Origin of the sequence: Mesorhizobium sp. LCM 4576 (assembly GCF_001854815.1) — a bacterium.
In the GTDB taxonomy this organism is placed as follows: domain Bacteria; phylum Pseudomonadota; class Alphaproteobacteria; order Rhizobiales; family Rhizobiaceae; genus Mesorhizobium; species Mesorhizobium plurifarium.
Genome location: NZ_MDDT01000048.1, coordinates 1 through 57671 on the forward strand (window position 1 = coordinate 1; position 57671 = coordinate 57671).

General features: G+C 63.1%; 55 protein-coding genes, 1 tRNA gene and 3 pseudogenes (1 of these 59 running past the window's edge). 33 read left to right on the plus strand and 26 right to left on the minus strand.

Going from position 1 to position 57671, the window contains the following annotated elements; all coding sequences use genetic code 11:
* The coding region (gene carA / locus LCM4576_RS24365; protein ID WP_071035021.1) for a glutamine-hydrolyzing carbamoyl-phosphate synthase small subunit at positions 1-1121 on the minus strand (1121 nt) is incomplete at its 3' end.
* Between the two features lie 262 nt (positions 1122-1383).
* Between carA and LCM4576_RS24370 the strand changes: the two genes are divergently transcribed.
* Positions 1384-1833 (plus strand): GatB/YqeY domain-containing protein, encoded by a 450-nt coding sequence (locus tag LCM4576_RS24370; RefSeq protein ID WP_041002361.1) that lies wholly within the window; start codon positions 1384-1386, stop codon positions 1831-1833.
* A 109-nt stretch (positions 1834-1942) separates the two neighbouring features.
* Here LCM4576_RS24370 and LCM4576_RS24375 read toward each other — a convergent pair whose 3' ends face one another.
* Positions 1943-2941, minus strand: a complete 999-nt coding sequence (locus LCM4576_RS24375) for a hypothetical protein (protein ID WP_071035023.1) — start codon at positions 2939-2941, stop codon at positions 1943-1945.
* A gap of 282 nt (positions 2942-3223) precedes the next feature.
* Between LCM4576_RS24375 and LCM4576_RS24380 the strand changes: the two genes are divergently transcribed.
* Positions 3224-3934, plus strand: coding sequence for a DNA helicase (locus tag LCM4576_RS24380; protein ID WP_071035025.1), 711 nt, complete (start codon positions 3224-3226; stop codon positions 3932-3934).
* A 47-nt stretch (positions 3935-3981) separates the two neighbouring features.
* A complete protein-coding gene (locus LCM4576_RS24385; RefSeq protein WP_071035027.1) occupies positions 3982-4539 on the plus strand; it encodes a GNAT family N-acetyltransferase in 558 nt (185 codons plus the stop codon).
* A gap of 13 nt (positions 4540-4552) precedes the next feature.
* On the opposite strand, the gene LCM4576_RS24390 is transcribed toward LCM4576_RS24385, so the two are convergent.
* Complete coding sequence (locus LCM4576_RS24390) at positions 4553-4939, minus strand: DUF983 domain-containing protein (protein WP_071035029.1); 387 nt, start codon at positions 4937-4939, stop codon at positions 4553-4555.
* Between the two features lie 113 nt (positions 4940-5052).
* Here LCM4576_RS24390 and LCM4576_RS24395 point away from each other — a divergent pair, with 113 nt between their 5' ends.
* Complete coding sequence (locus LCM4576_RS24395) at positions 5053-6429, plus strand: PLP-dependent aminotransferase family protein (RefSeq protein WP_071035031.1); 1377 nt, start codon at positions 5053-5055, stop codon at positions 6427-6429.
* A gap of 25 nt (positions 6430-6454) precedes the next feature.
* Here LCM4576_RS24395 and LCM4576_RS24400 read toward each other — a convergent pair whose 3' ends face one another.
* From LCM4576_RS24400 to LCM4576_RS24410, 3 genes are all read right to left on the minus strand, one after another.
* Positions 6455-7639, minus strand: coding sequence for an MFS transporter (locus LCM4576_RS24400; RefSeq protein WP_116398000.1), 1185 nt, complete (start codon positions 7637-7639; stop codon positions 6455-6457).
* A gap of 79 nt (positions 7640-7718) precedes the next feature.
* Positions 7719-7976 carry a DUF2061 domain-containing protein gene (locus tag LCM4576_RS24405; RefSeq protein ID WP_071035034.1) on the minus strand — a complete coding sequence of 86 codons (258 nt, stop codon included), beginning with the start codon at positions 7974-7976 and terminating at the stop codon, positions 7719-7721.
* 95 nt (positions 7977-8071) lie between these two features.
* Complete coding sequence (locus LCM4576_RS24410; protein ID WP_071035035.1) at positions 8072-9736, minus strand: Na/Pi cotransporter family protein; 1665 nt, start codon at positions 9734-9736, stop codon at positions 8072-8074.
* Positions 9737-10097: 361 nt separating this feature from the next.
* Here LCM4576_RS24410 and LCM4576_RS24415 point away from each other — a divergent pair, with 361 nt between their 5' ends.
* The 6 genes from LCM4576_RS24415 to LCM4576_RS24440 all read left to right on the plus strand — a co-directional run bounded on the left by LCM4576_RS24415 (position 10098) and on the right by LCM4576_RS24440 (position 16866).
* On the plus strand, positions 10098-10460 hold the full coding sequence (locus tag LCM4576_RS24415; protein WP_071035037.1) for an RcnB family protein: 363 nt from the start codon (positions 10098-10100) through the stop codon (positions 10458-10460).
* Positions 10461-10597: 137 nt separating this feature from the next.
* Positions 10598-12544, plus strand: a complete 1947-nt coding sequence (gene dnaG / locus LCM4576_RS24420) for a DNA primase (protein WP_071035039.1) — start codon at positions 10598-10600, stop codon at positions 12542-12544.
* A 428-nt stretch (positions 12545-12972) separates the two neighbouring features.
* The gene (gene rpoD / locus LCM4576_RS24425) at positions 12973-15003 is read left to right on the plus strand and encodes an RNA polymerase sigma factor RpoD (RefSeq protein WP_071035041.1); all 2031 of its coding nucleotides are present in this window, start codon (positions 12973-12975) and stop codon (positions 15001-15003) included.
* Between the two features lie 203 nt (positions 15004-15206).
* Positions 15207-15500, plus strand: coding sequence for a GYD domain-containing protein (locus LCM4576_RS24430; RefSeq protein WP_071035043.1), 294 nt, complete (start codon positions 15207-15209; stop codon positions 15498-15500).
* Positions 15501-15689: 189 nt separating this feature from the next.
* Positions 15690-16058: a DCC1-like thiol-disulfide oxidoreductase family protein gene (locus LCM4576_RS24435; RefSeq protein WP_071035115.1), complete on the plus strand. Its 369-nt coding sequence runs from the start codon at positions 15690-15692 to the stop codon at positions 16056-16058.
* A gap of 136 nt (positions 16059-16194) precedes the next feature.
* Complete coding sequence (locus LCM4576_RS24440; RefSeq protein ID WP_071035045.1) at positions 16195-16866, plus strand: PadR family transcriptional regulator; 672 nt, start codon at positions 16195-16197, stop codon at positions 16864-16866.
* 178 nt (positions 16867-17044) lie between these two features.
* Here the strand turns inward: LCM4576_RS24440 and LCM4576_RS36595 are convergent, their stop codons facing one another.
* Positions 17045-17197, minus strand: a complete 153-nt coding sequence (locus LCM4576_RS36595; RefSeq protein WP_157900499.1) for a hypothetical protein — start codon at positions 17195-17197, stop codon at positions 17045-17047.
* Between the two features lie 195 nt (positions 17198-17392).
* Here LCM4576_RS36595 and LCM4576_RS24445 point away from each other — a divergent pair, with 195 nt between their 5' ends.
* On the plus strand, positions 17393-18034 hold the full coding sequence (locus tag LCM4576_RS24445; protein WP_071035047.1) for a TetR/AcrR family transcriptional regulator: 642 nt from the start codon (positions 17393-17395) through the stop codon (positions 18032-18034).
* A 51-nt stretch (positions 18035-18085) separates the two neighbouring features.
* Positions 18086-18379 (plus strand): HlyU family transcriptional regulator, encoded by a 294-nt coding sequence (locus LCM4576_RS24450; RefSeq protein WP_071035049.1) that lies wholly within the window; start codon positions 18086-18088, stop codon positions 18377-18379.
* 35 nt (positions 18380-18414) lie between these two features.
* On the opposite strand, the gene LCM4576_RS24455 is transcribed toward LCM4576_RS24450, so the two are convergent.
* From LCM4576_RS24455 to LCM4576_RS24460, 3 genes are all read right to left on the minus strand, one after another.
* The gene (locus tag LCM4576_RS24455; RefSeq protein WP_040989481.1) at positions 18415-19347 is read right to left on the minus strand and encodes a 3-keto-5-aminohexanoate cleavage protein; all 933 of its coding nucleotides are present in this window, start codon (positions 19345-19347) and stop codon (positions 18415-18417) included.
* A 121-nt stretch (positions 19348-19468) separates the two neighbouring features.
* Positions 19469-19618 carry a hypothetical protein gene (locus tag LCM4576_RS37300; protein WP_244510902.1) on the minus strand — a complete coding sequence of 50 codons (150 nt, stop codon included), beginning with the start codon at positions 19616-19618 and terminating at the stop codon, positions 19469-19471.
* A gap of 84 nt (positions 19619-19702) precedes the next feature.
* The gene (locus LCM4576_RS24460) at positions 19703-20341 is read right to left on the minus strand and encodes an FMN-dependent NADH-azoreductase (RefSeq protein ID WP_071035051.1); all 639 of its coding nucleotides are present in this window, start codon (positions 20339-20341) and stop codon (positions 19703-19705) included.
* A 114-nt stretch (positions 20342-20455) separates the two neighbouring features.
* On the opposite strand from LCM4576_RS24460, the gene LCM4576_RS24465 reads away from it, so the two are divergent.
* Positions 20456-21403, plus strand: a complete 948-nt coding sequence (locus tag LCM4576_RS24465; RefSeq protein ID WP_071035053.1) for a LysR family transcriptional regulator — start codon at positions 20456-20458, stop codon at positions 21401-21403.
* Here LCM4576_RS24465 and LCM4576_RS24470 read toward each other — a convergent pair.
* Entirely contained in the window at positions 21345-21971 is a 627-nt protein-coding gene (locus tag LCM4576_RS24470) for a TetR/AcrR family transcriptional regulator (protein ID WP_071035056.1), read from the minus strand. The two genes, LCM4576_RS24465 and LCM4576_RS24470, sit on opposite strands and share 59 nt — an antisense overlap.
* 66 nt (positions 21972-22037) lie before the next feature.
* On the opposite strand from LCM4576_RS24470, the gene LCM4576_RS24475 reads away from it, so the two are divergent.
* Positions 22038-22463, plus strand: a complete 426-nt coding sequence (locus LCM4576_RS24475; protein WP_071035058.1) for a VOC family protein — start codon at positions 22038-22040, stop codon at positions 22461-22463.
* 15 nt (positions 22464-22478) lie between these two features.
* On the opposite strand, the gene LCM4576_RS24480 is transcribed toward LCM4576_RS24475, so the two are convergent.
* Positions 22479-23426 (minus strand): S1C family serine protease, encoded by a 948-nt coding sequence (locus tag LCM4576_RS24480; RefSeq protein WP_071035060.1) that lies wholly within the window; start codon positions 23424-23426, stop codon positions 22479-22481.
* Positions 23427-23586: 160 nt separating this feature from the next.
* Here LCM4576_RS24480 and LCM4576_RS24485 point away from each other — a divergent pair, with 160 nt between their 5' ends.
* The 3 genes from LCM4576_RS24485 (at position 23587) to LCM4576_RS24495 (ending at position 26089) form a co-directional block, all read left to right on the plus strand.
* Complete coding sequence (locus LCM4576_RS24485) at positions 23587-24462, plus strand: S1C family serine protease (RefSeq protein ID WP_071035063.1); 876 nt, start codon at positions 23587-23589, stop codon at positions 24460-24462.
* 8 nt (positions 24463-24470) lie between these two features.
* Positions 24471-25118, plus strand: a complete 648-nt coding sequence (locus LCM4576_RS24490; RefSeq protein WP_071035065.1) for a helix-turn-helix transcriptional regulator — start codon at positions 24471-24473, stop codon at positions 25116-25118.
* A 104-nt stretch (positions 25119-25222) separates the two neighbouring features.
* Positions 25223-26089, plus strand: coding sequence for an NAD(P)-dependent oxidoreductase (locus tag LCM4576_RS24495; RefSeq protein ID WP_071035067.1), 867 nt, complete (start codon positions 25223-25225; stop codon positions 26087-26089).
* A gap of 14 nt (positions 26090-26103) precedes the next feature.
* Here the strand turns inward: LCM4576_RS24495 and LCM4576_RS24500 are convergent, their stop codons facing one another.
* Both LCM4576_RS24500 and LCM4576_RS24505 read right to left on the minus strand, forming a co-directional pair.
* Positions 26104-26625, minus strand: coding sequence for a TIGR00645 family protein (locus LCM4576_RS24500; RefSeq protein WP_040989454.1), 522 nt, complete (start codon positions 26623-26625; stop codon positions 26104-26106).
* Positions 26626-26926: 301 nt separating this feature from the next.
* Positions 26927-29254, minus strand: coding sequence for an OmpA family protein (locus LCM4576_RS24505; RefSeq protein ID WP_071035069.1), 2328 nt, complete (start codon positions 29252-29254; stop codon positions 26927-26929).
* A 196-nt stretch (positions 29255-29450) separates the two neighbouring features.
* Between LCM4576_RS24505 and LCM4576_RS24510 the strand changes: the two genes are divergently transcribed.
* Both LCM4576_RS24510 and LCM4576_RS24515 read left to right on the plus strand, forming a co-directional pair.
* Positions 29451-29897 carry a YcgN family cysteine cluster protein gene (locus tag LCM4576_RS24510; protein ID WP_071035072.1) on the plus strand — a complete coding sequence of 149 codons (447 nt, stop codon included), beginning with the start codon at positions 29451-29453 and terminating at the stop codon, positions 29895-29897.
* Between the two features lie 458 nt (positions 29898-30355).
* The gene (locus LCM4576_RS24515; protein WP_116390018.1) at positions 30356-30709 is read left to right on the plus strand and encodes a hypothetical protein; all 354 of its coding nucleotides are present in this window, start codon (positions 30356-30358) and stop codon (positions 30707-30709) included.
* A gap of 202 nt (positions 30710-30911) precedes the next feature.
* On the opposite strand, the gene LCM4576_RS24520 is transcribed toward LCM4576_RS24515, so the two are convergent.
* Positions 30912-31622 (minus strand): SIMPL domain-containing protein, encoded by a 711-nt coding sequence (locus tag LCM4576_RS24520; RefSeq protein ID WP_071035074.1) that lies wholly within the window; start codon positions 31620-31622, stop codon positions 30912-30914.
* A gap of 220 nt (positions 31623-31842) precedes the next feature.
* Here LCM4576_RS24520 and LCM4576_RS24525 point away from each other — a divergent pair.
* Positions 31843-31918 (plus strand) — tRNA-Ile (locus LCM4576_RS24525).
* A gap of 191 nt (positions 31919-32109) precedes the next feature.
* On the opposite strand, the pseudogene LCM4576_RS37665 reads toward LCM4576_RS24525, so the two are convergent.
* From LCM4576_RS37665 to LCM4576_RS24535, 3 genes and pseudogenes are all read right to left on the minus strand, one after another.
* Positions 32110-33102, minus strand: a pseudogene (locus LCM4576_RS37665) (tyrosine-type recombinase/integrase); the annotation flags it as partial.
* 12 nt (positions 33103-33114) lie between these two features.
* On the minus strand, positions 33115-33363 hold the full coding sequence (locus LCM4576_RS37310; RefSeq protein WP_083361503.1) for a hypothetical protein: 249 nt from the start codon (positions 33361-33363) through the stop codon (positions 33115-33117).
* A gap of 848 nt (positions 33364-34211) precedes the next feature.
* Positions 34212-34694 carry a hypothetical protein gene (locus tag LCM4576_RS24535; RefSeq protein ID WP_244510903.1) on the minus strand — a complete coding sequence of 161 codons (483 nt, stop codon included), beginning with the start codon at positions 34692-34694 and terminating at the stop codon, positions 34212-34214.
* 556 nt (positions 34695-35250) lie between these two features.
* On the opposite strand from LCM4576_RS24535, the pseudogene LCM4576_RS24540 reads away from it, so the two are divergent.
* From LCM4576_RS24540 to LCM4576_RS24575, 9 genes and pseudogenes are all read left to right on the plus strand, one after another.
* Positions 35251-35787: pseudogene (locus tag LCM4576_RS24540) on the plus strand (amylo-alpha-1,6-glucosidase); the annotation flags it as partial.
* Positions 35788-35984: 197 nt separating this feature from the next.
* A complete protein-coding gene (locus tag LCM4576_RS24545) occupies positions 35985-36281 on the plus strand; it encodes a DUF982 domain-containing protein (protein ID WP_041002404.1) in 297 nt (98 codons plus the stop codon).
* Positions 36282-36383: 102 nt separating this feature from the next.
* Positions 36384-36818 (plus strand): annotated as a pseudogene (locus LCM4576_RS37790) (hypothetical protein); the annotation flags it as partial.
* A 379-nt stretch (positions 36819-37197) separates the two neighbouring features.
* The gene (locus LCM4576_RS24550; protein WP_071035078.1) at positions 37198-38103 is read left to right on the plus strand and encodes a DUF3991 and toprim domain-containing protein; all 906 of its coding nucleotides are present in this window, start codon (positions 37198-37200) and stop codon (positions 38101-38103) included.
* Positions 38104-38546: 443 nt separating this feature from the next.
* Positions 38547-40217, plus strand: a complete 1671-nt coding sequence (locus LCM4576_RS24555; RefSeq protein WP_071035080.1) for a ParB N-terminal domain-containing protein — start codon at positions 38547-38549, stop codon at positions 40215-40217.
* Positions 40218-40726: 509 nt separating this feature from the next.
* Positions 40727-41314 (plus strand): hypothetical protein, encoded by a 588-nt coding sequence (locus tag LCM4576_RS24560; RefSeq protein ID WP_071035082.1) that lies wholly within the window; start codon positions 40727-40729, stop codon positions 41312-41314.
* 452 nt (positions 41315-41766) lie between these two features.
* Positions 41767-42615 carry a DUF4118 domain-containing protein gene (locus LCM4576_RS24565; RefSeq protein ID WP_071035084.1) on the plus strand — a complete coding sequence of 283 codons (849 nt, stop codon included), beginning with the start codon at positions 41767-41769 and terminating at the stop codon, positions 42613-42615.
* 52 nt (positions 42616-42667) lie between these two features.
* The gene (locus tag LCM4576_RS24570; RefSeq protein WP_071035117.1) at positions 42668-44587 is read left to right on the plus strand and encodes a potassium transporter Kup; all 1920 of its coding nucleotides are present in this window, start codon (positions 42668-42670) and stop codon (positions 44585-44587) included.
* A gap of 21 nt (positions 44588-44608) precedes the next feature.
* Positions 44609-44998, plus strand: a complete 390-nt coding sequence (locus LCM4576_RS24575; RefSeq protein WP_071035087.1) for an MAPEG family protein — start codon at positions 44609-44611, stop codon at positions 44996-44998.
* Positions 44999-45556: 558 nt separating this feature from the next.
* Here LCM4576_RS24575 and LCM4576_RS24585 read toward each other — a convergent pair.
* The 4 genes from LCM4576_RS24585 to LCM4576_RS24600 all read right to left on the minus strand — a co-directional run bounded on the left by LCM4576_RS24585 (position 45557) and on the right by LCM4576_RS24600 (position 49925).
* The gene (locus tag LCM4576_RS24585) at positions 45557-46450 is read right to left on the minus strand and encodes a carbohydrate ABC transporter permease (protein WP_071035089.1); all 894 of its coding nucleotides are present in this window, start codon (positions 46448-46450) and stop codon (positions 45557-45559) included.
* A gap of 1 nt (position 46451) precedes the next feature.
* The gene (locus tag LCM4576_RS24590; RefSeq protein ID WP_407067399.1) at positions 46452-47303 is read right to left on the minus strand and encodes a carbohydrate ABC transporter permease; all 852 of its coding nucleotides are present in this window, start codon (positions 47301-47303) and stop codon (positions 46452-46454) included.
* Positions 47304-47486: 183 nt separating this feature from the next.
* On the minus strand, positions 47487-48812 hold the full coding sequence (locus LCM4576_RS24595) for an ABC transporter substrate-binding protein (RefSeq protein WP_071035092.1): 1326 nt from the start codon (positions 48810-48812) through the stop codon (positions 47487-47489).
* A 36-nt stretch (positions 48813-48848) separates the two neighbouring features.
* The gene (locus LCM4576_RS24600) at positions 48849-49925 is read right to left on the minus strand and encodes an ABC transporter ATP-binding protein (RefSeq protein ID WP_071035094.1); all 1077 of its coding nucleotides are present in this window, start codon (positions 49923-49925) and stop codon (positions 48849-48851) included.
* 420 nt (positions 49926-50345) lie between these two features.
* On the opposite strand from LCM4576_RS24600, the gene ftsH reads away from it, so the two are divergent.
* The 3 genes from ftsH to LCM4576_RS24615 all read left to right on the plus strand — a co-directional run bounded on the left by ftsH (position 50346) and on the right by LCM4576_RS24615 (position 54116).
* The gene (ftsH, locus tag LCM4576_RS24605; RefSeq protein ID WP_071035119.1) at positions 50346-52181 is read left to right on the plus strand and encodes an ATP-dependent zinc metalloprotease FtsH; all 1836 of its coding nucleotides are present in this window, start codon (positions 50346-50348) and stop codon (positions 52179-52181) included.
* 546 nt (positions 52182-52727) lie between these two features.
* Positions 52728-52913, plus strand: a complete 186-nt coding sequence (locus tag LCM4576_RS24610; RefSeq protein WP_041002425.1) for a hypothetical protein — start codon at positions 52728-52730, stop codon at positions 52911-52913.
* 273 nt (positions 52914-53186) lie between these two features.
* Positions 53187-54116: an ArdC family protein gene (locus LCM4576_RS24615; protein ID WP_071035096.1), complete on the plus strand. Its 930-nt coding sequence runs from the start codon at positions 53187-53189 to the stop codon at positions 54114-54116.
* Between the two features lie 171 nt (positions 54117-54287).
* Here LCM4576_RS24615 and dinB read toward each other — a convergent pair whose 3' ends face one another.
* Both dinB and LCM4576_RS24625 read right to left on the minus strand, forming a co-directional pair.
* Complete coding sequence (gene dinB / locus LCM4576_RS24620; protein WP_071035097.1) at positions 54288-55373, minus strand: DNA polymerase IV; 1086 nt, start codon at positions 55371-55373, stop codon at positions 54288-54290.
* Between the two features lie 41 nt (positions 55374-55414).
* Positions 55415-55921, minus strand: a complete 507-nt coding sequence (locus LCM4576_RS24625) for an SOS response-associated peptidase family protein (RefSeq protein ID WP_041002431.1) — start codon at positions 55919-55921, stop codon at positions 55415-55417.
* A 59-nt stretch (positions 55922-55980) separates the two neighbouring features.
* Between LCM4576_RS24625 and LCM4576_RS24630 the strand changes: the two genes are divergently transcribed.
* Entirely contained in the window at positions 55981-56571 is a 591-nt protein-coding gene (locus LCM4576_RS24630; protein ID WP_071035098.1) for an SOS response-associated peptidase, read from the plus strand.
* A gap of 121 nt (positions 56572-56692) precedes the next feature.
* Here the strand turns inward: LCM4576_RS24630 and xth are convergent, their stop codons facing one another.
* Positions 56693-57523, minus strand: coding sequence for an exodeoxyribonuclease III (gene xth / locus LCM4576_RS24635; RefSeq protein ID WP_071035099.1), 831 nt, complete (start codon positions 57521-57523; stop codon positions 56693-56695).
* On the minus strand, positions 57520-57671 hold the 3' end of the coding sequence (gene ligD / locus LCM4576_RS24640) for a DNA ligase D (protein WP_274534982.1). It continues 1759 nt past the right edge of the window; the window shows 152 of its 1911 coding nt (coding positions 1760-1911); its start codon lies off the right edge, out of view; its stop codon occupies positions 57520-57522. The genes xth and ligD overlap by 4 nt, the downstream gene beginning before the upstream one ends.

A 57671-nucleotide genomic window follows, 5' to 3' on the forward strand; every position in this document is an offset into this window, starting at 1 on the left:
GGGCCGGGGGAGGCCTCGGGATGATGCTGGACCGAGAAGACCGGACGGCCGGTCAGCGCGATGCCGCAATTCGATCCGTCGAAGAGCGAGACGTGGGTTTCCTCGACGCCTTCGGGCAGCGAGTCTGCGTCGACGGCGAAACCGTGGTTCATCGACACGATCTCGACCTTGCCGGTGGTGTGGTCCTTGACCGGATGGTTGGCGCCGTGGTGGCCCTGATGCATCTTCTCGGTCCTGCCGCCGAGCGCCAACGCCAGCATCTGGTGGCCGAGGCAGATGCCGAACACCGGGATGTCGGTCTTCAAGAGGTTCTGGATCACCGGCACGGCATATTCGCCGGTCGCTTCCGGGTCGCCGGGGCCGTTCGACAGGAAGATGCCGTCCGGCTGCATGGCCAGGATTTCCTCCGCGCCCGTCTTGGCCGGGACGACGGTGACCTTGGCGCCGAGGCCTGCCAGCAGGCGCAGGATGTTGCGCTTGACGCCATAGTCGATGGCCACGACATGCATTGACGGCTCGCTCTRCTCGCCATAGCCCTCGTTCCAGATCCAGGGCGTCTCGCGCCAGACCGAGGATTGGCCGGACGTGACCTCCTTGGCGAGATCGAGGCCGATCAGGCCCGACCAGGCCGCGGCTTGCCGCTTCAGGTCCTCGATGTCGAAGACGCCGTCGGGCGCATGCGCGATGACGGCATTGGGCATCCCCTTCTCGCGGATCAGCACGGTCAGCGCGCGAGTATCGATGCCGGACAGCGCGACGATGCCGCGCCGCTTCAGCCACTGGTCGAGATGGCCGGCGGCGCGATAGTTCGACGGGTCGGTGACATTGGCCTTGAAGATCGCGCCGACAGCGCCGGCGCGGGCGGCCGGATGCAAGTCCTCGATATCCTCGTCATTGGTGCCGACATTGCCGATATGCGGGAAGGTGAAGGTGACGATCTGGCCGGCATAGGAAGGATCGGTGAGGATCTCCTCGTAACCGGTCAGCGCGGTGTTGAAGCACACTTCCGCGACGGCCGATCCGGTGGCGCCGAGACCGCGGCCCTCGATCACCGTGCCGTCGGCGAGCACCAGAAGGGCGGTCGGCTTTTCGGTGGCCCAGGGGGCGGTGGTCGTGGCCATGGCGGCACTCCTGTCAGGCGCTYCAACGGGTCGGCGGAACCGTTTGYGCGGCAAGACGCGCGGGCTGGATATTTTCAGCTCCCTCGCGTCAACTCATTGTCTCATGCAGGACCGAGTACATAGGCGAAGGCGCCCAAGCGGTCAATGAGGCTGCGTCGAGCCAGGTTTGATTAGTATTCGTCCAGCAATATCAGCGGCTTGCCAGAATTTGCGTTACCCGTTCGGCGAAGCTATTGTCCGCCGCATTCGAAGGAGAAGCACGATGCGCGAGAAAATCGCCGAATCCATGAAGAGCGCGATGAAGGCGCAGGACAAGCACCGCCTGCCGACGCTGCGGCTGATCCAGGCAGCCATCCACGACCGCGACATCGCCAATCGCGGCGCCGGCAAGCCGCCGGCGAGCGAGGACGAGATCCTGCAGATCCTCGCCAAGATGGTGAAGCAGCGCGAGGAATCGGCCAAGGCCTTCGAGGATGGCAAGCGGCCGGAACTGGCGGCACAGGAGCGCGGCGAGATGGAGATTATTCGCGCGTTCCTGCCGACGCAGCTCGACGATCAAGCGATTGCGACCGCTGCGCGCGAGGCGATCGCGGCGACAGGTGCGGCCAGCCAGAAGGACATGGGCAAGGTGATCGGCGCACTGAAGCAGAAATATGCCGGCCAGATGGACTTCGCCAAGGCCAGCGCCATCATCAAGGGGCTGCTTCAGTAGACGGCAGCCTGGAGCGGTTCAGTGTTTCAYGGAATCACCGAACCGCGCTAGGTTCTTGTTTTTACGCAATTCCGAACAGAAACCGCAACGCACTTTTCCTGGAATTGCTTTAGTCCTTGCACATCGGCACCGGCTGCTGCGGCGGCGCCGGATGATCCTTCTTGTACTGGGCGATGATCGGCTCCAGCATCTTCTTCGGCCAGAATTTGGGGGTGCCGATCTCCTTCAGGCAGGAGGCGTTCCAATAAGGACCAGCGCTTGAGAGCGCCTGGCCGGCGGCCTTGGCGCGGGCGACGGCGGCGATGTCGCGCGATTCAGGGTAGATGTAGAGCGTCGTCGGGCTGTTCTTCACTAGGGGGATGATCTGCTCGGCATCGGCCGGCGACCAGCTGGTGCAGCCATTGCTGCGGCCGCCGGCGTAATTCACCAGCTTGCCGTAGGRCACAAAGCCGTCGTGGTCGGCGTAAGAGCTTTGTGGGTTCTTGCGCATGCACAAGCCCTTCAGGATGACCGCCGGGTKCCCGCCGATGACACGCTGCCTGGCGTTCGCCGTCTCCCCTTCGCCGTCGAACTGGACGAAGGTGCGCACGAATGCCGCGTTCTCAGCGCCGACGCGATAGTAGCCCTTGAAGGAGGTTTTGGTCTCGGCGGTCAAGTAAGCGCCGCCGGCCGTCAGCTCGGAGTCCATCGCGTTGCCGAAGTTTTTCGCGCAGCGCCTGCCGTTGGAGAAATCGGCGACGCCCTTCAGGTTGCGGCCGCCGCCATGGCCCGAGGAAACCGCGCGGAAGATCTGCTTGGCTTCGCAGATGATATAATAACGCTGGCCGAGCACATTGTTGCCGAGGTCGCCGGGACGCGTGGCATCCATGGCGAAATAGCAGGGGTTGCTGACCGAGCCTTCGCTGACCTTCTTCTGGTAGAGCGCGCGCGCCCGCTCCAGCACGATCTGAGAAATCTGGCCTTCGCCGTCGCCGACGTGGCGCTGCAGCCAGTCGGGAATGGTCGACGGCCGCAAGGCCGCGAAAGAGCTGACCGATGCCGTCAGCGCTGCCAGGATCGCGACAAGGCAGAAGATGGCCGCGCCCAGCGGAACAGATCTCAACCGCACCCTCTTGCCCCTCCCGTCGAAATGTCTCGCACCCGTGAATCAGCCGAGCCGATCATAGAAGGTCTCGCATCCCTCGGCGAAACACTTCTAGTTTAGCGACACCTTTTGGAGGTCGGATTTTCGGCCCGCTTCGATTGCGCTATGATCTGATTCCGGCGCGCCCACGCCTCCYCCCTCCACCGGGAAGCATCGTTCATGCAGGGCAGTCGATCACCCGACCAACTGTTCGAGCGCCAGGCATAAGGAGGGGTTGCCAAGACTGCTCGCGGCAGGAGGTTTTCGATGCGGCTTTCCGCACCCGTCCATCATCTGAAACGCCAGGCGAGGCTCCTGTCCCGCCGGGAAAATGTTCCACTCCATAAGGCGCTCGACCGCGTTGCCGGTGAAGAAGGCTTTGCCAGTTGGAGCCTGCTTGCGGCCAAGGTCGCCGAGGCTGCGCCTGGCGACAGGCTGCTGGCCCGGCTGATACCCGGCGACATGGTCCTCGTGGCGGCGCGACCGGGCCAAGGCAAGACGCTGATGAGCCTCGAACTCGCCGTGGCGGCCATGAAGCAGGGCGGTCGCGCCGTATTCTTCACCCTGGAATACATGCATGCCGACATACTGGGCCGGTTCCGGGACATCGGCGCCGACCCTGCCGATTTCGACCACCTGTTCACCTTCGACAATTCCGACGCCATCAGCGCCGCCTACATCATCGAGGCGTTGCGGTCGGCGCCTAGCGGCACGCTGGCGGTGATCGACTATCTGCAACTGCTCGACCAGAAGCGCGAGAATCCTGAGCTCATGGTCCAGATACGCGCGCTGAGGTCGTTCGCCCGCGAACGCGGGCTGGTGCTGGTCTTCATCTCCCAGGTCGACAGGTCCTACGATCCCGCCCGGAAACCGTTCCCGGATATCGGCGATATCCGGCTGCCGAACCCGCTCGACCTGTCGCTGTTCGACAAGGCCTGTTTCCTCAACAAGGGCGAAATCCAGTTCCAGGCGACTTGAGAGCGATCCGCGTGGCGGCTATCCCGGTCTCGATAGGGAAACGAACAATGATCGAGATCGTCAAACCCGCACTCGAACATTTGCCGTCCTACAAGGCGGCGCTCGAGCGCGGGTGGTCGCCCGACAATGTGCGGCTGCTGGAAGCGACGCGCGAGCAGCTCGAGGCGATCGAACAGGATCCGGTGGCCTTTCTTGCCGGCCTCGACGATCCGGAGGCCAAGGGGCCRCCCATCACACTGCCCGACGGCACGACCGTGCCGCGCCTGCCTGGCTTTCGACGCTGGATCTGGGATGGCGAGGCTGCCGGCTCGATAGGCCTGCGCTGGCAAAAAGGCACATCGGCGCTGCCGCCGCACGTGCTTGGCCATATCGGTTATGCGGTGGTGCCGTGGAAGAAGGGGCGCGGTTATGCCACCGAAGCGTTGCGGCTGATGCTCGAAGAGGCGAGGGCAGTGGGCCTGGACCATGTCGAGATCACCACGGACCTCGACAATCTTGCATCCCAGAAGGTGATCCTCGCCAATGGCGGAGTGCTTGTCGGGCGCTTCGCCAAGGCCGCCGCCTATGGTGGCGCGGAAAGCCTCAAATATCGGATCGATCTTTAGATCGGTTCGGCGGTTACTCGCCGGGCTTGGCCAGCCTTCCTTCTTCCGCCTTGTGGTAGAACTGGCTTGCCACGAGCCAGCCTTTGAGCGGCCTGAGCGGCGGGATGCAGGTCGCGAGAACGATCGGGATCGAAACGAAAGCGTGGAACCACATGGAGGGCTCGAAGGTCACCTGCGCCCAGACGGCGAACAGGACCGAAGGCACGCAGGCAAAGCAGATGAYGAAGAAGGCCGGCCCGTCGGCGGGATCGGCAAAGGAATAGTCGAGCCCGCAGACGTCGCATTTCGGCGCCAGCTTGAGGAATCCCTCAAACAGGTGGCCCTCGCCGCAACGCGGACAGCGGCCCCGAATTCCCACCTGCCAGGGCACCAGATGTGGATAATGCGCAAGGTCTTGCATGATCGTCGCTCCAGTGGATCTCGCGTGAGGCCGAGCCGGYCTTGAGATCGCGGATACATACATATATCATTCTTGTATGCATACAATGCGACAAAGTGTATGGATGGCGATAGGTGACCGGCGAAAGTGACCTCGGCTGGCTCCCGGCTTTGCCGGCGGGGCCAAGACCCGTCTATCTCAAGATCGTCGACGCTCTCGCGGATGCCCGTTCGAACGGTCGTTTGCAGCCGGGCGACAGGTTGCCGCCGCAGCGGGAACTTGCCCGGCTGCTCGGGGTCGATCTTACGACCGTGACGCGGGCGTTTTCCGAAGCCAGGCGCAGAAACCTGATCGACGCGACGGCGGGCCGCGGCACCTTCGTCACGCCGGGCGAACCGGAAGAGCCTGCCCTCGATCTCAGCATGAACATCCCGCCGGCCCCTGCCGGCCTCAACCTGCCGGCCCTGATCCGCATAGGCATCGAGGGGTTGCTCAAGCGCTCCAGCGCGGAAGCGCTGCTTTCCTATCATCCCGGCCCGGGCTCGCCCGCGGAGCGCGCCGCCGGCTCGTCATGGCTCGCCGCGGCGGGAGACAGGCTACCGGCCGACAGGGTCGTTGTCGGTTCGGGCGCGCAGGCGCTGCTCACGGCCGTCGTGCTGGCGGAGACCCAGGAGGGCGACACGATCCTGGCCGATGCGCTGACCTATCCCGGGCTGATCGCGCTGGCCGGGGCCACGCGACGCAAGCTTGCCGCTGTCGGCGATGACGGCGAGGGCATGCGGCCGGACGATCTCGAAGAAGCGGCGCGACGGCACGGCGCCCGCTTCGTCTACCTCAATCCGACGCTGCAAAATCCGACCGCATCCGTCATGCCCGAAGGCAGGCGGCGCGAACTCGCCCGCATGGCCGCGAAGCTCGAGCTGGCCATCGTTGAGGACGATCCCTACAGCCGCTTGCTGACGGCGCCGCCGCCGGCCTTTCTGACCTTGGCGCCCGAGCGAACCCTCCATGTCGCGACATTGGCGAAATGCATATCGCCTTTCCTGCGCACGGCCTTTCTGGCGGCGCCGGACGCGCAAGCCGCGGAGCGGTTCGCGGCAGCGATACGCGGCACCACCATGATGGCGCCGCCGCTGATGAYGGGCCTTGCCTGCGAGTGGCTGCGAAGCGGYCTTGCCGGCGAGATCACCAACGCCGTACGCKCCGAAGCGCTGGCCAGGCAAGAGATTGCCCGCACCATCCTCTCCAAAGCTTTCGCGRCAACGGATGCCGGCCTGCATCTGTGGCATCCGCTGAAGAGTGAGTTGCGCTCAGCCGAACTTGCCGACATCGCCCGTCGCCGGGGGCTGGCCATCAGCCCTGCGGAAGAGTTCGCCATAGGGGCGGACTTCGCCAATGGCTTCCGCCTGGCGCTAGGCGCTACCCCCAACCGCGAACGGTTGAAGGAAGGCCTTCAAAGCCTGGCTTCCATCCTTTCAGGAGCTGCGGACTTCTCGCGACCGAAGGTCTGAGGCAACAAACCGAAAGCTTGGTCCGTTACTCGGCCGCGGCCGGCAGCGGCGGCGTCGCGCGGCTGCGCCATTCCCAGGCCTGCGAGGCGACAGCCACCACCACCGCCACCAGCATGGCCAGCGCGCCGGCCAGCGGCAGGCTGYGATAGCCATAGCCGGCATTGAGCATCGCCGCGCCCAGCGACGCGGCGAGCGCGATGCCGACATTGAAGCCGGACGGGATCAGCGAGGAAGCGAGGTTGGAGRCATCGGCCGTCCAGGCGAGGATGCGCGTCTGGATCGGCGCGCCGATGGCGAAGTTGAGACCGCCCCAGATGACGATGGCCACGATCATCGGCACCGGGTAGGGGCTGACAAGGTGGATGACACCCAGCGCCACCGCCTGCAGGGCGAGCATGACGATCAGCGACGGCATCAGCTTCCAGTCGGCGAGCTTGCCGCCGACCAGAACGCCGATCGTGGCGCCGACGCCGTTGAGCAGCAGCACCCATGGGATCAGGCTATCGTCGAGGCCGGTCACTTCGAGCAGCATCGGCGTGATGTAGGTGAACAGCGCAAATTGGCCGATCATCAGCATCAGCATGAGGATCAGCGAGGTCCAGACCTGCTGGCGGCCGAGCACACGAACTTCGCGCGCCAGCCCGGCCGGTCGGTTGGCGGCGCCCGCCGTTCGCGGCAGCAGCGCCAGCATAGCGATAATCGCGACGAGGCCCAGCGCGCCCATCACCCAGAAGGTCGCGCGCCAGCCCCACAGGCTGCCGATCGCGGTGCCGGCGGGCACGCCGATGACATTGGAAACCGTCAACCCCGAGAGGATGACCGCGACCGCCCGGCCGCGCTGGTCCTCGCGCACCAGACTGACCGCAACCACCATGGCGACGCCGAAATAGCAGCCATGCGCCACGGCGGTGGCGATACGCAGCAGAAGCATCGCGGTGAAATCGGGGGCTAGCGCGCAGGCCACCTGGCCAAGCGTGAAGGCGATCGTCAGGCCGATCAGCAGCGTCTTGCGCGACACTTTGCCCGTGACCAAAGCCAGCAGTGGGCCGCCGATGGCGATGCCGCAGGCATAGCCGGAGACGAGATAGCCAGCGGTCGGCACCGAAACGCCGAGGCCTTGCGCCACCTCCGGCAGCACGCCGGCGATGACGAATTCGGTGGTGCCGAAGGCGAAGGCGGCAAGGAAAAGGGCAATCAGCGGCAGCATGATTCAAAACACAGGCGAGGAAATGCATGGCCTCAAACCACGCTTGGGCGGGCGCGGCAATGCAGAAATTGGCGATGGCGCTTTAGCTTTTCTTGATCAGATTTGGCTCAGCCTCGGTCGCCGGCAACGAGGCCGGCTTCTTGTTTCTGCCGTAAGGAATTTTCAGCCAGGCTCGCTCATGAAGGTAAAAGAGCAGCGACTTTGTGACAACTTCTGTCCCGCCGATGGCTGCGGCGAGCTTTACGCTGCCGGTGATCACCAGCGAAATGATCATCGTGTCGATCGTGCCGGTGGCGCGCCATGAAAGCGCCTTGGCGAAGCTGCGCGAATGCGTGTCCATCGGCCGATCGTCCTCCCAACAGGTCCTCAGGCGATCCTTAGCCGACGGAAGCGAGGATGAGCAAAGACTAATTTCTTCAGCAGGTCCCGATCGGCTCAGCTTGCCTTCAATCGGGAGCCGCCGAGCAGGCCGCGCTCCTCAAGCACCGGATAGGCGATCGAGGCAAGCAGCGAGTTGATCTGCTTCAGGTCGCGGATGGTGTCGAGGTGGATCGAGCTCGTCTCGACGCTCTTGGCGGTGCCTTCGCGCAGGCGCAGGAAATGGCTGGCGCTGGTTTCCTTCTCGCGCTCGCGCWGCAGGTCCTTCTCCAGAACCAACTGCCTGGCGGTTTCCGGGTCGCGCGAGACCAGCACGTTGAAGGCAAGGCGCGCGTTGGCCAGCACCGAGGAATGAAACGCGCAAAGCTCCTGCCAGCCCTCGGGGGTGAATTCCAGGCCGCGCTCCAGCTTCTTCCTGACATGTACCAGCATGTTGCGCACGATGATGTCGCCGACCTGTTCCAGCTTGACGCAGGCGCCGATCAGCTCCTGGCACCGCAATGCCTCGTCCTCGGTCAGCGGATTCCTGGTGATCTTGGCGAGATAGAGCTTGATCGCGGCATGCTTCCTGTCGACGCGGTCGTCGAGCGCGGCAAGCGCCTTGATCTTGGCGGGATCGGCATCTTCGTAGAGCTCGATGATGCGCTTCAGCATGATCTCGACCGTCTCGCAGACCCGCACCACCTCGCGCGTGGCGTTGGCCAGCGCCTGGCTCGGCGTGTCGAGGGCGCTCTCGTTCAGCGCCGAAAGCTCCACGACCTCGAGCGTGGCGGCGGGTTGAGGCTTGGTGCCCAGCRCCACGATCTTTTCGGAAGCGCGGTAGACGAGACCGGCCAGCGGCAGCCCAGCGAGCAGGATCAGCACGTTGAACAGGATATGGGCGTTGACGATCTGATCCGGCGCGGTCCTGCCGAGGAAGGCGACATCCGGCTTGAAGGTCATGATCAGGACCAGCATGATCAGCGAGCCGAGGCCGCGCATCAGGAGATTGCCGACCGGTACGATGYGCACCTCCGGCGGCGCCGACCGCGTCARCATCGGCGCAATCAGCGACGAGCCAAGGTTGACGCCCAGCACCAGGACGACACCCAGTTCYGGCGTGATCAGCCCGCGGCCCGCCAGCGTCGCCATCAAGAGCACTGCGGCGATGCTCGACTGGAACAGCCAGGTGACCAGCGCGGCCAGCAGGTAGGTGGTAATGGAATCGCCTGAGAAATAATTGATGATCAGCGRCATCAACTGGCTGTTGCGCAGCGGCTCCGACGCCTGGCCGATCATCTCCAGCGACAGGATCAGCAGGCCGACGCCGATCAGGATGCGGCCGAGTTGCCGCCAGTCGCGCCGTTCGGTGGCCATGAACATGACAGTTCCGGYGATCAGGCAGAGCGGCACCAGAAGCGTGAGGTCGAAGGTGAGCAGCTTGGCCACAAGCGCCGAGCCGATCTCGGYGCCGCGCACCGCCAATTGCCCGGYGGCGCCCGAAACGATGCCGGCGCCGGCGAAGGAGCCGACCAGCAGCGTCACCGCGGTCGAGCTCTGCAGCGCGACCGCCAGCCCACAGCCGGCCAGYACCGCCATGACCGGATTGCGCATGGTGGCRCGCAACCTGTGGCGCARCACGTCRCCATAGGCGCGCTCGACCCCTGTCTTCACCATGCGGGTGGCGAACAGCATCAGCGCCACCGCGCCGGCAAGGTGCAGGAGGACGACGGAGCCGCTCACAGCCGACCTCGCGAGTTGGCTCCGGCGACGCGGAGAGGAGTACGAATCTTAGTCATTCAACGCGTCGAAATATACCAATTAAGATTAGCCGAATAATAGATTTTTCTGATGCGATGATCGTCTCGGCTCGACGGCGCATGTCGGAAATGAATGGAGGAAGCATTGGTTGCATACGCCCGGCGGCTGCGTTTTCGCTTCATACTGCCCAACCTCGGCGRCATAGCCGGGGACGATCCGAGGCGTTGTTGAAGTAGCTTGCGCAAGCATCGGAAACCATTACAGAATTGTAATTCTGGCGTTCAGTTTCGGTTCATCCATTGGCGGTTACTCCTCCGTCTATCGACAACAAGGAGTACCGACCATGAAGCGTCTCATACTTTCCGCCCTCACCGCCTCGATGCTGGYCGCCTCGGCCTTCTCCGGCCAGGCCGCGCCGCTCGTCCAGCCGAGCACGCCGCAGTCGAACTACACTCGGGTCGATTGGCAGAAGCCCGGCAGGCATGTCGACAAGCGTGTCGTGAAGAAGAAGGTCGTCGTGAAGCGCAGCCATTGGCGCAACGGCCAGAAATATTCCAACTGGAAGCGCCATCAGCCGATCCGCGACYGGAACCGCTACGGCCTGCGCCGCCCSGGCCCCGGTCAGGAGTGGATCCGCGTCGGCAACGATTATGTGCTGGTCARCATCCTTTCCGGCATCATCTTCGGCGCGATCGCCGCGCACTAATCCACGGCAATCCGGAAATTCAGAAGGCGGCCTTCCGGCCGCCTTCTTTTCGTCTGTGAAAAGCGGGTACGATCGGCTGGCCGGAGTGGCCGTGCCCGGGCGGCTCGATTATATGGAGGCAAACGAGCTTTCACCCGATGCGCTTTCCGCCCGCCTTCCTCGACGAGATACGCGACCGTGTGCCGATTTCTCAGGTCATCGGCCAGCGCGTCGCGTGGGACAGGAAGAAGACCAACACGTCGCGCGGCGACTATTGGGCCTGCTGCCCGTTCCACGGCGAGAAAAGCCCGTCCTTCCATTGCGAGGACAAGAAGGGCCGTTACCACTGCTTCGGCTGTTCGGTTTCGGGCGATCACTTCAAGTTCCTCACCGAACTCGACGGCATGAGTTTTCCCGAGGCGGTCGAGAAGATCGCCGAAATGGCCGGCGTGCCGATGCCGGTGCGCGATGAGCGGGAAGAACGGCGCGAGAAGGAACGCGCCAGCCTGACCGATGTGATGGAAATGGCGACGGCCTTTTTCCAGGAGCGGCTGCAGAGCGCCGACGGCGCCAAAGCTCGCGCCTATCTGCGTGACCGCGGGCTGACGCCGGCGACGCAGCAATCCTTCCGGCTGGGCTATGCGCCCGACAGCCGCAATGCGTTGAAGGAGCATCTCGCTGCCAAGGGCGTGCCGAAGGCCGATATCGAGGCCTGCGGACTGGTGCGGCATGGCGACGACATTCCGGTCTCCTATGACTGGTTCCGCGACCGCATCATGTTTCCGATCCCGGATTCGCGCGGCAAGATCATCGCCTTCGGCGGTCGCGCGCTGGCGCCCGACGCCTTGGCCAAATACATGAACTCGCCCGAGACCGAGCTCTTCCACAAGGGCAACGTGCTCTACAATTTCGCCCGCGCCCGCAAGGCCTTGGCAAAGGGCGGAACGGTGATCGCGGTCGAAGGCTATATGGACGTGATCGCGTTGGCGCAGGCCGGCTTCGAGAACGCCGTGGCGCCGCTTGGCACGGCGCTCACCGAAAACCAGCTCGAGCTCCTGTGGCGCATGGCGCCGGAGCCGGTGCTGTGCTTCGACGGCGACAAGGCCGGGTTGAAAGCGGCATGGCGTGCCGCCGATCTCGCTCTGCCTTCGGTGCAGGCCGGGCGCTCGGCTCGTTTTGCTTTGCTGCCGGAAGGCAAGGACCCCGACGATCTGGTCAAGGCCGAGGGCCCAGACGCATTCCGGGCGGTGCTGGCCGATGCGCGGCCGCTGGTCGACCTGCTATGGATGCGGGAGACCGCCGGCGGCGTCTTCGAAACGCCGGAGCGTCGCGCCGAATTAGGAAAGAGGCTGAGTGAGCTCGCCAGYCGTATCCGCGACGAAAGTGTGCGCTACGAATATCAACAGGTGATGCGCGAGCGCGTGCGGAGTTTCTTTGGCGCCCAGCGTGACACCAGGCAGGGCCGTAAGGATGGCGGCCGGCCGGGAGATCGAGGCCAGGGCAAGGCCGCGGCGCTCGGCGGCCAGTTCGCCAAAGGTGGAAGCGGCCGCATCGCGATCACCGAAAGCCTTGGACAGTCGGCGCTGGTCAAGCGCAGCGGCGAGGGGATGTCGGTGCGCGAGGCGACGATCATCGTGGCGCTCGTCAACCATCCGGCGCTGATCGACGAGAATTTCGCGCATGTCGAATTCCTCGACCTTGCCAATTCGGATTTGCRCAAGCTCCATGCGGCTATTCTCGACGCCATGGCGCATGACGCGGCCGACGAGCGCGGCGCGGTCATCGCCACCATCGAGCGCGCCGGATGCGGCGGCATCTGGGAGCGGGCGGTGGAGCTGATCAAGCGGGCACGGCAGTGGCCGGCGCTCGAGACCGCGGCGCTCGATGACGCCCGCGACGCCTTCAACCAGGCGATGCACTTGCAGCGTAGCGCCCGCACATTACATAGAGAGCTGAAACAGGCGCAGGCGGCGCTCGATGCAGACCCTTCGGACGAAAACTTCCGGCATCTCGTCGAGATTCAAGCGCAATTCAACGATGTGCAGGCAACGGAAGCGCTGATCGAAGGGTTCGGCGTGTCGTCGGGCAGGGTTGGCCGCGTTTAGGGCCCCAACACCGCCCATTGGAAGTGAAGTGGAAATGCGCAGCGCGTCGAATCGACGCCTCTAAGTCGGGTAATTGATTCGCTTTTTTCATGCGAATCATGCCAGAGGCGCTTGACCTTCTGGCAGATTGGCGGAATCAGGACGATTCGAAACGTTAACCGTGCCCCGGCGTCGGCGGGAAATTTGAGCGATGTGAGGTACTGGTGATGGCTGGACAGGCAAAGTGCCTGCCCCAGATATCAGGGTTAATCTGGACTTAATGCATGTCGCCCAAAAGTGGAGACCCGGTTTTGGGGCAACGACATGTACCAAAAAGAGATGATGCGGTTGGTGGGCCGGTAAGAAGCGTTCTGGTGCGAGCGCGTCCGGCATGACCGGTCCGGCAGTTTACGCGGCTTCGATATAAGGCCGCTTGGAGACGACAAAGAATGGCGACAAAGGAAAAGGAAGAGGTCGAGACCGAACGTGAAGGCGCCACCGATGRCCCTCTGCTCGACCTTTCCGACGATGCTGTCAAGAAGATGATCAAGGCCGCGAAGAAACGCGGCTATGTCACGCTCGACGAACTCAATGCGGTGCTGCCCTCGGAAGAGACGGATCCGGACCGCATCGAAGACATCAATGCGATGCTCAACGACATGGGCATCAATGTCGTCGAGGACGACGAGCAGGGTGAAGRGACCGAAGGMGAAGCGYCCGCCGACAGCGAGGAGGACGCCAACGAGCTCGCCGAGCAGACCGGCACCGCCGTCGCCGCCACGACCACCAAGAAAGAGCYGACCGACCGCACCGACGACCCGGTGCGCATGTATCTGCGTGAGATGGGTTCGGTCGAGCTTCTGTCGCGCGAGGGCGAAATCGCCATCGCCAAGCGCATAGAGGCCGGCCGCGAGACGATGATCGCGGGTCTGTGCGAAAGCCCGCTGACCTTCCAGGCCATCATCATCTGGCGCGACGAGCTCAACGAATCGAAGATCCTGCTGCGCGAGATCATCGACCTCGAGGCGACCTATGCCGGCCCCGAGGCCAAGCAGGCGCCGGTCGTCGAACGCGTCGAGGAAGCGCCCTCCAAGCCCGAAGAGAAGCCGCGCGGCCGCGCGGCAGCGCGCGAGGAAGAAGACGACATCACCAATGTCGGCGGCGACACGCGCGGGCTGGAGGAAGAGGAAGACGACGAGGACGAGGCGAGCCTGTCGCTGGCCGCGATGGAAGCGGAACTGCGCCCGCAGGTGATGGAGACGCTCGACGTCATTGCCGACACCTACAAGAAGCTGCGCAAGCTGCAGGACCAGCAGGTCGAGAACCGCCTGGCCGCCGCCGGCACGCTTTCGCCCAGCCAGGACCGCCGCCTGAAGGAGCTGAAGGACCAGTTGATCAAGGCGGTGAAGTCGCTGTCGCTCAACGCCGCGCGCATCGAGGCGCTGGTCGAGCAGCTCTACGACATCAACAAGCGCCTGGTGCAGAACGAGGGCAAGCTTCTGCGGCTTGCCGAAAGCTACGGTGTGCGCCGCGAGGAATTCCTCAAGGAGTATCAGGGCTCCGAGCTCGATCCGAACTGGACCCGCTCGATCGCGAATCTCACCTCGCGCGGTTGGAAGGAATTCACCAAGAACGAGAAGGACACGATCAAGGAGCTGCGCGCCGAGATCCAGAATCTCGCCACCGAAACGGCGATCTCGATCCTGGAATTCCGCAAGATCGTCAACCAGGTGCAGAAGGGCGAGCGCGAGGCCGCGATCGCCAAGAAGGAAATGGTCGAGGCGAACCTGCGCCTCGTCATCTCCATCGCCAAGAAATACACCAACCGCGGCCTGCAGTTCCTGGATCTCATCCAGGAAGGCAATATCGGCCTGATGAAGGCGGTCGATAAGTTCGAATACCGCCGCGGCTACAAGTTCTCGACCTACGCCACCTGGTGGATCCGGCAGGCCATCACCCGCTCGATCGCCGACCAGGCGCGCACCATCCGCATTCCGGTGCACATGATCGAGACGATCAACAAGATCGTGCGCACTTCGCGCYAGATGCTGCACGAGATCGGCCGCGAGCCGACGCCGGAGGAACTGGCGGAAAAACTCGCCATGCCGCTGGAAAAGGTGCGCAAGGTCCTGAAGATCGCCAAGGAGCCGATCTCGCTCGAAACGCCTGTCGGCGACGAGGAGGATTCGCATCTCGGCGACTTCATCGAGGACAAGATGGCGATCCTGCCGATCGACGCGGCGATCCAGGCCAACCTGCGCGAGACGACCACAYGCGTGCTGGCCTCGCTCACCCCGCGCGAGGAGCGCGTGCTCAGAATGCGCTTCGGCATCGGCATGAACACCGACCACACGCTGGAAGAGGTCGGCCAGCAGTTCTCGGTGACGCGTGAGCGTATCCGCCAGATCGAAGCCAAGGCGCTGCGCAAGCTCAAGCATCCGAGCCGGTCGCGCAAGCTCAGAAGCTTCCTCGACAGCTGAGCGGAACGCAATCATACGAAGATCAAAAGGGCGCCTCGGGCGCCCTTTTTGCGTTCCCGGCCATCTCTCATGCCGCCTTGCCGGGTTTGCCCGACAGGAGGATAATTTCGGGGTCGGATGCATTTGTGGGCGACAAGCCGGATGCCCGCCCCGGCGCCGGTCGTAACGGCGCCGCGCTCCGTGGCCCCGGAGGGAGGTGTGCCATGACAACCTACATCGTGCTTATCAACTGGACCGAGCTGGGCGCCAGGAATGTGCGGGAGTCGCCGAAACGGCTCGATGCCRCCAAGAAGCTGCTGGGGGAAATGGGCGGCTCGTTCAAATCATTCTATTTGACCATGGGCGAATGCGACATGGTGGCCATCGTCGAAGCCCCAGACGACGCGGTGCTCGCCCGCTTCGCGCTGATGTTGTCGTCGGGCGGCAACGTCAAGACGCGGACGATGAAGGCGTTCCCGGAATTCGCCTATCGCGAGATCATCAGTTCGCTTGGGTGAAGCGCGGAGACAGCTTGACTGATCGGTCACATTGCGGCGCCGCGCCTAAAGACGGATGATCTCAGGTCGAACGACCTGAAATCTGAATCCGTCTCCAATCTAAGGAATAGAGCATGATGTCGTCCGAAAACCGCATCACACTTTTCGGCATCATGCTCTATCGCCGATAGTCGGGCCGTGTCCGCGCCTTTGCTCACCGTATGGTACAACACGCGCTGTCCGGTGTGCGACGCCGRCATCAGCCGCCAGAAGAGGCGGCTGATCGAGGCGGTCAAGTCGGGTCACGTCGAATTCCGCGACATCAATTTCGAACCCGAAGCGCTTTCTGCCTTCGGCGCCTCGCTCGAGGATATCCGCCGCCGGCTGCATACGACCGATAGCGCAGGGCGGTTGCTGGTCKGCGCCGACGTGGCCGTTGCGGTGTGGCGGCTCACGCCGGGCGAGGGATGGCTGGCGTCCCTGTTCGGCAACCCTGTCACCCTGCCGCTGACGCGCTTTGCCTATGACCGTTTCGCGGACCTTCTCTACGCCTGGAACCGGCGCAAGGGTCACTGGTAGGCGGGCTCCACTTCCCAAATCACCGTGACGCCAGGGCCTTGGCGCGTTGTACGATACATCGTAAGATATATCTTGACTCCACGGGAAGTGCGCCTAACTTAAGATGTATCGTAAGATATAACTCAAGGAGCAATCCATGCACAGACACGACCATTTCGGGCACAATCATTTCGGCGAGCGCATGTTCATGCGCATGGCCGGCAAATTCGGTGGCAGAGGGGGCGGCGGGTTCGGTCCGTTCGGCCATGGCGRCAGGGGTGGYGGCCGCGGCGRCCCGGGCGACATGTTCCGCGCCGGGCGCATGCTGGCCGACGGCGATCTCAAGCTGATCACGCTGTCGCTGCTCGCCGATGCACCGCGCCACGGCTACGACATCATCAAGGCGCTGGAAGAGCACACCAGCGGCATCTACAGCCCGAGCCCGGGCGTGGTCTATCCGACGCTGACCTTCCTGGAGGAGGCGGGCTACGCGGTGTCGGCCAGCGAAGGCAACAAGAAGGTGTTTTCGATCACCGAGGCCGGCAGGGCGCATCTCGAGGAGAACCGCGAGATGATCGACAGCGTGCTCGACCATCTCGAGCGCTTCGGCCGCAAGATGGCCGCGGCGCGCGAATGGTTCGGCTGGGGCGACGACAAGGACGAGGGGCGCCGCGGCCGTTCGGAAACGCGTGACCGCTTCCGTGCGCTGCGCCACCGGCTGCGCGCCGCGCTCGGCGACATCGCCGATGCGCCGGAGGACAAGCAGGCCGAGGCGATCAGCATCCTCGAAGACRCCGCCGAGGCTATCGAGGCGCTGTCGCGCCGCTAGAGCAATTCCAGGAAAAGTGTGATCGGTTTTCCGTCCGGAATTGCGTAAAAACAAAGAGATAGAGCGGTTCGCCGTTTCCGTGAAACGGTGAAACGCTCTAAGGCCGCCTGCAGTTCTTCAGTTCAGCGCAAAAGGCCCGGAGCGATCCGGGCCCTTTTCGTTATCGACCGAGAGGCGATCAATCCTTGCCGACATACTCGCTGATCAGCTTGTCATTGCGCGCCTTCTCGATCTTGGCGGTGGTCTCGGCCGCGATGCGCTCGTCGGTGCGGTATCGATGGCGAAGGTCCTTCAGATTGTCCTCGGCCCGGGCGCTGGCGCCGTCCAGCAATGTCTTGATCAGGCTAAGTATGGTCCTTCTCCCTATTTGTGTGAACGATGTTCACGAAGCCGGCGTAGCAGGAGATGAACATTGTTCAAGAATTATTTTGAACGCTGTTCATGAGGCGTTGGGCATGGTAAACGCAGGCAATGGAATGAATCCGGGCCGGGCGCGCCGGCTCCGGAGATAAGGACAGGAAAGAGCATGGCGCTCGACAAGGAAGAAATGAGCGAGAAGGTGCTCGCCATCGCCGAGGCGCTGCTCAACGAGGGCGGCGCCGAGAACCTGAAAGCGCGCACCATCGCCGAGCAGGCCGGCATTTCGGTCGGATCCGTCTACAACCTCTTTACCGATCTCGACGAGGTGCACCGCGCCGTCAACATGCGGCTGCTCGACCGGCTCGGYGCGACAGGCCTGGCGGCGATGGCCGATCTCGAAAGGYAAGGGGTGAGCGATGTCCAGCACCGCATCCTGGCCATGGCCGCGGCCTATGTGCGTTTCGTAGAGGCGCATCCCGGCAGCTGGCCGGCGGTGCTTGCCTTCAACCGGCGCCGCGCGACGCGGCCAGGCCCCGATGCCTATGACGCGCTGCTCGACGCACTCTTCGACATCGTCGCCGGCGTGCTCAAGGCCGGCGATTTCGGCCTCGACGACGAGCGCCGCGCGCTTGCGGCGCGGACCTTGTGGTCAAGCGTGCATGGCATCGTGACCAGCGGCTATGTGGCGAATTCCAACAGCCGGCAGGCCGAGGAGATTYGGCGTCAGGTCGAGCTGCTGGTCGGCGTTTTCGTCAGGGGACTGGAACACGGCGGCGCATTCGCGCATGCTGAGACAAAGTCTGAATGAACAGATGCGCCATGAATCCTGCGGCGCCCGCGTGAAATGGAGTTTTGAAAAATGTCTTTTCTGAAAAAGCTTTTCGGCGGCGGCGGTGGTGAGGCTACGGAGACCGGTTCCGCCAAGCCGGCCAAGCAGGTCGAGCACAAGGGCTTCCTGATCAGCGCCACGCCCTACAAGGYCGACGGCCAGTACCAGACCTGCGGCGTCGTCTCCAAGGAGGTCGACGGCGTGATGAAGGAACATCGCTTCATCCGCGCCGACCGCTTCGCCGGGCTGGACGACGCCGTCGACATCTCGATCAAGAAGGGCATCCAGCTCGTCGACGAGCAGGGCGAGAGGATGTTCGGCTAGCCCGCCCTCGGTTGCGCCGGCCAGCCTCTGCTTGATCAGAACGCGACCTTGTCGCCGCCCTTGAGCTGCAGGATCTGGCGCGCTTCGTCGGGCGTGGCGATCGAGGCGCCGAGGCCTTCGATGATCTGGCGCACCTTGGTCACCTGCTCGGCGCTGGAACGGGCGAGCTTGCCCTTGCCGATCCACAGCGAGTCCTCGAGGCCGACACGGACATTGCCGCCGAGCGCGATCGCCTGAGTGGCGATCGGCAGTTGATGGCGGCCGGCGCCCAGCACCGACCAGTGATAGTCGTTGCCGAACAGGCGGTCGGCGGTGCGCTTCATGTGGGCAACGTCCTCCGGATGCGTGCCGATGCCGCCAAGGATGCCGAACACGCTCTGGACGAAGAACGGCGCCTTGACCAGGCCGCGCTCGACGAAATGCGCCAGCGTGTAGAGATGGCCGATGTCGTAGCACTCGATCTCGAAGCGCGTGCCGTTGTCGGCGCAGGTGCGCAATATGTGCTCGATATCGCCGAAGGTGTTGCGGAAGATGCGGTCGCGCGAGGATTCCAGATAAGGCCGCTCCCAGTCGTGCTCGAAGGTCTTGAAGCGCTCCAGCATCGGGAACAGCGCGAAGTTCATCGAGCCCATGTTGAGCGAGGCGACCTCAGGCGCGAACACCTTCGCCGGCCTGACGCGCTCCTCCACACTCATCGTCGCCGCACCRCCGGTGGTGATGTTGACGACGCAGTTGGAGCGCTGCTTGATGACCTGCAGGAAAGGCGCGAAGGCCTCGGTCGACTGGTCGGGGCGGCCGTCGACCGGGTTGCGGGCGTGAAGGTGGACGATCGCGGCGCCCGCCTCGGCCGCCTCGATCGCCGCGGTGGCGATCTCTTCGGCCGTCACCGGCAGATGCGGCGACATTGACGGAGTGTGGATCGAGCCCGTTACGGCGCAGGTGATGATGATCTTGTTCTGGTTCGCCACTTATGATCCTCGATCTCTTCGTTATTCGACCGCGCCTATTTGACGGCGCCTTGGGTGATGCCGGAGATGAACTGCTTCGACAGCACGATGTAGAGCAGCGTAATCGGCAGCGCCGCCAGTGTCAGCCCGGTGAACAGCACCCCCAGTCGGTGGTGAATTCGCCGACGAACACGGTCAGCCCTTGCGGCAGTGTCTTCAAATTGTCGGAGGTGATCAGGACCAGCGGGAAGAAAAAGTCGTTCCAGATCGGCACCGCGTTCTGGATCGCCACGATCACCAGCGCCGGGAGGGAGCGAAATACAGAAAGAGGCAGGCGCTGGYGGGCGCCTGCCTCTTTCGTTTACGGCGTCGGCGGTCAGGCCGCGACGGCGGCGTGATCGGCAGTGGCGGCCGCGATCGCATCGACCTTGGCGGTGGCCTTGGCAAGGGCTGCGGTGACCGCGTCAGCGCCCATGCCGACGCCCTCGACGCGGATGACTTCGACGTCGGTCATGCCGAGGAAGCCGAGCACGCTGCGCAGATACGGAACCGCATGGTCCATCTGTACCGCGGCGCCTTCCGAATAGATGCCACCGGAAGCAAGCACGATATAGACCTTCTTGCCGGTGACGAGGCCTTTCGGGCCGCCTTCGCCATAGGCAAAGGTCCTGCCGGAGCGGGCGACGTGGTCGACCCAGGACTTCAACGTCGAAGAGATGTTGAAGTTGATGAAGCCGGTGGCGAGGATCACGGTGTCGGCGGCGAAAAGCTCGTCGAGCACGGCCTCGGAAACGCCGACAACCTCGGCCTGGCGCGGTGTGCGGGCTTCGGCCGGCGTATAGATACCGGTGGCGTAGTCGGGATCTATATGCGGCAGCGGATTGGCGACCAGATCGCGCACGACAAGGATGTTGGCCGGATCGGCGGCAATGAGCTTCCGGGCAAGATCGGTGGCGACGCGGGTCGAGTGCGAAGCGTCGCCGCGCGGGCTGGACGTAACGAGAAGAATAGACATGGCGGTGTCCCCTTGGGGTTGGATTGAACTTTCCACGCCAATATGGGATTGCCGGCCTATCAGGATAACTGGTATAATATGTATACAATCCATCAATAAAATGGATGAGAGGTTATGCAGCCAAACCCGACCTTGGATCAGCTCCAGATCCTCGTGGCAGTGGCCGATACCGGCAGCTTCTCGGCCGCGGGGCGCAAGCTCAACCGGGCGCAGTCGGTGGTGAGCTACGGCATCGCCAATCTCGAAGCGCARCTCGGCCTGAAACTGTTCGAACGCGAAGGTGTGCGCGAGCCGCAGCTGACCGATGTCRGCAAGGCGATGCTGGAGGACGCGCGGCGCATGATCGGCGTGCTGCAGCGCATCCGTTCGCGCGCCGACGGCTACCGGCAAGGACTGGAAGCGGAAGTGGCGATATCGGTCGACGTGGCGCTGCCTTCGCCGGCATTGGTGCGCGTGCTCAAGGCCTTCGAGGGGCAGTTCCCGGCGGTGATGCTGCGGCTTTACATCGGCTCGCTCGGCCTGATCGTCGACCAGGTCGTCAATGGCCAGTCGGATCTTRGCTTCGGTGGCCTGCAAGGCGATGCCGATGTCACTCTGCTGCGCATCGRCTTCACCTCGATGGTGCCGGCGGCGGCGCCGGACCACCCCTTGGCCAAACTGCCGAAGCCGGTGGCTGTCGAGGACCTGCGCGAGCATATCCAGCTCGTCGTCTCCGACCAGTCAGAGCGGACGCGCGGGCGCGACTATGGTGTGTTTGCCTATCGCACCTGGYGGCTGACCGACGTGCGCACCAAGCATGCCCTAATGCGCGAAGGTCTCGGCTGGGGCGGCCTGCCGCGCTGGCTGATCGCCGACGACCTCGCCAGCGGCAGGCTGGTGGAGCTCGATCTGGAGCCCTATCGCGAGGTGCGCTCGCCGCTCTATGCCATGCACCGCGCCGACCGCAGCCCCAAGCCGGCCGCGTCCTGGCTGATCGACGAATTCAAGCGCCAGCTTGGCCGCTTCAACGAGATGGAGCCGGGCGTGTGGATCGAGGAGGGRCCGGAGACAAGCCGTCCATGAGCGCGATCAGTACCGAACGGTAGTCCTCGGCGGACGCRCCGGCCTCGATGGCCAGAGCCGCCCGGTCGAAGGCGGCGGCCAGCAGCGCGGTCAGCGGCTCGGCCGGCAATCTGGTCATTGCCTGCGCGCGCATTGCAGCGACCAATCCTTCGCGCAGCGAGCGGTTGCCGTGGCGGTTGTCGATCTCGTCCATGGCCGCGCGTCCAAGCACCGCCGGCCCGTCGAGCAGCAGCAGCCGCGTGCGGCCGGGCACGCGCATCGCCTTGAGATAGGCGTCCGAGCCGGCGATCAGCGCGTCACGCGCCGACAGCGATGGCGGCGAGGCCTGATCGATCTCGGCCGCCACGGCCGCTGCCTCCTGCTCGACGACCGCCGCGAACAGCGCCTGCTTGTYGGCGAAGTGGTGGTAGAGCGCGCCGCGCGTGACACCGGCCTCGGCGACGATCTCCGGCGTGCCGGTCTCGGCATAGGACTTTTCCGTGAACAGCTTCCGCGCCGCGCGGATCAGATCCGCGCGCGTCGCCTCGGTGCGGTCACGGTTGGAGCGGCGTTCGGACTCTTCTTGCATACATGCAGCCTGTATGTTATTTACATTTACATACAGACTGTATGTTGGATGCGAGGAGAAGGAAAGATGAAGACGACCAGCTATTATCCGGTGCTGATGACGGGTGATGTCGCAGGCACCGCCGCCTTCTATGTCGAGCATCTCCGCTTCAAGCCGCTCTTCGAGAGCGACTGGTATGTGCACCTGCAGTCAGTCGAGGACAGGCGCGTCAACCTTGGCATGGTCCAGGGCGACCACGAAACGATTCCGGAGGAGGGACGGGGACGCACGTCCGGCCTGCTGATCAATTTCGAGGTGCGCGATCCCGACGCCGTCTATGAGCGGGTTGTCGCCGCGGGCCTGCCGATCCTGCGCAGCTTGCGCGACGAGCCGTTCGGCCAGCGCCATTTCATCACCAGGGATCCCAACGGCGTGCTGATCGACGTGATCAAGCCGATCCCGCCGAGCGAGGAGTTCCTGGCGCAATATGCTGAAGGCGTGGCCGAGGGCTAGGCCGACCCCCGAGCTTTAGTTCGTCCGCGCCACCGGCGTCACCGCCACCTGGCTGACGCCGGTGCGGCGCACCACGGTGCAGAGCGTCTCGCGACCGATGCGCTCGGCATCGAGCATGYGTACCAGATCGTCGACGCCGGTCACCGGCCGGCCGTCGATCGCCGCGATGATGTCGCCCTCCTTCAGTCCGGCCTTGGCGGCGGGGCCGTCTTTCTCGACGCTGCGCAGGCGCACCGCCGTGTTCGTGGTCACCTGCGACAGAAGTGCTGCACGGCGCGGCAGGTTGGTCGTGTCGGCGGAGACGCCGATGAAGGCGCGACGCACGCGGCCGAAGCGGATGATTTCCGAAATGACGAAATTGGCGGTGTTGGAGGCGACCGCGAAGGCGATGCCTTGTGCACCGTGGATCATGGCGGTGTTGACGCCGATCACCTCGCCCGCCGACGACACCAGCGGTCCGCCCGAATTGCCGGGATTGAGCGCGGCATCGGTCTGGATGACGTCGTCGATCAGCCGGCCGGTCGAGGCGCGCATCGAACGGCCGAGCGCCGAGACGACGCCGGCGGTGACGGTCCATTCGAAACCGAGCGGATTGCCGATGGCGATCGCGATCTGGCCGCGGCGCAGGCGCTTGGAATCGCCGAGCGGCGCGACATCGGCGAAACTGCCGTCGGCGCGCACCAAGGCGATGTCGGTATCCGGATCGCGGCCAAGCACGTGACCTTCGCGCGAGGCGCCGTCCGGCATAGTCACGCGCACGGCGCGGGCATCGCCGACGACATGGAAATTGGTGACGACCAGCCCGTCCTGCGCGATCACGAAGCCCGAGCCATGGCCGCCGGCACCGATGCGCTCGATGCGGCACACGGCCGGGCCGATACGGTCGACAGCATCGGCAACGGATGCCGAGTAAGCGTCGAGCAAAGTGTCATCGGATGGAAGTTGTTCGGCTGCGAAAGCCATGGGCGTGTTCCCTCGTACAATGATGACTATATGTGCGGAGCGGTCGCGATTGCCGCGACCTGACCACATGGCCAGTCCGGCCGGCGACTAGCCGTCAGGCGAGTACCCCCGGCGGCGTTCCGGAGCGATATCTGGGTCACAGAACCCAGGAGACAGTCTTATGAGCGACTTCAATCTCAGTGCCTTTTCCGACGCGATCGCCGATGTCGCGGCCACCACCGCCCCCGCGCTGGCGAGCTTCGTCACGCACCATCACCRCACCGCGAGCGCCTTCCACTGGCGCGATGGCTACTTCGTCACCGCCGAGGAAGCGGTCGAAGCCGGCGAGGAGATCGAACTGACGCTGGCCTCCGGCGAAAGCATGAAGGCGGAGCTTGTCGGCCGCGATCCGTCGACCGGCGTTGCACTGCTGAAGCCGGCCTCCGGCGCTGCCGGTTTGCCGCAACTCGCCCAGGCCGGCGCCGTGCGGCCCGGCAATCTGGCGATCGCCGTTGGCAATAGCGATGGCGCCGCGCTCGCCGTGTTCGGCACGGTCGGCGAGGTCGGGCCGGCCTGGCGCTCGATGCGTGGCGGCACGATCGACCGGCGTATCAATCTCGCCATCAACACCGGCGGCCGCTTCGAGGGCGGGCCGGTGCTCGATGCCAAGGGCGGGCTGATCGGCATGCTGTTGTTCGGGCCGCGCCGGCGGGCGCTGGTCATGCCTTACGAGACGATCGAGCGGGCGGTGGCGACGCTACGCGAAAAGGGTCATGTCGCGCGCGGCTATCTCGGCGCCGGGCTGCACCCGATCCGCAATGGCGACACCAAAGGCGCCATGGTGATGAGCCTCGACGACAACGGTCCGGCCAAGGCCGCCGGCCTGCATGTCGGCGACATCGTCGTCGCCTGGAACGGCGAGGCCGTGCACGGACCGCGCGAGCTGATCCGCAAGCTCGGGCCGGACAGCGCCGGTACGACCGTGACGCTGGGTGTCTCGAGCGGCGGCGCCGAGCGCGACGTTTCGATCACCATCGGCGAGAAGCCGCTGAGCTGAGAGGATCGATGGTAAGCAGCGCGGCGCAGACGATTGCGAGACCAGAGCCGGCAACTCACCGGCTGACGGTGTTGATCGCGCTCGGCGACGCTGGGCGCGCCGAGCAGCTTGCCGATGCGCTGGCCGCGAGCGACGATCTGGCGCCGGCCTTGGCTGGAAGCGGCGTCGGCCAGATGGCGGATGTCGCCATCGCCGATGAGGCCGGCCTGGAAAGCCGGGTCGTCAGTTCGGCCACGCCCATCGTCCTGCTTTCGCGGCGTGCGGGCAGCGAGCGGATGGCCGACAATGTGCTGGCCGTGCTGCCTGCCTTCGCCGATGGCCTGCTGATCGCCGCTGCGGCGCGACTGGCGGCGTCAGGCTACCGCGTCGGCAAGGCGCCGCCGTTGGAGATCGCGCATGGCGATTTCCACGATGACGAGCTTGCCAGGGAAGAGACGCCTGACGACAACCAGGCCCGCCCGGCCCTGTCGCCGCGCGAGGCGGAAGTGCTGGCGCTGCTGGCCGAAGGCGCGCCGAACAAGGTGATCGCCCGGCGGCTCAACATTTCCGTCCACACGGCGAAGTTCCACGTCGCCGCCATCCTGATCAAGCTCGGCGCCGCCAACCGGACCGACGCGATCGCGATCGCGATGCGGCAAGGTCTGGTGCTGGTCTAGGCTTCCCCTGCACGACGCAGCGTAATCGCCGATTGGTTCGTTGGGTCTTGCGCCACGACTGTCCGCCGCGCAATTTGCCTCCACATCAAAGAGGGAGGCGAAGGATGTCGCTCAACGGAAAGACGCTGTTCATCTCGGGCGGATCGCGCGGCATCGGGCTGGCGATCGCGCTCAGGGCGGCGCGCGATGGCGCCAATGTGACGATCGCGGCCAAGACCGCCGAGCCGCATCCGAAGCTGCCGGGCACGATCTACACGGCGGCCGAGGAGATCGAGCAGGCCGGCGGCAAGGCGCTGCCGGTGCTTTGCGACATCCGCGACGAGGCGCAGGTCGCCGATGCGGTGGCGAAAACCGTCGAGCGGTTCGGCGGCATCGACATCTGCGTCAACAATGCCAGCGCCATCCAGCTCACCGGCACGCTGGAGACCGACATGAAGCGCTACGACCTGATGCACCAGATCAACACGCGCGGCACCTTCCTGGTTTCCAAAATGTGCGTTCCGCACCTGAAGTTGGCCAAGAACCCTCACATCCTGAATCTAGCGCCGCCGCTCGACATGAAGGCCAAGTGGTTCAAGAACCACGTCGCCTACACGATGGCGAAGTTCGGCATGTCGATGTGCACGCTCGGCATGAGCGCCGAGTTCGCCAAGGAGGGCATCGCCGTCAACTCGCTGTGGCCGATCTCGACCATCGACACGGCGGCGGTGCGCAACCTTCTGGGCGGCGCGACGGTGGCGGCGATGAGCCGCTCGCCCGACATCATGGCCGATGCCGCGCATGCGATCTTCCTGCGACCGTCGCGCGAGGCGACCGGCAACTTCTACATTGACGAAGAGRTGCTGCGCGCCGAAGGCGTCACGGATTTCTCGATCTACGCACCGGGCGCAGCCGATCAGCTCGCGGGAGACTTCTTCGTTCCAGACGAGGTGTTTGCGAACTCGCAGACCAAGGTCAAAAGAATCTACTGACGGGCTTYGGCGGTCTATTCCGCCGCCTCGGCCTTCTTGCCTTTGGCCAGCGCCATCACCCGGTCGATATAGGCCAGCATCAGCGCCGAAAAGACAAAGGCCAGATGCATGATGGTCAGCCACATCAGCTGCTCCGTCGTGTAGGAAGCGTGGTTGAGGAAGACCTGCAGCAGGTGGATGGAGGAGATCGCGACGATGGTCGAGGCGACCTTGACCTTCAACGAGCCGACATCGATCGTTCCCAGCCAATGCACCTCGCCGTCCTGCTCGTCGAAGCGGCTGACGAAGTTCTCGTAGCCCGAGATGATCACCATCACCACCAGCGAGGCGACCAGCGCCGCGTCGATCAGGCCGAGCATCTTCAGGATGGTGTCGGTGTCGCCGAGCGTGAAGGCGCTGATCACAAACTCGTAAAGCTTCTTGCCGAAGGACAAGGCATATGTTGCGAGCGCTACGCCAAGCCCGAGATAGAAGGCGACCAGCAGCCAGCGCGAGGCGAGGATGACGGATTCGATGGCGAGTTCGAGACGCTTCATGAAGGCTTCCGGTCAAATTACGATAGAGGCTATTTCGGCCAGACAGGCCCGGTTTTCAAGACAAAAAACCCCGCCGGGGAGGGGACCCGGCGGGGCTCAGTATGTCCCGCTGGAGTCGGGACAGGGCAGGGAACGCCCTGTAGGGAATTTGGGTGTCGCAATGCGGCAATTCAATGAGTTAGCTCCAGTCGACAGGACAAATCTTCTTGAGCCGGGAAAGGAAAAGGCCCGTCCGGCACGGACGGGCCTTCACCTTAAGCGTTGATTCCAGAAGTCCGATCAGGATCTTGAAATCCAACGCTCATTGCTGGTCACTGTTGCTCGCCACCGGCGCCACCAACGAGGTGATGCGGCGGATGGCGACACGCCGGTTCTCGCGGTTCGRCCCGGGCGTGTTCACCTTGAGATACTCCTCGCCATAGCCCTGCGTGGTGAGGTTCTCGGCCGGGATGCCGAAGGCGTTGGTCAGCGCCTCGGCGACCGCCTCGGCGCGTCGRTCCGACAGAGCGAGGTTCGCATCCGGCGTGCCGACGGCGTCGGTGTGGCCTTCGATCAGGAAGGTCTCGGCCGGGTTCTTCTTGAGCAGTTTTTCCATGGCGCTGGCGACGCCATCGAGCTTCTGCACCTCGGTGTCGGAGATCGTGGCCGAGCCGAAGTCGAAGTTCAGCGTGTCGAGATCGATGCGCCGGGCGATATCGCGCACGCGGGCCGACCGCTTCACCTCGTCGATCGAGTAGAGACGCTGCACCTTCTCCACCGGCGGCTGCTCAAGGAAGGTGTAGTAGTCGTCGTCGCTTTCGACATCCTCGGAATCGAGAATGTAGTCCCGGCGGGGTATGTCGAGCCGCATCGGCGGCAGGTCGTCGCCGGGATCGCGCCACTCGTCGACATCGTTGTAATAACGCTCGTCGACATAGCTCAGCACATATTCGCGCCCGTCCGGCGTAATGCGCGAACGCCTGACGACATCGCCATTGCGGTTGCGGATGGTGACGATCCTGACGCCGTTGTCGCGCTCCACGATTTCGCGGGTTCGGCCGCCCGAAAGATCCTCGTAGTAGACGTCTCTGGCGCCGCGCGTGATGCGAGGTGCCTCGTTGCTCTCCACGAATGTCTGGTTGTTGAACTGGAGGATCACGCGGTCTCCGAGCTGCTTGACCACATCAGCACCCTGCGGCCGCCGGCGTTCGCGCACAACGTCCTGCGGCGTCAGGTCGAYGCRCTTGCCCTTTTCCTCGGTGACGGGAGCGATCTTTTCAGGCTGGATCGCCTGCTGCGCCGTCTTGTCGTCGGTGGGTGGCGGGCCCTGATCGACCGGGGCAGGCTGCTGCGCCTGTTGGCCACCCTGCTGCTGTCCGGCCTGATTGGCGTTGCGGCCATTGCCGGCCTGACCATTTTCGGTTTGAGCGCCGCCGGTCTGGGCACCGCCGGTCTGGGCACCGCCGTTCTGGCCGCCGCGACGCTTGCGGAAGGCATCCTTCTGGCTGTCCAGAACCGGCGCCTCGTTCGGGTTGGCGGTTTCGCCCTGTGCGGCATTGCCGCCGTTGGCCGGTTGGTTGTTGTTCGCTGGCTGATTGCCGGTGACCGGCTGCTGCTCGCCGGTGGYGGGCTGGCCAGTCTTGGTTTGCTCGCCGGTCGCGGGCTGTTCACCGTTTGCCGGCTGTTCGGCAGCCGGTTTCTTGCCGCGCTTCTTCTTGTCCTGGGCCTGTTCGCCCTGGACCGGCTGCTCGCCATTCTGCAGCGGTTCGGCCTGCGGCACAGGTTCACCTGTCGGCGCCGGCTTTTTGGCCGGCTCGTTGGTCTGCGTCTGCTCGGCAGGGGCGGTCTCGCTCTGCTGGTTCTGCTTGTGCTTCTTCCTGAGCTGATTGYCGCCTTGCTGGTTGTCATTGGCGGGAGCGGTCTGTTCAGCCGGGGCGACCTGCTCGCCGGCCTGGCCGGCGGGTTCGCCCTGCTGCTGATCGCGTTTGCGCTTCTTGCGGCCCTGGTTGCCTTGCTGGTCGCCCTGTAGCTGGTCTGTTGCGGCAGGYGCGGCCTGCTCAGCAGGCTGTTCGGCCGGCGCGGCTTCCTTCTGCTGGTTGCGCTTCTTCTTGCGCGGCTGCTGCTCGTTGGTCGCGGGCTGGCCACCCTGGTCGGCGGGCGCGGCCTCGGTCTGCTGCAACTGGTCGCGCTTCTTGCGCGRCTTGAATTGCTGCTCGTCGGTTGCAGRCTGGCCGCCTTGATCGGCGGGTGCAGCCTCGGTCTGCTGCTGCTGGTCGCGTTTCTTGCGCGGCTTGAATTGCTGCTCGGCCGGGGCAGCTTCCCCGGATTGGCCATTGTCCATCTGCTGCTGCTCTTGCCGCTTCCGGCGCGGCTTCTGCTCGGGCTCGGCAGGTGCCGCTTGTTCGGTAGCCGGCGCCGACTCGCTTTGCTGCTGCTGTTCGCGCTTCGTTTTGCGCGGCTGCTCGGCTCCGCCCTGTCCGCATTCCTCGGCCGACTGGCCTTCGGCGCAAGCAGCCTGGGCCAGCACGAGCGGCGCGCCGTGCAGGTTGCCGGAAGCGACACCCCCCTGCAGCGGGTACGCGCCCAACGGCGCGGACGCCATAAGCAGGCCGATTGCCGTGCCCGCCAGAATCCGTGGTTGGCGTTTCATATCAATTTTCTCCTAGTGGGGTCCCATCCCTGCCCAAACTTTCGTCAACCGCAATTGGTTCCGCCAGGCATTGGCGCCAGCCAAGGATGCCTGGCCGGCCTTTTGAAGGCAATTTCGTGTTTTTCTAATGTTGATACTGGGTCGCTCGTCACCGCAGCGCTTGACCGAAAGGCCGTGGAGGGCCAAATCCAGCAAAATGACCGCGCCATTCTGGAAAACGAAGACGCTTGAGGCGATGACCCCGGCCGAATGGGRATCGCTATGCGACGGCTGYGGCAAATGCTGCCTGTCGAAGCTCGAGGACGAGGATACGGGCGAGATCTTCTGGACAAGCGTCGGCTGCAGGCTGTTCGATGYGCAGAACTGCCGTTGCTCCGACTATGCCAATCGCTTGGCGCGGGTGCCTGATTGCGTCGGCCTGACGCCGCAGAATGTGCGCACCATCACCTGGCTGCCAAAAACCTGCGCCTACCGGCTCATCGCCGAGGGCCATGATCTCTACTGGTGGCACAGGCTCGTTTCGGGAAGCGCTGCGACCGTACACGAAGCCGGCATTTCGATCCAGGGGCGCGTGAAGGCCAAGGAAACCGATCTGGCCGAGCCAGACGACTACTTTGATTATATACTGGACGACGAACCTTGACGGGTTCGCGTCTTGATGACGAACCGTAGCCGGTTCGCGTCTTGATGACGAACCGTAGCCGGTTCGCATCTTGATGACGAACCGTAGCCGGTTCGCACCTTGATGATGAATCCTGAGGGGTTTGCGTTATGACGACGAGCCCTGACGGGCTCGCGCCTTGATGACGAACCGTAACCGGCTCGCAACGCATATTGATGACGAAAGCTGAAGGGTCCCGTGTTTAAGGACGAATCGTATGGGGTTCGCGTTTAAGCACTACGAGCAACGAACCTGGGCGGGTTCGCGTTTGAGGGCGGACCTATCAGGTCCGCATTTGGCACCAAGGGCGACGAACCCTGACGGGTTCGCGCTTACATGAACCGGACATGAATGGCCGGTTCGCGGAAAATTCAGACGCAAAAAGGCATTTTCCCATCATCGGTTCTAAGGGCGATAGCCCACAACAAGGAGAGAAGACGATGTTCAACACGATCAAGACGGCAGCCCTTTCGGCCCTGGTCGGACTTGGCGCCTTGGCCGCCATTCCGGCGCATGCGGACAGCCTCTATCTCGGTTTCGGGGACAGGCACGACCCGCGTTTCGGCATCTACACCGGCGACGACGACGGCTATCGCCGCGACTGGCGTCGCGATCGGGACTGGCGTGGCTGCTCGCCGGACCGCGCCCTCGACAAAGCCGAGCGCATGGGTCTGCATCGCGTCCGCATCGTCGACATCAGCCGTCGCACGGTGAAGGTCGCCGGCCGCCAGTATGGCGACCGCGTGGTGGTGGTGTTCGCCAACGAGCGCGGCTGCCCGATCATCTATCGCTGAGGCTGAAAGGGCGACCCTTCGCGAGGATCGCCCGTGCGGACGATCCCCCTGCGGGATCGCCTATGAGATATGATCTTCTGCGAAGATCAATCTTGACTAGCGGAGCCCCTCGAGGTGAGGCGCGGCTCGAAAAAGCCCCGGAGGGTCGATCCTCCGGGGCTTTTTTGCGTGCCGGTGGCGCGCCTGCGGCGCCGGCCGGTCGTTACTTCAGCTCAAAGGTGACCGTGACCTGGACGTTGTAGGAATTCTCGCCGGCCTGCACCGGGACGGCCGAACGCGCCGCATCGAACGACTTGGCCGCCATCGGCATCGGCGCCGGCGCGATATTCTGGTCGGTGATCTCGAGCACCTTGCCCAGGCTGACGCCCGCCGCTTCCGCAAGCGTCTTTGCCTTGGCCATGGCGTCGGCGACGGCCTTCTTGCGCGCCTCGGTGATCGTCGCCTTCGGATCGTCATTGGTGAAGGCGATGCCGCCACCCTGATTGACGCCGAGCGACACCGCCTTGTCGAGAATCTYGCCCGTCTTGTCGACATCGCGCACGCGCACCGACAGCGTGTTGGTCACCTGGTAGGCAACGAGCTGCGCCTCCTGGCTGCCGTCGGCCTTGTTGGTGTAGTTGTAGCGCGGGTTGATCTGTATGCCGGCAGTCTGCAGGTCGCGTTCGGCAATGCCCGCGGATTTCATCGCCGCGATCACCGCCGCCATGGCGTCGTTGTTGGCATCGAGCGCTTCGCGCGCGCTCTTGGCCTCGCGCATGACGCTGAGTGAAAGGATCGCCATGTCCGGCGCCACCGTCGCTTCGCCTTCGCCGGACACGATGATGCGGGGCGGAGGCTGGGTGTCGGCGGCGCTTGCCAGCGCCGGAAACGCGACCGCGGCAGCGAGCGCGATGGGCAAAAGATGTCTGGTCATGAAAACTCCTCGAAGTCTGCGGTCCGCAGCCCCGAGCCGCATCTGCCTCGACCCGCAAAGGCATCGATTCCCGGCAGTGCGGCGCAAGGGCCGGACCTGTTTCGCGCCCTATGGGCGCAGGCCGCTCTACGGCGCGAATATGGGCTGATTTTGGCGTTTTGCGCCAGCGCTTTCGAAAGCCTTGTGCGACGACAAGAAAAACACTAAGCCAGCCCGCGTGGGGCCTGTAGCTCAATGGTTAGAGCCGGCGGCTCATAACCGCTTGGTTGGGGGTTCGAGTCCCTCCGGGCCCACCATTATCGTTATTTATTAATGCTTTATAGGGTGGTTCGCCACGAGGTTCGCCAATAGGTTCGCCAAGCATCGGCTTGCGCGTCACAAGGCGCACGACTCGATCCATTCCCTGGACCGCCAGCCGAACCTGCGATGCCTCACGCGAATAGAGCTCGGCATGATCGATATCGTCGTGACCCAGCACGTCCATGAGCTGCCTGGTCGAGGCCTCGGCCTCCGCCAGATAGACGCCAAGCGACTTCCTCAGTCCATGCAGGGTCAACCCCTTCGGCAGACCCGCAAGCTTGCACCAATGCGCCATCATTCCTGTCAGCGACTTGGCGGAGAACGGTTCACCATAGCCGTTGACCAGAACGGTCTCGCCGCGCCTGTCGGCCGCATCCAGGATCTCAGAYAACATCGGTGTGATCGGCACGAAAAGCCGCTTGCCGCCAGTTCGTCCCTTGTTCTTGCTCTGAACGATATCAAACCCGTCAAAGTGACGTTCGACACCGTCGATGAAGACACGGCGGGTCACCCTCTGATCCCAGCGCAGGCCCGCGACATCGCCGCGACGGTTGCCCAGCCAGAGCGCCAAGMCGTAGCAAGTGCGTGCCGCGGTGCCGAGTTGCCAACGGTTTTCGAATTGCGCCATCGCTTCGCGCGACCAAGCTTTCCAACCGGCATAGGCGGGACGCCATTCGACCGCCGCTGTGGGATCGATTTCGATCCAGTCTTGCCGCAGCGCGACATAGACCAGCTTGCGTATGCCCACCAGAAGATGCTTGGCCTTGTGGGGCGTGGCGATGAAGCGGCCAAGAAGCTCTTCAATATGAATACGTCGAAGGTTCTTTACCGCTACATCCCGCCAGATGAGCGGGTGATCTGCGACCACCCGGAGTTCCAGGAACTCTTCAATCAGCTGCGTGTTCTTGCGCTTGCTGGCTTCGTCAAGCGCCAGCCACTTGACCGAGATCTTCAACCGTTGAAATGCCGCTCCAAACGTGCCGGGCAGGGCGGCTCCAGGCATACGGACGACGGGAGCCTTGGGGACTTTCCGGCCCTCGACCGCTGCTTGGTARRCCTCCTTGAAACCCGCCTGATTGGGGGCCGGCAGACTAACCACACGCTCCTTCGTCCGATAGCGCCAGCGAACTTTGCCATGGCGGTCGGTGTAGGAGGAGAGGCCGGGATATTTGTCGGTCATGGCAGAATGAATCTATTCCMTGCGATGATTCCCTTGCAACAGGAAGTCGACGATATTTTCTTCATCGTCTCCAGGTAGTTCGCCAAAGGCCGCTTCGAGTTTGAGCCGATCCCAAATCACGCGACCGTCAACTTTCTTCGGCTTCGGCATGCGGCGGTCAGCAACCATCTGGTCGAATTTGGTTATTCCCACACCAACATATCGGGCGGCTTCTTCGCGTGAGAGGCCACGAGGAGGATAGGAGAGGGAGTCGCTTTTCATGATTTCACCGGCACATGTCCGCCCAGCCCACGGACTTCCGTTCAGAGGTCAGGATCTAGATTGCATCAACCTCCGACGAAAGCACGCCGATCAAGCACTGCGGCAAATTGCGGTCTTGGCGTACAAATAGGAGGGTTGTGCAACTTCAGGGGTTCGAGTGGGGAGCATGCCGCCTTCCCAGTCGGAGAGCGCACGACCCCTTCTACAGTGTCGGGCATGGTGGGGTGCCTCGGTGCTGCAAAGACCGGTAGCGCACGGTTGACACGAAGCTGTCCACGACATGAGCGACAGTTTTGCGCCCACACTGGCCTTCCACTTGGTAGCGGCGAGTTCGCAGCCTTTCTGTCGCATGCCGGATGCCAGTTTTCGACACGGTGCTGACCATGTCGTGGGGCAAGCGTCTCGACGACTTTGCTGCCCGCGGTCCGTTGCGCTGAAGACCGATGCCCTGGCGAACCAAGGTCTCGGGTAGCGCGATGTTCTCTACGAAAAGGACCGGCTGACATTCAACCACCGCGCAGCTTCGTTTGCGTCTCCGACTGAACGGTTCAGCTCTCGAAGAGCGCGATCTGAATGTCCGGACACAAATCCCGGAGCCGCGTCACGTCCCCTATCAGGATCGGCTGGCCGTGCTTGACMTTTATGTTCGGTCAACGATGGAATGYGGCTGGCCATAGGATGGGAGCCAAACGCTCACCCGATCCTCTGTCACCCGCCTGCGTACGGTCGCGGTGATGGCGACTCATCGCCGATATTGAAAGAGCCCGTCGCCATACGAGGAGTCTGGCGCGGCTGAGGGCCTCGTCAAGCGATTGCTAATGAACATCAGCCGGYAGGTRCAGTTGATATCAGCCGGCGCGCCAGAGCRCCTCAAAAATTTGCTCCTCGATATCATCCAACGCCAGAGTTGGCGAAAGCCGACGACTTGTGTCGACGTCTACGATGGATCGACCGCGCGCTTTCAGCAAACCACATACCTGGTCGACAGTCTGTGCCGATCGGAGATTCGCCTCCAACTTGGCCTCGAACAAGCGCTCGGCAAAGCTTTGGCGCCGCTGTCGGTCCCTGAGGCGCTCTATGCGCAGACCTTCGCAAGCATTGATTCGGACCACGATGTCCGCCGTGGGAACGATGTCTAACGCATTGGCCAGCGACTTTTCGTTCGCAGATCCGCTCAAGAGAGCAAGTGTCGACACGACTTGAACGAATGCTTGATCAAAAATCAGAATGTCCTCGCAACCGATTGACTGGCGCCATGCACGGGCCAGTCGGAGTACGTATTGAGCCAGTCTGATGCGCCAAATCAGATTCTGAGGCGGCAGCGTATTCATTAGGCGCGTGYTAACTCTGAAGTCGGCGGCGTTCGTAACCGGTCGGCACGCCATGCTGATCGGTCCTGCAATCGCACGGGCAACACGGTGAATGGCGGGTATGATGCCCCCGGGGTCCAGCATGGATTGATAACCGCCGGGCCGGTAAGTGAGAACAACGCTGGCAGGATGCCCGTGGGCTCGCAAATGATGACAGAGCGCATGTGCGATTGTCGTCTTCCCAGAGCCCGCCGGACCCACGAATTCGACAATCATGCAACGGGACCTTCTCTGATGATCCCTGACTGAAAAAAGGCCGGGAGCTTCTGGCGATTATGTAGCGGCATATGCCTCGCCTCAATCACGACCGAATGCCTGGGGCCACCCCTCCGTTTGTCCGAGGAGCACCTACGCCGTCCGCTCCTTCTTCGGAGGGCCAATGTACCTAGCCGGCAAAGAGATGTGTTTTTTACGAAGGCGCGGTGAAACAACGGCGCTTTCTGCAAGTTCGGTGCCATGGGCGATGGCCTTCAGGCGGCATTTCGCCCCGAGATGTGCTATGATTCGTCTCATGGGGCAGTTGCTGTCGGGCCATCTGCACAGGGGTTGGGGCGTTCGCACGTTGGCCGTCGACGAGATTCCGTTCAATCCGATGTCTTGCCATAACGGCTCGATCTGGCCGCACGACACGGCAATCTGTGCCGCCGGGCTAGCCCGCTACCAGGAGCGCACCAGTGTCGTGAAGCTTATGAGCAGCATGTTCGAGGCGGCCGTCCGCTTCAACATGCGGCTTCCGGAGCTGTTCTGTGGCTTTACGCGGGCCATCGGCGATGCGCCGATTGCCTATCCCGTCGCCTGTCTGCCGCAGGCATGGTCGGCCGGTTCCGCGTTCATGATGCTGCAGGCCTGCCTGGGAATCCGCATCGACGGTTGGAAGCGCGAGATCAATGTCGAACGGCCGCGGTTGYCGATAGGCATCGACAACATCGTCATCCGGCACTTAACCGTGGGCGAGGCGAAGGTCGACCTCAATTTCCAACGCGTCGGCGACCGGGTCGTGTGCTATCTCGACGACCGGCACGAGGGTCTTGTGCCGCTGGTCGTTCGCTCCTAGCACCCGGGCAGCAGGGCCTGCCATCGATGTTCACTGGGCGTTCAGGTGCTGCCGGTGAGGTCTCGCGGGAACCTCTTGAACCGAGAAGAGCTCCTTCCAATCTTTTCTCTTGGTCTCCAGCCGGGCGTGCAGGTGTTCGAACATTACCGGTGCATTTGGGTAACGATCAACGGGTTAGTTGTTGAAGGGAGGTCACTATGGAAAGTGATGCTTTCAAGCAGCCGGTTTTCGTAGGGCAGGACGGCTACATCCAAAAGATCGACTGCCTGATGGATGCCATTGAGTTTTTGGAAGAATGGCCTGTGGAGAGACGCGGCCTGCTTCACGCGGCGGCCTGCGAAGCGTGCTACTCGGCTTATGACGGTCGCAAACCGGTCGAGGCCGCGCACAAGGCCTTTACGACTTGGGCCCGCAAGGTTGGCGTGATCGAGGACGTGCCCACAGCGCCGCCGTGGATGACTGGGCCAAAGATCAGCAACGCAAACCTCTTGTGAGGGGCGCGAAAGGACTCTTCATCAGACGCAGCTTGCGACGAAACGTGTCGGTGCCAAACGCCGCGTCAGGGGGCGCGTCTATCGGACCCAGGCACCGATGGGGTCGATCTCGCGGATTTGGGAGCGGCGCGACTGGAAGCGGTGCGTGCTGCTGGCGAGATGATAACGACAAAAAGCAGTCGTTCAGGCAGGGTCCAAGCCAAATACGCCAGCCTCAACCACTCACCCGTTGCAGGAAGTCGGAAGTATCAGCTCCCGCTACAATGCCATGGAAACCTGGCGGCCTGCCGACACCCCGACCGTCCAGAAATCGGCTTCTTGACGCACGCTTCTGCGGCATTTCTCACTCGATTTTCATTTGGTATCTATCACGTTGAGGCCATTATCACAGAACCGGACTGGTCGTTTTCATACGGCGCCCTTCGYCGGGGGCTGTCGGTCCCGCATCCCGCCTTACGGCGGCGCTATGCTGATGCTCCTTCGGCCGCCCTGTTGAACCGGTCTCAGGGCCACGAACCTGCTCCGGCACCGAACTGACTTGTTTGCGCATACGGACATTTCGGTGCCTCCACTTTGTACGCCCTTTTCACATTGGTCGGGAGAGCATTGGCTCTCCCGACGGAGAGGCCGAGAAGGGCGGAATTTTGACCGACGGATTGCCGAGGGAAAAGAGGAGCAAAGACCCGGGGCGTGCAGTCGTCGCGGAAGCAGAGTGTCGCAGAGAACGGCGCGGCCCACCGTGCCGCTTGCGCGCCAAGGCTGGCAAGGGAAGCTGCGCCGCGGCGCAACCCGCCACCATCACGGCATTGTATGCCGCGCCCTTGCCCGCCTGGCTCTTCGCGGCCTCCTGTCCCTGCCCAATCATTTGGGACGAGAACCGGATGGAAGGGAGGCGCCGCAAAGGTGCGCGGGCGAAATGGAAAAAGCAGAACTTGAAAGGCTAAAGGATGAGGTACCCTGCGCTGCGGTGCTGGAGCGCGCGGGGTTCGCCCTGGACGTCAAGGAGAGCACGCGCAAGGCGATGAAGTATCGCCGTGAGGCTTCAATCATCATCGTCATCCACAGCGGCAAGGGCTGGTTTGACCCACTCGGCGACGGCAAAGGCGATGTCTTTCGCCTGGTCGAACATCTTGAGAAGGTGCCGTTCGTAGAAGCCATGAACGAGGTCGCCAGCCTCGTCGGGTTCGTGCCGTGCCAGCCGGTCTGGCAGCGGGTGTCGCGTGAGCGGGAGCCTGATCTGTCGATACCGGAGCGCTGGCACGCACGGCGCAGTCCATGGCGCGGATCARCCACCTGGCGCTATCTGACCGGGGCCCGCCATCTTCCCGACCGCATCGTCCGCGCCGCAATCAGCGCCGGYGCCCTGCGCGAAGGCCCGCACGGCTCGATGTGGGCCGCCCATGTCGACAGCAACGGCACCGTCACTRGCTGGGAGGAACGAGGACCGGACTGGCGCGGCTTTGCCACCGGCGGCGCCAAGGTGCTGTTCCGCCTCGGTAGCCCTGATGCGCTACGCCTTTGCGTGACCGAAGCGGCCATCGACGCCATGAGCCTTGCCGCGCTAGAGGGCTTTCGCGGCGACACCTTCTATCTCAGCACCGGGGGCGGCTGGTCGCCAGCGACCGATGCGGCGCTCCGCGCGCTTGCCGCCAAGCCCGGTGTTGAGATCGTCGCGGCTACCGACAACAACAAACAAGGCGAAATCTATGCCGACCGGCTGTTCGGATTGAGGGAGCAAGCTCGGTGCTGCAGTGATCGCCTTCGACCCGTAGCGGATGATTGGAACGCCGATCTGAGAATGAGAGCGCCGCCGACGAGCTGACACGCACGACGTTGCGAATAGCCATTGTTCTCGATTGATCAGATCACGGCCGTTCTCCTCGACCCGGGCGTCAGAAGTTTTTTCGGACATCCCTCGGAAGGTCGAGACGTCGAGCATGAGGTGCAGGCGACGTAGCTTGCCTCCACGTTCTGAGCTTTCGCCGGCTCGACCTGAAGGGAGTTCCAGAGAGGAGAGAAGCGAAAACACAAGGAGGACTGCTCGCAGATCGGGTGGTCCGCCGACGCTGACGCTCAACCGCGCCGGTCGCAATCCCGGCCCGTCGTCCTGCGCAAGGCTGAAGAAGCCCCGCTTGGCCAGCCGGGCAGGGATGCTCCAGCGCAATTGCCTCGTCCCACCCGCTCCGCGGTCCGGAGGATGTCTTCGGAAAGAAGACCAGAAAGGACTGGCGAAGGGCCTGTCCATAACCCCCAAGGAGCATTCCAATGGAACTGAAGTTTGTCGATCCGCGCTCGCTCAAGGACAATCCTGACAAGGCCCGGCGCTCCAAGTCGAGCCCGCAGGCGGACGCCTTGCTGCTCGCAACGATCAAGGCCATCGGCGTCGTCGAACCACTGATCGTCTTCGCTGAAGCCGATGGCGGCAATGGCTTCGTCATCGATCAGGGTCATCGGCGCGCGAAGCAGGCGATCGCTGCGGGTATCGAAGAGGTCGCCGTTCTGGTCGTGCCTCGAGCCGAGGACGGCGGCGCGATGCGCTCGCTGGCTACTTCCATCACGCACGAGCAGCTCAACCCGGTGGATCTTTGGCGTGCCATCGAGCGTCTCGTCGCGCTGAACTGGACCGAAGAGTCCGTTGCGATCGCGCTCGCGCAGTCGGTGCGCCAGATCAAGAAGCTGCGCCTGCTCGCCAATGTGCTGCCGGCGATGCTCGAGGCAATGGCCAAGGGCGATATGCCGAACGAGCAGCAGCTTCGCACCATTGCGGCCGCTTCGCTTGAGGAGCAGAAGGAGGTCTGGAAGGCCAAAAGGCCCAGCAAGGACGACCCGCAGGTGTCGTGGTGGAGCATCGCCAACGGTCTAACCAAGCGACGCATGTACGCGCGCGACGCAAGCTTTGGCGACGAGCTGCGCGAGGCCTACGGCATCGCCTGGGTAGAGGATCTGTTCGCGCCGGCCGACCAGGACAGCCGGTACACCACTGACGTCGAGGCCTTCCTCGGYGCCCAGCAGGAATGGATGACGCAGAACCTGCCCAAGAAGGGCGTCATCACCGAACCGAACGCCTATGGCGAGGTGAAGCTGCCGCCGAAGGCGGAGCGCGTCTATGGCACGCCGAAGAAGTCGGATCGCACCGCGATGTATCTCGACCGCGAGGGAAAGGTGAAGACCGTCCAGTTCCGCCTGACCGAGGCCAAGAAGAAGGCCAATTCGACGGAAGCCGCCGAGGCGGTCGTGATCCCGAAGTCCCGTCCCGATATGACCCGCAAGGGAATCGAGATGATCGGCGACCTGCGCACCGATGCTCTGCACGAGGCGCTGTCGCGGGCGCCGATCACGGACCACACGCTGTTGGCGTTGCTCGTTCTCGCCTTCGCTGGCCAGAACGTACGCGTCGATTCCGGTGCTGGCGGCAATCATGGGTTCGGTCGCTGCATGCCTCGGCACGCAGCCACACTTTTCGATGCCGAGGGGAAGTTCGCCTTCGACGCCGAAACCTTGCGCATTGCCGCCCGGGGCGTCCTCATCGATGCACTCTCCTGCCGCGAGGGCATGAGCAAGTCCGGCGTAGTGGCACTCGTCGCGGGCGGCGCGATTGGGGCAGACAGCTTCCTCGCCAATATGGGCACCGAGGACTTCCTCTCCTGTCTCTCGCGTCCGGCACTCGAGGGCTCCTGCGCCGACACGCCGGTCCTGCCGCGGGCGCGCGTAAGGGACACGCGGGCCGCGCTCGTCGAGCACTTCAAAGAGAGGCCCTTCGTCCACCCGGCTGYGCTGTTCACTCCCGATGCGGCGAGCCTGACCGAATGGCTGTCCAAGAGCACCGTCGCCGAAGTCGATGACGACCTCGGGCCCGAAGTCGAGAGTCTGAGCGGCCAGGATCAACGTCCCGAGAAAGGCGGGCTCGATGATGGCTACCGGGAGGCTGCCGAATAGACCTCGCCTCCTGTTGATCRCTCTGCCGCCGTCAGGTTCGCCTTGCGGCGGCAGGTGTAGGGCCGCGACCGCGAGCGAGCGCTGCCGATGATGGTCCCTCCGGCGTCGGGCCCACGATCACAGATCGGGTCAGCATGGCATGCATGCCGAGYCACCTCCGGTCGGCGAATCGGCAGGTCATGATCATCTGTCCTTAGGTTCCAATGTCGAAGTCGAGGCCCTGCCGGTCCTCACTCGGGCTTCATGGCGGTCCTGAACCTGCGGCCGTCCGCTTCAAGGCCGCGTTCCGCGCCGCGGGGCGGCCGGATCGGTCCGGTCTCGACATGGCAGGCCCGCGTCTCGCGCGAGGGCTGAAGGAAGCCCTGCTTGGCCGCAAACCTTCCATGCTCGTCTCGGTCCGCCCGGACCCTGAAGCGCCCGTTATCCCGCCGGTTCTTTTGGTCCGCGCCCGAGGGAGGGCCGGCACGGAGCCGGTCCTGGCCTCGAGAAGCTGAAGAAAGGAGATGCCAATGACCAGCAAAGCCGCCAATTCCCGCGCAACAGCCCGTATCGCCCCGCCGCGCAAGGGCACTACCTTCCAAATGGTCCGGCTCGTGTGTCCCGACGCCGCACAGTCCTCGCTCGTCTCGGAAAGTTTTGGCCTTCCGGTTCTCGACAGCGACGGCATTCGCGAATTGCACGAAAAGCTCGTCCTGGACACGGCCGCGGCGCTCGACGAAGGGCTTGGGGAACGCGCCATGCAGATACACCTGCAACGCGTCGTCGGTGCCTTTGTTGGATCCGCCTACGGGKCCGGCCAGTTCTACAGCCGGGYGGTATCCGAAGCACGGGACGCAACGGCCAAGTCGGCCTGCAACGATCGAAACGAAGACGTCGCAGGACCGGTCGGCTTCGACAGCGCTGCCCAACGCAAGCGCGAATTCGCCGCCGATATGGCACTACAAGCCCATGCGCTGCGCATGGCCGCCGAGGGGGCTATCGCGGCCTACGAGCAGGTTGTGGGCGAGGCCTGGAAGCCGTTCGAGCGTCCGGTCGAAAACCCCGGCCAATCCGTCGACCGCAAGGCGGCCGAAATGCAGATGGCAGCTCTCGGATGAACGCCGAGGGCGGGGTTCCGGTCCCGCCCTCCTGCCATGTCGAGCATGTCCGGCTCAATCGCCCGTCGCGTCGACTGCGCAGGGCCTACTCGAGCCATCGAAGTCCACGACACCCCTCCTGGCATCTTGGAGCGGTTCTGCCGTGCCAGATTCCAGGGGCCCGGGGGGAGCGCCTTGGGGCTGYCGATTGCAAAGCGGCGGCTAAACGAGGACGCCCTGCTCTCGCGCGCCCCCGCGCGGGGGGCAGGCCTCCCTCTTTTCTGCCTACGAGAGAGGCGCCGGCTGCCGTTGTGGGCGCTCTACCGCCGAGGGCGGCAAGCGCGCACTGAGTTCCCGGATCCGCCGGATTTCGACTATGGAATCTTTATATCTTGGGTCCGTCTCACGAATGGAATCTTTATGCGTGTCGGCCTACGTTTGGGCGTTCGGCAACCCCGGCGGGGAGTGAAGCGATGGCCGATATCAATCCGAGGATACAACAGGAAYTTACAGCGTCTCCGGGTGCCGATTCACTTTTCGGCTTGGCCGATGCTCCCGCTGCAGTGYGCTATGTTGCTTCGTTTGCAATGACCGCCTTCGCGACGGTGGTGGCTGCCGGTGTCGACAGCCAGGTGGCGATCCCGAACATCTCGCTCATATTTGTGGTGCCGGTGATCATAGGGGCCGTCGGGCTTGGTTTGGGCCCCTCGCTCTTTTCGGCGATACTTGGTGCACTCGCCTACAATTTCTTCCTCACCGAGCCTYGCTACACGCTGATCGTCGATGAACCGGCCAACGTCTGGGCGATCGGACTGCTTTTCTTCGTCGGACTTGTCGTCAGCGGCGTGGCCTTTACCTCCCGGCGCCGCGCAATCGAAGCCGCGCTCCTGAGGAGACAGGAAAGGATGCTGCAAAACTATAGTCGCGACGTCGCGGCTATCGACAATGCGAAGGCGATCGTCTCGATCACCTGCCACATGCTTGCAGCGCTCTTCCAAGTTCCAGTCGTCATTCTCGTTTTGGATGGCAAGAGGGTTTCCGTCGAGAAAGCCGGCAATGTTGAGCCGCAGGAAGCCGAGATTGAGGCGGCGCAATCGTCATTGGCCGCAGGACATGTCGTGCGCGCCGGAGTCTATCCGGCGTTGACCTCGCGCTTTGACTTCTGGCCTGTAAAAACAACGGCAGGGGGCCCGCGCGCGGTCATTGGGCTCGCATTCAACCCCGATGAACGTCCCGCGACCCCTTCGACGTTCGTCGATGTCGTGGGTCGCTTTCTGGCCCTGGCCCTTGATCGTCAACATTTCCGGCATGCTCGACCGTAAGCAGCCGGGAAGGCGAAGGTCAGAAAACGGCGCGAGCCGGAGGAGCGGGTTCATGAGCAATGCCGATGCAAGCGACGGCGAGGGTGCAGCAGCACAATCCGCTGCGCATGCCCACTCGCAGCAGAGCGTGCGGATATTGATTCTCGGCGCTCTCGGCGTCGTTTACGGCGATATCGGGACAAGTCCTCTCTACGCGTTTCGCGAAGCGCTGCTTGTTGCGGCATCGGACGGATCGGCGACACGTGAGGATGTGCTCGGCATTCTTTCGTTGATCGTTTGGGCGTTAATCCTCATCGTGACAGTTAAGTACGTCACATTTGTTCTCCGAGCGGACAACAAGGGCGAAGGCGGCACGCTCTCCCTGATGTCCCTGGCCGGCAGTCGTTTTCCGGCCCGCTCAGCTGCCATTTTGGTCTTGGGCGTGCTTGGCGCGGCGTTGTTTACGGGAGACTCTATGATCACGCCAGCGATCTCGGTGCTCGCTGCGGTGGAAGGTCTTGAGACCGTTACGCCGGCCCTTCAGCCGTACGTCTTACCAGTCACGCTTGTCATTCTTGCTGGGCTCTTCGCGGTCCAACGATTCGGAACCGGCGCCATTGGAGGCGTTTTCGGGCCGATCACATTCGCATGGTTTCTCGCGCTAGGGGTTTCCGGAGTAAGCCATATCGCCACCAATCCCGGAGTGTTGTGGGCCGTCAACCCCTACCACGCCGTCCACTATCTCGTGGCCAATCCAGCACTTGCGCTCAGTACAATCGGCGCCGTTTTTCTAGCTGTTACCGGCGCTGAAGCGCTTTATGTCGATCTGGGCCACTTTGGCCGCAGACCGATTGTTATGGCTTGGTTGTGGACCGTGTTCCCGTGCCTTTTGCTGAACTACATTGGGCAAGGCGCCTTTGTTTTGACCCRCACCGAATTGCCTGAGAATGTTTTCTTCGACATGCAGCCTCGCTGGGCGCTGGTGCCGATGGTCGCCTTGGCCACCGCCGCCACGATCATCGCCAGTCAAGCTGTRATTTCCGGGGCGTTTTCGCTGGTGCGTCAAGCCGTTCAGCTGAATCTTCTTCCCCGATTCAGCATCCTGCACACATCCGAGACGCAAGTTGGCCAAATCTATCTTCCGAGGGTCAATTTGTTGCTCGGCATCGGCGTCATGATGCTGGTGCTGGGGTTCCAGAAGTCGGGTAACCTCGCGTCGGCCTATGGTATCTCCGTCACCGGCCAGATGGTGGTCACGGACCTGCTTCTCTTCATCGTCATGCGCCGAATCTGGAACTGGTCACTCACCGGCGCCCTTGCAGCGGCGGCACTCTTTCTGATCGTGGACCTGGTATTCCTCGGCTCGAACATCATTAAGGTGATCGAAGGAGGCTGGGTCACCCTGACCATTGCGTTGGTTATGTGCATCATTATCTGGACCTGGGTGCGCGGCGGCCGCTACCTATTCGACAAGACCCGCCGCAACGAGATCCCGCTCGATTTTCTTGCCGGCAATCTGTTGAAGAAGAAGCCCCRTCTGGTCTCGGGCACGGCGGTGTTCCTGACCAGCGATCCGCTGAGCGCCCCGACCGCGCTCATGCACAGTCTCAAGCACTACAAGGTGTTGCACGAGCAGAACGTCATCCTTTCGGTGGTCACGGCACCACAGCCGGTARTGCCCGACGGGGAGCGGGTGAAGATGGAAATTCTTAACGAGCTGTTCATGCGAGTGACGCTGACCTTCGGCTATATGGAGCAGCCGAATATCCCGCGTGCGCTCGCGATATGCCGCAAGCAGGGCTGGAAATTCGACATCATGTCGACCTCCTTCTTCCTGTCCCGACGCTCGCTCAAGGCCTCGCCCAATTCCGGCATGCCGGTGTGGCAGGACAAGCTGTTCATTAGCCTGGCGCGGACGGCGGCCGATGCGACGGAGTATTTCCAGATACCGACCGGGCGAGTCGTTGAGATCGGCACCCAGGTGGTGATCTGATCCGACCGCAGCGAGGTAAACATGACGTTTGAGCTCAAGATGCTTGTCCTAAGTATCGCTCTCGGGTTGATTCAGATCGTGCTGRCTTCGCATGCCGCAAGCTTACAGCGCGGCTATATCTGGACAGCGAGCTCTCGCGATGAAGCTATGCCCCCGTTGAGAGGAGTCGCGGGCCGACTGGCGCGAGCATTGCAGAATTTTGTCGAAACTTTTCCGCTTTTCGCGGCGGCTGTTCTGATTTCTCACGCGGCTTCCGCAAACAGTTTGATGACCGAATGGGGCGTTCAACTCTATTTCTGGGGTCGCGTTGCCTATCTGGCATCATACGCAGCAGGGGTCTTTCTACTGCGCTCTCTTATATGGAACGTTGCGACCCTCGGGATCATTCTGATCCTTTTGTCGCTAGTCTGAACGGATGCAACAGCGATATTGTCACGCTGATCTGTTTCGTAAGCTTTCAGAGATCAAAGCACTCTCCGATCGATAGATCAAACCTGGCTCGACAATCCATTCACCGGGGGAAAGCGCCTCTATGTCGTAACGCCGCTCAGAATCTCGCGGTGCGAGCCCGACATAGTGAAACCGCTCGCCGAAGCAATCTGTGACGGTCTCGAAAATCGGCCGACCTCCGACGTGGCCGACCACCTTACCTTCGGCACCCTCTTGGGTAGCGTCGGGCTCCAGAACCCGGAGAATAAAATACTCAACAGGGATGCTTCTCAATCCGAGGCGCATCACCTCGTCCTCCGTGACGGAATTCGAGCGCATAATATGCGCGCGCGATCTCCATAAATCTATCTATTCAATCAGTCCGGCTCCACGAACCTGCCTACAAATCCGAGAATGCCTAAACCGCTCATGACCTATCATAAGCTTCCCGTGCAGCCCTCTTCGCCAATGCAGTGTCGTTGTTGCCGGGCGACGGCACGATAATCCACTTCGCCGGTCCCAAGGTCCGGTCGTACGGCGTCATTCCTTCACCGCGCCCGTCATCGACGAAACATAGTGYTCGACGAAGAAGGAATAGAGCACCACMACCRGCAGCGACCCGATCAGWGCGCCGGCCATGAGCGCGCCCCATTCGTAGACGTCGGAGCGAACGAGTTCGGTCAGCACGCCGACCGGCACCGTCTTCTTCTCCGAAGACTGGATGAAGGTCAGCGCATAGATGAACTCGTTCCACGACAAGGTGAAGGCGAAGATGCCAGCCGAGATCAGACCGGGCGCCGACAGCGGCAGCACGATCTTGGTGAGGATCTGCCAGCGGCTCGCGCCATCGATGAGCGCGCATTCCTCCAACTCGAAGGGGATCGAGCGGAAGTAGCCCATCAGAAGCCAGGTGCAGAACGGTACGAGGAAGGTCGGATAGGTGAGGATCAGCGCGAACGGCGTGTCGTAAAGGCCGAGATTGAACACCATCACCGATAGCGGAATGAACAGGATAGAGGGCGGCACGAGATAGGCGAGGAAGACGGYGAGGCCAACCTGCCGCGCGCCCGAAAACCTCAGCCRCTCGATCGCATAGGCAGCTAGCACGGCAGYCGCCAGCGACAGGAAAGTAGCGGCGGTCGAAATGATGATCGTGTTGAGCAACCAACCTGGATAGGAGGTCTCGAAGAGCAAATAGCGAATGTGCTCCAGCGTCGGATGCACGACCCAGAGCGGATTGTAGTTCACATAGTCGGTCATCTCGAGATTGGRCTTAACCGCCGTGATTGTCATCCAGTAGAAGGGAAACAGGAGAACGATCAGAAACACCAGCAGCGGCAGATAGACCGTCACCACACGCCGCGGAAGGCTTTGCAGGTAGCCCATGCCGCCTTCGTCGGTCTCCAGGCGCTCGACTTCCTTGATCGCGGCCATGTCAGTCTCCGCCGCCTTGCTGCCATCTGCGCCGTTGCAGTCCAAAWTAGCTGAACAGGATCGCAGCCAGCAGGAAAGGAATCATGGCGACCGCGATTGCCGCGCCTTCGCCCAGTTGGCCGCCCGCGATACCGCGCTGGAAGGACAATGTCGCCATCAGATGCGTGGCGTTCACCGGCCCCCCGYGGGTCAGCACGTAGATCAGCTGGAAATCAGTGAAGGTGAACAGTACCGAAAACGTCATGGTGATGGCTATGATCGGCGTCAGCAACGGCAGGGTCACGTAGCGGAACAGCTGCCAGCGGCTGGCGCCGTCGAGCGTGGCGGCCTCATAGAGCGATTGCGGAATGGTCTGCAGTCCGGCAAGCAGCGTGATGGCGACGAAAGGAATGCCGCGCCAAACATTGGCCGCGATGACCGAGGCGCGCGCATTGGTYGGGTCACCAAGAAAATTGATGCGGTGGTCGATCAGGCCCATCTGCTGCAACGCCCAGGACAGGATCGAAAACTGCGAGTCGTAGATCCACCAGAAGGCGATGGCCGAGAGCACCGTCGGTACGACCCAGGGCAGAAGCACCACCGCGCGGAAGAACGATTTGAAGGGCAGCTTCTCGTTGAGGATGAGAGCCAGCCAGAGGCCGAGCACGAATTTCAGGATCGAAGCGCTGACCGTGTAGAGCAGCGTATTGAACACCGAGAGCCAGAAGACGCTGTCGCTCCACAGATATTCGTAGTTCTCGAGGCCGATGAAGATGCCCGGTCGGCCGATGCGTGTGTCGGTGAAGCCGAGCCAGACGCCGAGCCCGAGCGGATAGGTGAGAAAGACCAGGAGCAGCGCCGCCGCAGGCAGCATGAAGCCGAAGCCGAGAGCATTCCTGCTCTCGGCGAGCCGGGACAGGATCGACGGGCGCGATTGAACGGCAACGGACGGCACGGCCATGGCGCGAGCTCCTTGCTGTGGGGTGGAACTGTGGCTGACCGCGCTCGGCTTGCGTAAGCCCGCAAACGCGGTCAGCCTGCTTCAACTGCGCCAGGATCAGACGCGGTAATAGCGGTTGGCGCGTTTTTCGGCCTCTTCCATCGCTTCCTGCGGCGTCGCCTGGCCCGTCACCGCCTTGGCGAACATGTCCACCAGCACGTAGTCGGCCATTGTCGCGGCGGATGCATAGCCGAGCGGCCCGGCATAGCCGTTGGGGCGCAGCGTCGCCGAGGCTTTCGCATAGGCCGCATTGTTAGGGTCGGCCTTCCAGACCGGGTTGTTGTCGAAGGCTTTCAGCGTCTGGCAGCAATAGGCCGCCGACGAAGTGATCCAGTCGGACATTTGCGGGTCCTCGAACATGAACTGCAGATAGGCTTTGGCAGCATTGGGGTAGGGCGTGTAGTTGAAGATGACAGCCGTGGTCACCTGGAAAAGCTCGACCGATTTCCCGACCGGCCCGATCGGCATGTTTGTCGTGCGGATGTCCTTGGCGATCTCGGCCAGCTTCGGGTCCTTGTCCTTGTTGACCTTTGCTGTGTTGTAGACCGAGATGCCGTTGGCGATCACGCTCACTTCCCCGGCCAGGAATGCCCGGTTGTTGTTGACGTCGARCCAGCTTTCGGTGCCGGGGATGAAGGTCTTGTAGAGCTCSTGCGCATACTGGATCGCCTTGAGCGTCTCCGGGCTGTTGATCGTGACCTTGCCGGCTTCATCGACCATCTTGCCGCCATGGCTCCAGAGCAGCCAATGCGCGTAATTGTTGCCGTCGCCAACGCCGTGGCCGTGGGTGAAGCCGGCGGGATGCCCTTTCGCCTTCAAGGCCTTGCAAAGTTCCAGGAAACCGGCCGTGTCCTTGGGAAATTCGGAGAAGCCTGCCTCCTTCATCCAGCTTTCTCGGTACACGATGGCGTTGCCGATGGTGGCCAGCGGCAAGCCGATGAACTTGCCCTCGCGCGTGGCATATTGTTTCGGGCCGTCGTACCAGCCGCCATACTTCTTGCCGAGATAATCACCCAATTCCGTCACATCGAGCAGCTTGTCGGGATATTGGTGCGGATCGTCGAACCAGACGAACATCAGGTCGGGGCCGGAGCCGACATTGGCGGCGACCGCCGCCTTGGGACGGATGTCTTCCCAGCTTTCCTTGTCGATCCGCACCTCCACGCCCGTCGCCTCGGTGAACCGTTTGGTATTCTTCAGCCACTGGTCCTCGTCGCCTTGCACGAAGGGCGACCACCGCAGCAGCCTGAGCTTGGCACCTTCCTCGGGCTTATACGTCAGGCCTTGCTGGGCGAAGGCACTCGAGCCGGCGAAGCGGCTGCCCAGGGCTCCGGCCGCCGCGGCCGCGGTCGTGCGGATTACATCGCGTCTGGTGAACTTCATGCTCGTTTCCTCCTGTTGCTCTGTCGTTGCCTGTTTTTATCGCGCCGTCTCGATTCGCTTGCCGGTTTCGCCGTGGAAGAGGTGGATCGGGCCGGGGTCGACCGACAGCCGAATGGTTTCTCCCGGCGCGAAGGAATGGCGCTCGCGGAAATTGGCGACGATGTCCTCCCCGCCGGGCGTCCGGCCGATGATCTGCACTTCCGACCCGGTCGGCTCGATCACCGCTACCTTGACCGGAATGCCGTCTTCGGCCAGCCGCAGGTGCTCGGGTCGTACTCCAAGCACCATGGCTTCGCCGTTGCCGATGGAGGGAGGCTTCGCCAAAGGCACGGAAATGCCCCCCCCGCCCCGAAAAGACGGTGGGCCATCATTGGCGAACGCGCCCTTGAGCAGGTTCATGGCGGGCGAGCCGATAAAGCTTGCAACGAACAGGTTGTCCGGCCGGTCGTATAGCTCGAGCGGCGGTCCGATCTGCTCGACGAGGCCGTCATGCATGACCACGATCTTGTCCGCCATGGTCATGGCCTCGATCTGGTCGTGGGTGACATAGACCGTTGTCGTCTTCAGCCGCTGGTGCAGTTCCTTGATTTCGGCCCGCATCTGGACCCTCAGCYTGGCGTCGAGATTGCTGAGCGGCTCGTCGAACAGGAACACCTGCGGATTGCGCACGATTGCCCGGCCCATCGCGACGCGTTGGCGCTGGCCACCCGAAAGCTGGCGGGGATAGCGCGACAGAAGCGGCACGAGCCCGAGGATTTCGGCCGCCCGCTTCACCCCGGCATCGATTTCTGCCTTCGGAACACCCTTGAGCATCAGCGAGAACGCCATGTTCTCTGCAACCGTCATGTGCGGGTAGAGCGCGTAGTTCTGGAAGACCATGGCGACGTCGCGCTCCTTTGGTGCGACGTCATTGACGATACGGCTGCCGATCGAGATTTGGCCCCGGGAGATTTTTTCCAGGCCTGCAATCATCCTCAGAAGCGTCGATTTTCCGCAGCCCGAGGGTCCCACCAGCGTGACGAACTCACCGTCGTCAATATCGACGCTGACGCCATGCAGAATCTGAGTGGCACCGAACGATTTGTAGACATCGCCAATCGCGACAGACGCCATCGAACTCCTCCCGATGGTCCCTGCGAATTTCGCGGGGAGCCGTTCCAATCAAAGTGTGGCTGAAACGGATGCCGGCAAGCACCCACCACTGGCGTCGGCGACATTCGCCCCAGCTCCCCCCGGGTCACGCGACTGTGAAACGGTAGCGCTACCATAGCCGCCTGTAAAGCAGCACCGATCATCGCCGTCCTCGGGTCGCCTCGATGCGAGCCAATGCCCCAAAGCTGCCACAGCGTCCCACGAGGCGTTCCATCGAACAGGACGAAGGAAGAGAGAAGCAACACCTGAGGCGGCTAGTCCGGCGCGCACCTCCGGACGGGCCGCTCCTATTTGCAACCTATCGGCCGATCATCACACGAGAGGGAACCGGTGCCGCCTTCGCCCGTATAGTTCCAGACGGATCAAACGCCTCGAGTGAAGATGAACACGAGAACCCGCTTCCACATCTGGTACTGGATCGCCGCCTTTGTGGGTTTGATGCTGTTCCAGTACCTGTTCGTCACTTCCCAGCAGATCGCACAGATACCCTACAGCCAGTTCGAGTCTGACCTGAAGCAAGGCAAGATCGCCGAGGTTGCTGTCTCGGATCGCTTCATCCAGGGCCGCTTCAAGYAGCCGCAGGACGGCCGCGCAATGTTCATCACGACCCGCGTCGAGCCCGATCTTGCCGCCGAGCTGCAGCAGCACGGGGTTGTCGTGACCGGGGCCGTCGAGAGCACCTTCCTGCGCGACCTCCTGTCCTGGGTAGTGCCCATGGCGGTGTTCGCCGCCATCTGGTTCTTCATGATGAGGCGCGCGAGCGGCGGCCTGGGCGGCGGCCTCATGCAGATCGGCCGCAGCAAAGCCAAGGTTTATGTCGAGGCCAATACCGGGGTGACCTTCGAGGATGTAGCCGGCGTCGACGAGGCGAAGGACGAACTCAAGGAAGTCGTAGATTTCCTCAGGGATCCTAAGAGTTATGGACGGCTCGGCGGCCGCATGCCGAAGGGTGTCCTCCTGGTCGGCCCGCCCGGGACCGGAAAGACCCTGCTCGCCAAGGCGGTAGCCGGCGAGGCGCGGGTCCCGTTCTTCTCCATTTCCGGCTCGGAGTTTGTCGAGATGTTCGTCGGCGTGGGTGCCGCGCGCGTGCGCGACCTGTTCACGCAGGCGCGTGCCAAGGCCCCGGCCATCATTTTCATCGATGAGCTCGACGCGCTCGGCCGCGCCCGCGGCCTGGGGGCAGTGGCGGGCCACGACGAGAAGGAGCAGACACTCAACCAGTTGCTTGTCGAGCTCGACGGCTTCGACCCGACCACGGGGCTCGTGTTGCTGGCGGCGACCAACCGTCCCGAAATCCTCGATCCGGCGCTGCTGCGCGCCGGACGCTTCGACCGCCAGGTGCTGGTCGACCGGCCCGACAAGACAGGCCGCATCCAGGTCCTGCAGGTTCATCTGAAGAAGGTCAAGCTCGCGCCGGACGTCGATGCAGAGAAGATCGCCGCGGTGACGCCGGGCTTCACAGGAGCCGACCTCGCCAACCTTGTCAATGAGGCGACGCTGCTTGCGACTAGGCGCAAAGCTGATGCCGTCGCCATGGCCGACTTCAACAATGCCGTGGAGCGCATCGTCGCTGGCCTGGAGAAGCGCAACCGGCTGCTAAATCCGCGCGAGCGCGAGATCGTCGCCTATCACGAGATGGGCCATGCGCTGGTCGCGATCGCCCTGCCGGGCGTCGATCCCGTGCACAAGGTGTCGATCATCCCGCGCGGGGTCGGCGCGCTCGGCTACACGATCCAGCGTCCGACCGAAGATCGTTTCCTGATGACGCGGGAGGAGCTGGAGAACAAGATGGCGGTGCTGCTCGGAGGGCGCRCCGCCGAGCAGATCGTGTTCGGTCATTTGTCGACCGGTGCGGCGGAYGATCTCGTCCGCGTTACTGATATCGCCCGCGCGATGGCCRCACGTTATGGGATGACCAAGCGGCTCGGCCATGTCGCGCTCGACCGTGACCGCCGCTCGTTCCTGACGCCCAACGAGCTGCCGCTGGCGCCGCAGGAGCGCGAATACTCACAGCAGACGGCGGCAATGGTCGACGAGGAGGTGCGCAGGATCGTCGACGCGGCTTTCGAGCGCACTGTCGGCCTGCTCGAAAAACAGCGGGATACGCTGGAGCGGGCGGCGCGCCGGCTGCTGGAAAAGGAGACGCTGGACGAAAGGGAATTGGCTGAGTTGGTCCGGGAAAGCAAGCAGCCAGTGCCACGAGAGCGGGTTATCTGAGCCTGGCAGCCGGTCTCGACCTGAGCCAGGCGTCRACGCGGCCACAAGCCCGAATTGGGGGTGCTCATGGACAAATCGGGGAGCCAGGTCCGATTTTTGACCATTCGTAAGCCTCCGGCCGATGATCCCGGCCGGGTAGCAAACAAATCGATCTCATCGAGCAAGTTCAGGCGCAAAGCTCCCACCTTTCCGCTCATGGCCACCACCCTCGACAGGTCAAGTTCTTGTTCCAGCGATTTCGTGTGCGCGACCTTSCACCGGGTTCGGATGTTGCTTTCGGCGCACGGACGTTTTGGGAGACGGCCGCCGATGCCGGCCCTTTCGCCAGCCTCGGCCCGATTGGCATGCTGGGCTCCTTCACGGCCCAATCCCGCTCTCTCGTAATGGCTTTCCTGGTGCGGCTGCGGATCTTCCCCGATCAACCCGCAAGGGGTCCGCTAGCATGCTGCGGCCGCTCGGCTGACGCCTTCGGGTGATCGCGCCCGCTTCCACACACTGACGGAGCCATCGAGCGGGAATTGGCCCGCYCCAAGATGGAGCCCTCAGATGTCCCACGATCTCATACTCGCCCAAAAGGCCGCCTGGTCTCTCGCCCGCACCCTTATGGTCCCGGTTATCCTCTTCCAGGTCGACAACGAATTTGGCGTCATGCCCGCCGATGAGCTCGACGACGCCAATGTCGAAATCCTCTTCGAATACGATCCCTATAGCGGCGGCCACTCGGTTCATTGAACCGGCCTTCCCTCGACTGCAGTCAGGCGGCGCCTAGCRCCGCCTTTCTGTTTTCTGACGTCCGCTCGCGCCCCGTCCTGCCCCGAGGTCCTGGCGGATCCAGGCAGTCAGCGCAACGGCTTTGCCGTCCTCCGCTGTCGCTGCGGCCCATGACTACCCATCGTGCGAGCACGACGGGACCCGGTCGGGTGCGCTGCCGCCCTCCTGCTCCGCCCAGGCGGACCTCCGTGACGGGGCCGCGATCGGCGCGGCCTCCAACTGGAGGTTCATGAAATGAGCAGGAACGAAAAAGCAGAACGTATCGATCTCTATGCGCGCATCACCGGCCGCATCGTAGCCGAGCTGGAGATGGGTGTCCGTCCTTGGATGCAGCCGTGGCAATCGACCGATGGCTCCGGCCGCGTCACCCGGCCGCTCAGGCACAATGGTCTGCCCTATAGCGGCATGAATGTCCTGCTGCTTTGGTCGGAGGCTGTCGCGCGCGGCTTTTCCAACCCGATGTGGATGACATTCAGGCAGGCGCTCGAACTTGGCGGTCGGGTGCGCAAGGGCGAGACCGGCTCGGTGGTGGTCTTCGCCAGCCGCTTTACGAGGACGGAGACGGACATCAGGGGCGAGGAAATCGACCGCGAGATCCCGTTCCTCAAGGCGTATTCCGTTTTCAACATTGCGCAAATCGATGGCCTGCCGGACCAGTTCTATCAAAGGCAGGCGGAGCCGGTGCGCGATCCCATCGACCGGATCGAGCACGCCGACCGGTTCTTCRCCAACACTGGGGCGGTAATCCGGCACGGCGKGGATCGCGCCTACTTTGCCTCGGCGACGGACCACATCCAGATGCCGCCGCTACAGACGTTCCGGGACGCCGCGTCATACGTCGCCACGCTCAGTCACGAGCTTACCCATTGGACTTCAGCGCCGCATCGCGTGAACCGCGACCTTAGTCGCTACGCCAAGGATTCCAGCGAGCGAGCGCGCGAGGAACTGATCGCCRAGCTCGGAAGCTGCTTCCTCTGCGCCGATCTTGGCATCGCGCCCGAACTCGAGCCCCGGCCGGACCATGCGAGCTACCTCGGCTCGTGGCTGAAAATCCTAGGCTGCGATAAGCGAGCGATCTTCTCGGCCGCTGCCCATGCGCAGCGCGCCGTCGCTTTCCTGCAYGGGCTCCAGCCGGAGGCCGCGGAAGAATGCGAGGCCGCCTGATGTTTCGCGCATCAACCCTCGGAAGGGGAGGCCATGTGCCTTCCCCTCTGCTTCACACGACCGTGCCGGCCGATGATTGGGCCGGATTAGCTATCCAGGATAACCGCCAAATCCGATCCCCACGCGGGCTGATCCGCATAGCCTGCGGCCGCCTCTCCTTTTGCGCTCATCCTAAAGTTCGAACCGAAGTTGCCGTTGTTCCGGCGGCCACACATCGCCTAGCGACGAAAGCGTGACGCCCAGCAGCCGGATTCCCTTCTGTACCGGAAACACCGACTTCAGGAGATCGGCTGCGACACGCTCGATGTCAGAGAGCTCGATTGGCACCGACACGGTGCGACTGCGCGTGATCTGATGGAAATCGGCAAACTTGACCTTCAGCGTGATCGTCCGGCCCCGGATGCCCTTGCCTTCACAGTGCCMCCACACCTTGGCTGTCAGCGGCTTAAGTTCGGCGCTTGCTGCAGCGAACTCGAAGATGTCAGCTGCGAACGTATCCTCGGCGCCGATCGATTTGCGCGGCCGATCCGGCTCGACCGCGCGCTCGTCGATGGCGCGCGCGATCTGATAGTACCAGAGCCCAGACCTCCCGAAATGCTGCTGCCGGAAGGCAAGCGAGCGGTCCTTGAGATCGGCGCCGGTCTTAATGCCAAGCGCCTCCATTCTGCCAGCCGTTGCGGGACCCACGCCATGAAATTTCTTGACTGGCAGCGCCTCGACGAAGGCCGGCCCATGGCGGGGCGTGATGACGAACTGGCCGTTTGGCTTGTTCTGGCCGGAGGCCATCTTGGCGAGGAATTTGTTGTATGAGACGCCGGCGGAAGCGGTGAGACCGGTCACCAGCAGGATCTTCGCTCTGATCATCTCGGCGATCGTCGTGGCAGACGAAATTTCGAGCCTGTTCCGCGTCACGTCGAGATAGGCCTCGTCGAGCGAGAGCGGTTCAATGAGATCGGTGTGTTCGGCGAACACCTCGCGGATCTGGGCCGAGACGGACCGGTAGACGTCGAAGCGGGGCGGCACGAAGACCAACTCGGGGCATTTGCGCTTTGCCGTAACCGAAGCCATCGCGGAGCGAACGCCGAAGGCGCGAGCCTCGTAGCTCGCGGCAGCCACCACGCCGCGCTCCGCAGCCCCGCCAACGGCCAGCGGCTTGCCGCGCAGCTCCGGATTGTCGCGCTGTTCGACAGACGCGTAGAACGCATCCATGTCGACATGAATRATCTTACGCTGGTCGGCGCTGCGGTCGGGGGCCATGTCGCCAGCATATGTGCTTCGTGTTGCCGGATCTACAACGCTCAGATCGCGAATTCAGCCTGCGCGCGGCCCTGATGGAAGCGGGAAATGCGAAAACTGTCCTTAGGAAGAGGACGAAGCACTTCGTGTTCGGGACGCGTCATGTCGAGCCACGCCGAGCGCTGGTCTCGGCGCAGCACCGCCATCTGGCGATCATGGTAGGGCGCGATGTCGTCATTGGCCTCGATCGTCAGGATCGCGTAGGCTTCCGGCCAATCGCGGCTCGCCGGCCGCCAGATGCCGGCGAAACAGAACCAGTCATCGTCGGCGAGGCGAAAGCTGTAGTTCTTCCCCTGGCTTCGGTGCCGGAATTCGGACGCCGGCACGAGGCAGCGATGGCTCGGGAACGATCGGTCCTCCGCGCGCACCACGGTGAAGGGGCGCCCGCCTGCTTCCTTCGGTTGAAGTCCCCATGGCAGCTTGAGCATCTCAACATCGCCGCCGTAGCGCCTTATGATGACGCGGGGCTCGTCGAGCGGGCTGTCGGAATCGAAAACTGTTGCGCTCATAGCCAAAAGAACATAACAGGAACGAAGCCGCCGCGCAATGCCGCAGAGACAGGTGAGACATGTGCAATGATTATCGGCTGATGGTGGATGTCGCCTCGATCGTGGAGGACTTCGCCGATCTCAAGATCAAGATCCGCTTCAGTGAAGGAGCGCCGAACATCCAGGCGCGCGAGGACATCAAGATAACCGACATCGGGYCGATCATCCGCCCGGTTGACGGAGCGGTCGGCGAGGGTGACCTTGTTCAGCGCCGGTGGAGCTGGCCTGGACCGAACAAGAGGCCGGTCTACAACTTCCGCTCGGACGGTCGCGAGTTCGCCTCGAACCGCTGCCTGATACCAGCCGATGGATTTTACGAATTCACCGAACCGACAGACAAGGGCAAAAAGCGCAAGGACAAGTGGCTCTTCACCAAGCGCGACGAGCCGATCTTCYGCATCGCCGGGATCTGGCGCGACGCCGATGATGTCGGGGRGGCGTTCACCATGCTCACGATGGAACCCGGTCCCGATATCGCRCCGTATCACGATCGGCRGATCGTGATCCTGGAGCGCAAGGATTGGGCGAGCTGGCTTGACCCGTCGGTATCCGCCAAATCGCTGATCAAGCCGCTTCAGCCGGGGACGCTGCTCGTGGAGCAGGTCGGGTGAAGCGAGGCGGTGCGCTGCTGAATGCGGCCGCGACACGGGCGTAAGCATTTTAGGCGCACGAAGCCTGTTGACGCCGCAGCTAAACATCGTGACGGTTCCATCATTGGCGAGCAACCGACGCTTAGCCGCTCCCGGGGCTGCTTCGTTCGTCAGGCATTGAACGGCCGCGAGGCGCTGACTTTTGCGAGAGCTCGATCCAGACCGGCGCGTGATCGCTGCTCTTTTCCCAGCCGCGCACCTCGACGTCGACCTGGGCATCGATCAGCCGCTTTCTGAGCGACGGGCTCACGAGAAGGTGGTCGATGCGCAGGCCTGCGTTGCGGCCGAAGGCGTTGCGGAAATAATCCCAGAACGTGTAGATCTTCTCGCCGGGATGACGCGCGCGCAGTGCGTCGGTCCAGCCTTGTTCGAGCAGCGTCGCATAGGCGGCGCGCGCCTCGGGCGCGAACAGAGCATCGTCCAGCCAGCGCTCGGGCTTGTAGACATCGAGTTCGGTCGGCATGACGTTGAAATCGCCTGCCAGCACCACCGGCTGTCTGGACGCCACGAGTTCGRCTGCGTGGTCGATGAGGCGGTCGAACCAACGCAGCTTATAGTCGAATTTYGGGCTGGGCCTTGGATTTCCATTGGGAAGATAAAGGCATCCGATCAGGATGCCATTGACTGCTGCTTCGATGTAGCGGCTATGGCTGTCATCGGGGTCGCCGGGGAGGCCGCGCCGCGTTTCGTGGATGTTGCCGACCCGGCTCAGGATCGCGACGCCGTTCCAGCTTTTCTGGCCATGCCAGATCACGTCATAGCCGAGGTCGCGGATACGCCCTTCCGGGAACTTCTCCTGCGGCGCCTTGAGTTCCTGCAGACAGGCAATGTCCGGCGCCGCCTCTTTAAGCCAGCGCAGCAGCACCGGCAGGCGGCCATTGACGCCGTTGACATTGTAGGTGGCGATCCTCATGGCTTCATGAGGTCCGGCAGGAACTGATCGGCCCGGCCCCAGTCCGCGAGGGCCTTCGATGCGGCGCGCTTCTTCAACTCGGACGCGTCGCCAACATGGAAATGCGAGGGCGCATCGATCGTCTTCATCTCCGCCCAGGTGACAGGTG

Coding starts and splice junctions, on each gene's coding strand:
- LCM4576_RS24370 (WP_041002361.1), top strand. CDS start 1,384: ATGCGCGAGAAAATCGCCGAATCCATGAAGAGCGCGATGAAGGCGCAG.
- LCM4576_RS24380 (WP_071035025.1), top strand. CDS start 3,224: ATGCGGCTTTCCGCACCCGTCCATCATCTGAAACGCCAGGCGAGGCTC.
- LCM4576_RS24405 (WP_071035034.1), bottom strand. CDS start 7,976: ATGGACACGCATTCGCGCAGCTTCGCCAAGGCGCTTTCATGGCGCGCC.
- LCM4576_RS24460 (WP_071035051.1), bottom strand. CDS start 20,341: ATGTCTATTCTTCTCGTTACGTCCAGCCCGCGCGGCGACGCTTCGCAC.
- LCM4576_RS24475 (WP_071035058.1), top strand. CDS start 22,038: ATGAAGACGACCAGCTATTATCCGGTGCTGATGACGGGTGATGTCGCA.
- LCM4576_RS24490 (WP_071035065.1), top strand. CDS start 24,471: ATGGTAAGCAGCGCGGCGCAGACGATTGCGAGACCAGAGCCGGCAACT.
- LCM4576_RS24500 (WP_040989454.1), bottom strand. CDS start 26,625: ATGAAGCGTCTCGAACTCGCCATCGAATCCGTCATCCTCGCCTCGCGC.
- LCM4576_RS24515 (WP_116390018.1), top strand. CDS start 30,356: ATGTTCAACACGATCAAGACGGCAGCCCTTTCGGCCCTGGTCGGACTT.
- LCM4576_RS24545 (WP_041002404.1), top strand. CDS start 35,985: ATGGAAAGTGATGCTTTCAAGCAGCCGGTTTTCGTAGGGCAGGACGGC.
- LCM4576_RS24610 (WP_041002425.1), top strand. CDS start 52,728: ATGTCCCACGATCTCATACTCGCCCAAAAGGCCGCCTGGTCTCTCGCC.
- LCM4576_RS24625 (WP_041002431.1), bottom strand. CDS start 55,921: ATGAGCGCAACAGTTTTCGATTCCGACAGCCCGCTCGACGAGCCCCGC.